We start from the raw sequence: 57,671 nt of genomic DNA, 5'->3' as shown, positions 1-57,671 counted from the left end.
GTTTCCAATAGAGTCCACCGACTAAAGCTGGCGCAAGTTGGGCAAAAGCCCCAAAAGACAACATGCCTAAATGGGACAAGGAATCACTGTCTGATAATGCCAAATAGCTGCCATAGCCTAAGCCAAGAATAATCACGATCGCCAAGCGGCGGGCATTAAGTAACAGGTGCGAGAACTGACTGAAGTTTTTCTCGCGGATATGGCCTGTGCGCAGCATCACTGGCACCAGCCATTCGTTACTTACCATCACACTGATAGTCACCACCGCCACTATCACCATGCCAGTTGCCGCTGATAAGGTACCCAGCAAAGCAATCACAGCCAACAAGGGTTGATCTAACGCCAGCGGTAAATTAATCACATAGGTATCGGCCGACACTGAATCGCCGAGGATGAGCTTCCCAGCCAAGGCGAGCGGTCCAACGAACAAGCCAAAGAGTGCTAAATAGATGGGGAATAACCAACGTCCCTTTGACAGCACGGACTCATCGGCGCATTCCACCACCATCACATGGAACTGCCTTGGCATACATAAAAAGGCCGCCATTCCGACGAGTAACTCAGGCATTAAAGCTTCAATACGTGGATTGGGATAATTAATTAGTGACTGCGCATTGGCCTGCTGCCAAATATCCCCAAAACCATCGAACACTCCGAAACTGATGACGATGCCGACCAACAAAAATGCGGCAAGTTTCACCAGAGACTCAAAGGCAATCGCGAGCATCATGCCGGGATTGTGCTCGGTCGCATCGAGTTTGCGAGTACCAAATAAAATGGCAAATATGGCTAACAGCGAAGTGATCAGTAACGGAATCGTCACGCCATCGAGGGGATCGTCTGCGGGTTGAAACAGGTTAAGGCTGAACACCATCGCCTTAAGCTGTAGAGCGATATAGGGCATGATTCCAAACAAGGCGATTAAGGTGACTAAGGCGGCTAAGGTTTGGGATTTGCCGTATCGGGCGGCAATAAAGTCGGCCACTGAGGTGATATTTTGTGCCTTAGACACTAATACCATCTTGCGTAACATGCCAAAACCTAAGGTAAAAATCAGAATTGGGCCGATAAAAATCGGTAAAAAAGACCAGAGATCCTTAGCCGATTGGCCGACTGTGCCTAAAAAACTCCACGAAGAGCAGTAGACCGCTAAGCTCAGACCATAGATAACGACCTGAAGCTTTTTAGTGATCTGAGTAAACCAACGCTCCGCCCCCCAAGCCAATAGGAATAAAAGCGAGACATAACAGACGGCAATAACAGCAACGACTAAGGTTAAATTCATACTTTGCTCTTTTTTCTGATTATTGTGCGATAAAACCTGTCTAAAATCTAGCCGGATTTTTAATGCAACAGACTAAATATAAAGGAAAAATTAACACTAGACCAAGGTCTAATGGAGTTGCCGCCCCCTTGCATACCATACTCAGTCCACGCAATTTTTCAAAAGGGAAGCCCTATGAGCTCGCAGTCTCTCTACAAAGTCTCCGGCAATATCGCTGCCAATGCACTTGTAAACAACGATAAATATAAAACAATGTACCAAGAGTCGATTGTCAATCCTGAAGGTTTCTGGAGAGAACACGGCAAGCGTATTGATTGGATTAAACCTTATACCAAAATTAAAAAAACCTCTTTTGATGACCATAACTTATCGATCAATTGGTTTTACGATGGCACCCTGAATGCTTCAGCCAACTGTTTAGACCGTCACTTAGCCGAGCACAGTGATCGCGTGGCGATTATTTGGGAAGGCGACAATGCCAGCGAACAACGCAAAATCACCTACGGTGAATTACATGCAGATGTGTGTAAGTTTGCCAACGCACTGCGCAGCCAAGGCGTGCGCCGCGGGGATATAGTCACAATTTACATGCCTATGGTGCCAGAAGCCGCAGTCGCTATGCTTGCCTGTGCCCGTATCGGCGCTGTGCACTCTGTGGTCTTCGGTGGTTTCTCACCGGATTCAATCGCCTCTCGCGTCATTGACGGAAAATCCAAAGTCATTATTACCTCCGATGAAGGTATGCGCGGTGGCCGTGCTATTCCATTGAAGCGCAACATAGATGATGCCTTAAAGCACCCTGATGTCACTACGGTTGAAAAAGTCATCGTACTTAAACGCACGGGTGGCAAAGTAGATTGGGTAGAAAGCCGTGATGTGTGGTGGCATTCACTGATGGAAACCGCATCAGAGCACTGCCAACCAGAGGAAATGGACGCCGAAGCACCGTTATTCTTGCTTTATACCTCAGGTTCAACCGGTAATCCCAAGGGCGTATTGCACACCACTGGCGGCTACATGGTTTATGCGTCTATGACCCATGAATATGTGTTCGACTACAAAGCGGGTGAAGTGTACTGGTGTACCGCGGATGTGGGTTGGATCACTGGCCACTCTTACATGGTTTACGGCCCGCTCGCCAATGGTGCGACTGTGCTTATCCATGAAGGTGTGCCGAATCATCCAAGCCCTGCCCGTTTAGGCGAAATGATTGACCGCCATAAAGTGAACATTCTATATACAGCGCCAACGTTAATTCGCGCATTGATGGCAGAAGGTAAGCAACACTTCGATAAGTTCGATGGTAGCAGCTTGAGGATCATGGGCTCGGTAGGTGAACCTATCAACCCAGAAGCGTGGCGTTGGTACCATGAGGTCATAGGTCATGAACATTGCCCTATCGTCGATACTTGGTGGCAAACTGAAACGGGCGGCATTTTGATCACCCCACTGCCAGGCGCGACCGATACTAAACCCGGCTCAGCTACCCGCCCGTTCTTTGGCGTTCAACCCGCCTTAGTGGATAACATGGGGAATATTTTAGAAGGTGAGAACGAAGGTAACTTAGTGTTACTCGATTCTTGGCCGGGCCAAATGCGTACTGTGTATGGCGACCATGAACGATTTGTACTGACCTACTTTAAAACCTTCCGCGGCATGTATTTTACCGGTGACGGTGCACGCCGTGATGAAGATGGCTACTACTGGATCACTGGCCGCGTCGATGACGTGATCAACGTGTCCGGCCACAGATTAGGTACAGCAGAGGTTGAAAGTGCGCTGGTATCACACGAACTGGTTGCCGAGGCTGCAGTAGTTGGCTACCCACATGATATTAAAGGCCAAGGTATTTATGCGTATGTCACGCTAACCCGCGGCACTGAAGAAACCGAAGAGCTACGTCAAGAGCTGCGTCAATGGGTTCGTAAAGAAATTGGTGCGCTAGCCACCCCAGATCTCATCCAATGGGCGACGGGCTTACCTAAGACACGTTCAGGCAAGATCATGCGCCGCTTCCTGCGTAAGATTGCCGCTAACGAAGTGACCAACTTAGGGGATGCATCAACCTTGGCCGATCCAGCGGTGATCGAGACCTTGATTGAATCACGTTTAAATCGTACTGAGTAATATCCGAGTTAAGAATAACGTCCACAACGCTTAGTCTATGCCCAATAGGCTAAGCGTAACCTGAACCTCCCTTTTTAAACCTCAGGTTAAAAGTGAACCCTGTTGAGAGAGTGTGTGTGATTGCTCCTTTCTCTAGCTTGCCCCTCCAACCAGGGGCATTTTTTTTACCTGTTATGTTAAGCTTGCAGCCTCACTTTTATTCAGCATAGATTTTTTATCAGCGTGTCAGTCAAACTCAGAGACTATCAACAACAAGCGGTTAATGCAGCCATCGCCCATTTTAGGCAAAGCCAAGCTTCCGCCGTACTCGTATTACCCACAGGCGCCGGCAAAAGCATAGTGATCGCCGAACTGGCACGCATCGCCAAAGGCAGAGTCTTAGTGCTCACCCATGTGAAAGAATTAGTTGCGCAAAATGCCGAGAAAGTCGGCCTCCTCACAGCACAAGCCAGTATCTATGCGGCGGGACTCAATCAAAAAGCCACCGACGGAAAAACCGTCGTTGCCAGTATTCAATCGGCAGCGCGGGGATTAACGCAGTTCGATCAGCCGTTCTCGTTAGTCATTATTGATGAATGCCACAGAGTCAGCCTAGAAAAAACCAGCCAATATCAGCAAGTACTCAACCATTTACGCACAAAAAATCCCCAATTAAGATTGCTCGGTCTCACCGCCACGCCCTATCGCCTTGGCACTGGCTGGATTTATCAGCAACACTATCACGGCAAAGTGGGGTCTCCCGAACATGCCGTGTTCGAACATTGTGTGTTCGAGCTGCCCATAAGGCCGCTCATTAAGCAAGGTTACCTCACAGCGCCAACCCTGTTTGATGGCCTCAGTGCCCAGTACGATTTCAGCCAACTTAAAGCAAACGAGAATGGCGAATATGCCGAAGCCGAGGTTAACGATTTGCTGGGGCATTACGGCCGCGCGACCACTGCGATTGTGAAACAACTCATTGAACTGAGCCAACATAGAAAAGGCATTATCATTTTTGCGGCAACGGTGCGCCACGCTAATGAGATTTTTGGCCTACTCAACCAAGCTCACGCTGCACAAAGTGCCATTATCACAGCACAAACGCACGACAATGAACGTGACGCGACGATTGAACGCTTTAAAGCCCAAGAGCTTAAGTTTTTAGTCAACGTTGCTGTGTTGACGACAGGCTTCGACGCGCCCCATGTGGATTTGATTGCAATTTTGCGCCCTACCGCCTCAGTCAGTCTGTTTCAACAAATGATCGGCCGTGGATTGCGAATCGCTGAAGGCAAAAAAGATTGTCTTATCATCGACTATGCTGCCAATGGTTATGACTTGTATTTCCCTGAGGTCGGCCAAGCGAAACCCAACAGTAAATCTGTCCCCGTGCAAGTGCATTGCCCAGTATGCGATTTTGCCAATATATTCTGGGGACTCACAGACGACGATGGCGACATTATCGAACACTTTGGTCGCCGCTGTCAGGGCATAGTCGAACAGCAAGGTAAAAAGCTGCAGTGCGACTTTCGATTTAGATCTAAATCTTGCCCTGATTGCGGCGAAGAGAATGATATCGCGGCGCGCATTTGCCAGTACTGCCAATCGACCCTCATCGATCCCGATAAACGCCTACGCCAAGTGCTCAGCCAGCAGCACCATCATTTATTCCGCTGCCAGCATATGAGCCTCATCGACGATGACGGCAATCTGAAAGTGCAGTACCTCGATATCGACGGCAATGAATTCAATCGCCGCTTTAAATTACAAACGCCGGCCCAGTGGCGAGCCCTATATGCCTTATTCATCTTTCCCCATAGCCGTACACCGGGATTAAAACCGAAAAAATACACTAAGGTGACAGAGTTAATCAGCGACGCGGATAAATTCCGCATGCCCGATCTCTTGCTGCTGAAGAAACATAAAAAAGGCTGGGATCTGCTCGAAAGCTATTTTGATTACCAAGGTCGCTATCAAACTGAAAATAAACTCGGCTGACATTATCAATTCACTTAGGCCTATGGTATAAAACGACTAAAGTAATCCTAAGGAGCTATTATGTTCGTTGTTATTTTTGGCCGTCCAGGCTGTCCTTATTGCGTTCGTGCTGTGCAATTATCTGAGCAACTCGTTGAAAAACGTGATGACTTTAAGTTCAGATATGTCGATATTCATGCAGAAGGCATCTCTAAAGCAGATTTAGAAAAAACTGTCGGTAAGCCAGTTGAAACAGTACCGCAGATTTTTGTCGATGAGAAGCACATAGGTGGCTGCACAGATTTCGAGCAATATGTTCGTGAAAACAATCTGTTAGATTAAGCGCTATAGATATGTGATCCGCTTAATGCAAAAGGAGACCTAAGGTCTCCTTTTTAGTCTTTAACCTAAGCGGCTTAAATTAGATACTTAGCTGAGAACATTATGCGACAAAAGTAGAAAATGCCAGCATAAATAATATGTTAGAAAAGTATTTTCCGTAGGAAAAATAAGACGAAGGTATTAAATTTGATACTGGGTATTGGAGTTTAGCTTGGAAAATTCAGTGACTATTCGAGAGAAACACAGCGGGAAAAATAAGTGGTGGGTCGTGAAGGATTCGAACCTTCGACCAATTGGTTAAAAGCCAACTGCTCTACCGACTGAGCTAACGACCCATCTATTGTCTATTAAAACTGTTACGCTGATTTATGCACTTTCAGTAAAGTGGTGGGTCGTGAAGGATTCGAACCTTCGACCAATTGGTTAAAAGCCAACTGCTCTACCGACTGAGCTAACGACCCATCGAGGTATAACGCTGATTTATGCACTTTCAGTAAAGTGTAGTGCCGTGAAGGATTAAAACCATTCGACTGATTGGTTAAAAGCCAACTGCCCTAGCTTTATAAAAAAGCGACTGAGCTAACGACCCACCTAAGTATTGCGATAAAACGATTCACTTATTGTGGCATTCATAATGCAGATAATAAGTGGTGGGTCGTGAAGGATTCGAACCTTCGACCAATTGGTTAAAAGCCAACTGCTCTACCGACTGAGCTAACGACCCATCGAGGTATAACGCTGATTTATACACTTTCAGTAAAGTGGTGTGTCATTAAGGATTAGAACCATTCGACTGATTGGTTAAAAGCCAACTGCCCTAGCTTTATAAAAAAAGCGACTGAGCTAACGACCCATCTGGTGTTTCGCTGATTTATGCACTTTCAGTAAAGTGGTGGGTCGTGAAGGATTCGAACCTTCGACCAATTGGTTAAAAGCCAACTGCTCTACCGACTGAGCTAACGACCCATCTGGTGTTGCGCTGATTTATGCACTTTCAGTAAAGTGGTGGGTCGTGAAGGATTCGAACCTTCGACCAATTGGTTAAAAGCCAACTGCTCTACCGACTGAGCTAACGACCCATCTAGGTACTACGATAAAAATCGTTCACTTATTTTGGCATCAACAATGCGAATAATAAGTGGTGGGTCGTGAAGGATTCGAACCTTCGACCAATTGGTTAAAAGCCAACTGCTCTACCGACTGAGCTAACGACCCATCTGGTGTTGCGCTGATTTATGCACTTTCAGTAAAGTGGTGCGTCATTAAGGATTAGAACCATTCGACTGATTGGTTAAAAGCCAAATGCCCTAGCTTTATAAAAAAGCGACTGAGCTAACGACCCATTGTACTACTGACTATCTCATTAAATACCACTAACTTATTCTATTCATTAGAGTAAGTGGTGGGTCGTGAAGGATTCGAACCTTCGACCAATTGGTTAAAAGCCAACTGCTCTACCGACTGAGCTAACGACCCATTTACTGGTATTTCACGCCCCGAACGACCTCGCCGCTCTGAGGGCGCCTATAATACCTTTTTCATCTTCTCATGCAAGCGCAAATTCCCAATTTTTTGTCGTTTGCATGAAAAACAGACTAAGAGTATGTTTTTTAGTTAATTACGCTTTAATTGCAGCCAGTTGCTGCTGTGCAATGCGTGCTGCGGCGCTGTTTGCGTAATCTTTGACAACTTGTTGGTAGTATTGCATCGCACCAGCTTTATCACCGGTTTTCTCGGCGATCATGCCAAGCTTCACTAAACTATCGCCACGTTTATTAGAATCACTAAAACGATCAACCACAGTTTTGAAGGCTTGTTTGGCTTCTGCAAATTCGCTCTTATTAAATAATAGCTGTCCTAACCAATAGTTCGCATTCGCGGCATACACAGAGTCTGGGTATTGTTTGATAAAAGCACGGAAGGCAGGAATGGCATCGTCATACTTACGCTCTTTTAAGACTAAGTTAACGGCATTTTCATAACTTGCAGTTTCACTTAAACTACTTGCGGCAGCATTGGTCGATACCACAGAGGGGATTGATGTCGCTGCAGCTGCAGGTGCGGCAGATGCCTTTGAGGATAAATTAGCAAGCTCATCATATAACTGACGCTGACGCTCTTGCATCTGCTCAATCTGATAATTCTGTTGTTCGGTTAAACCGCGTAAATCGAGAACTTCCTGCTGCAGTGTATCAAGACGACGTTGCATCTCTAGCTCACTTTGTTGTCTCGACTTTACAATACGTTCGATACGAGCAAGTCTGTCATCACCCGAACCACCAGCAATATCTTCCACAGGAGCAGGCGCTGCAACCGCAGCGCCCGCACCAAGGAACATTGCCGTAATTAAGACGGCACGTTTCATTGTGTTACTCTCCGAAATTCAATCTTAGTAAACTAAAACTGCACGACGGTTTTTGCCAAAACCTTCATCAGTGCGAGAAAAATCAAGTGGTTTTTCTTCGCCATAGCTGACTACGCTCATTTGGCTTGGCTGTACGCCCATACCTTGTAGGTATTTAGCAACGGCTTTAGCACGACGTTCGCCCAGAGCAATGTTGTACTCAGGAGTGCCACGCTCGTCCGCATGACCTTCAATCAGTACGCGCACACTTGGGTGCTCAACTAAGTAAGTACCATGAGCTTCTAATACAGCGGCGAATTCAGTTTGAACTTCACTGCGGTCGAAATCGAAGTAAATGATGTGTTCTTTTCTCAACTCTTCTAACTGCTGACGTTGCTGCTCTTCAGATGACAACATAGCACCCACACCACCAGTTTGAATGCCACCATTCAGTTCGCTACCTGAACCGTTTGTTGAGCCCATTGCATCAGTTTCTGATTCTGAAGTTGAGCTACATGCACTAATAGCCATAATTGGAAGTGCTACCAACATAGCTTTTAACAACTTATTCAGATCCATTACGTGTTCCTTATAAAATTAAATGTGATTAAATCAAGGTATAACATTAGAGAAACGGAGACCAAGAAGGTGATTTCACCTCGCCTTGACCCACGGGTAATCTCGCTTTAAAGCGTCCATCCGTAGAAACAGCTGCTAATACTTGCTTACCTTGGTGTGTAGTGCCATATATGACCATAGTACCATTAGGCGCCACACTTGGGGATTCATCCAAGCGTGTAGAGGTTAGCACCTGCATAAAACGCGTATTTAAATCCATACGCGCAATATTAAACTTACCGTTAGTACGGTTAACAAAAATCATACTACGTCCATCTGGCGTAATTGAACCACCAAGGTTCCATTCACCTTCAAATGTTTCACGACTCACTTTACCTGAGCTTAACTCTACGCGATAAATTTGCGGTCTACCACCACGTTCAGATGTGAAAATCAACGACTTCCCATCAGGATACCATGATGGTTCAGTATCGATAGCATAGTGATTAGTAATACGCTTAATCGCTTTTGTCGCAATATCGATAACATAGATCTCAGGCTGACCATCCTTAGACAGCGTCACAGCCAAAGATTTGCCATCAGGAGAGAAAGCCGGCGCACCGTTAATACCAGGGAAAGAGCTCACTTTAGTGCGCACTTGGGTATAAAGGTCTTGCACGAAAATCTCTGCTTTTTTATTTTCAAAGCTAACATACGCCAAACGACGCCCATCAGGCGACCAAGTGGGTGACATTAATGGCTCAGGTGAGCGCAGTAACATTTGCTCGTTAAAACCATCATAGTCCGCAACCATCAACTGATAAGGTGCTTTTTGAGTATGATTGACCACGACGTAGGAGATCCGCGTTAAGAATGCACCGCGAATACCAGTTAACTTTTCATAAACGATATCGCTAATTCTATGACCATATTGACGAAATTGCGCTGCTGAAATCACAGTTTGGCGACTGTCCATCAAAAATTCTGTAGCACTGACTGAGCCTTTCAATGCTTGGTTTTGTGCTTTAACTAAATCGATTAAATCAAAGCTCACCAAATACTGATCGGTTCCGTAAGGTTTCACAGTACCTAACACCACAGCTTCTGCGCCAACGCTAGACCATGAACTAGGTTGAAACTGAGCCAAAGCACCAATATTGCGCTGAGGTAGTCCGAGCTCGTCTAAAGGTTTAAAGGTACCGCTACGAGCTAAGTCAGACATCACCACATCAGCAATCGCTTGTGGCGGTGCGCCAGGACCTTGCCATACAAAAGGCATCACAGCGATGGGACGCGCTGCGTCAACACCTTCTGTGATCACAATATCCAATGCCGCTTTCGCGGGGGTGGTGCACAGCAGAACTGCCAGTGCTAACCATTTTGCCAATATTTTCATGGTGCTCCTTTAATTAAACGTTGGTTCAACGATTAAGTTAATTTCTTTCATCAAGTTATAAACCGCAGGATCCGGAGACACAGGCAGTTTGCCCGCTTTCAAAATCGCCGCTTTTGCTGCACGACAAACGTTGGGATCACCACCTTTTGTTTGGCTGCTGATCACAAACCCATCATTCGCTAAACGCACAGAGACAGTACAAGTCTTTCCACGCATAGATTCATCCACTACCAAATTACGTTGAATAGTTGATTTTATCATTGCCTGATACTTACCGACTTCACTCTGCATCTGCTTATTCATGGTTTGCGACAGCGCCGCTTGCTCAGCCGCTAATGCATCAGCCATTTCCTGCTCTTGATCGGCAAGGGCTTTAGCATCTGCTTTAGCTTTAGCATCCGCTTTAGCTTTGGCATCCGCTTTAGCTTTGGCATCCGCTTTAGCTTTGGCATCCGCTTTAGCTTTGGCATCTGCTTTAGCTTTAGCATCTGCTTCCGCTTTAGCTTCCGCATCTGCTTTTTGCTTACGGTCAGTTTCAGCTTTCACTGCAGCAGCTTCTTCAACCTTGCGTTTTTCAGCGGCTTTTTGTGCGGCGTCTTCAGCAACCTTACGCTCCTGCTCTTTCAGCTTACGGTCGGCTTCGGCTTTGACCGCCTTTTCCTTTTCCTGCTGCTGTTTCACCTGGGCTAATTTGGTCGCTTCATTGGCTTTTTGAATCTCAATTTCCTGCTGCTTACGTTCTTGCTCTAGCTGTTTAATCTGAGCTTGTTCGCGCTCGCGTGCCTGTTTCGCTTCTTGAACTTTGCGTTCAAGCTCGGCTTGACGTTCTTGCTCACGGCGTTCGGCATCACGCTTTTCTTGCTTAAGTTTCTCAACTTGATTAGCCACTTTTTGCTGATCAACCATAACCGCTTTGATTGCTGGTGCGCTAACTTGTTGCATAGGCTCAGGTTTGTGAGAAAAATCTATTCCTAATGCCAGAATAATTATCACGCCAATATGAATACCCGCTGAAATTGACAGAGGTAATGTTACATCTGACTTATCTGCCACCTATTTCTCCTTGGGTGAATCCGTCATCAAACCGACTGATGGCACGCCAGCTTGCTGCAGTGTCACCATCAACTGAATCACTTTATCGTAAGGAATATTTCTATCGGCTTTAACCACAACAGGACGCTCAGGTTCAGTCACGATAAGTGCAGCCACTTCCGTTGCCAATTCTTCCAAATCCATAGGCACATTCGTTGAACCGCCTTTATTGAGGAAGTAATCACCATCACCATCGATTGAAGCAACAATGGGCGGCTTACTATCATTGGGTAAAACTTCTGCCGCCCCTTGAGGTAGCTCAACTTTGACCCCTTGGGTCACTATGGGTGCTGTTACCATAAAAATAATTAACAGCACGAGCATGACGTCGATATAAGGCACCACGTTGATTTCAGCAACGGGGCGACGACGTTTGCGCTGATAAGCTGGTTGCATTATGCCCCTTCCTTCTCACTGTATGCTTGGCGATGCAAAATGCTGGAGAACTCTTCCATAAAGTTTGCGTAAGCCATTTCTAATTTATCGACTTGAGTCGAGAAACGGTTGTAGGCGATTACCGCTGGAATTGCAGCAAATAAACCCATAGCCGTTGCAATCAAAGCTTCAGCAATACCGGGGGCAACCATAGCTAAGGTGGCGTTTTCCATCGAACCAATAGCGATAAAAGAATTCATGATCCCCCATACCGTACCAAATAAACCGATATAAGGGCTAGTCGAACCAATCGTAGCTAATAACGGTAAGTTAGCTTCTAACTTTTCCATTTCGCGAGACAAGGTCACACGCATAGCTCGCGATGTACCATCCATGACGGCATCGGGCACTTTGCTATTTAATTTATTCAGGCGTGAATATTCCTTAAAGCCAGTCACAAATAATGACTCTAAACCGCTATTATCTGGACGAGATGATAATTCTTTATACAAACGGTTTAAATCAACACCTGACCAAAATTTGTCTTCAAACTTCGCCGATTTACTTTTTGCGGATGTCAGTAAGCTACGGCGTTGTAAAATCACCGTCCAAGACATCACCGACAAGCAAAGTAAAGTGAACATAACAAATTTCACTAATAAACTGGCTTGTAAAAATAACCCAACAATCGACATATCAGCTTGCACTGTCAAACTCCTGCACAATATTTAAGGGAATAGCTCGGGGACGCATACGTGATAGCGCAACACAAACAACCAGCACTGTGCCTTCACAATAACAGTCTCCCTGTTTATCGACCAAACGTTGATGAAAGATCAACGAGGCCTTTTTCAACTCTATGACCTTAGTTTCAACAATAAGGTTCTGTTCAAAACGTGCTGCTTTGCGAAAATCGAGTTCCGCACGCTTTACGACAAAAGCGGTGTCGTCGGCTAATAACGCAGTCTGACTCACGCCAAGGGCTTTTAGCCACTCGGTTCGCGCGCGCTCAAAAAAGTTGAGGTAGTTCGAATGATAGACAACGCCACCAGCGTCGGTGTCTTCGTAATAGACTGAAATTGGCCAATGAAACATCATTTGAAAATAAGCAAATTTTGGTTGAAAAATTGACGCTTACTATACCTAGGGAAACAAGACTTGTGAATGACCCGATGAAGATATAGATAGGAATAGCGCGGGTTTCAGATGAATAGGGGCAATTGTAAAAGAGAATGGGGTCAAACGACCCCATTTTATTAACATAGTTAGTTATTTTGCGATAGCTTGTGGCAAGGTTAAGCCAAAACTCTGCCACAAGAAACTATAGATGTCGGCAAATTCGTCGATCTTCATCGCCGTGGGCTTACCCGCTCCATGACCAGCATTTGACTCGATACGCATAATGACTGGTTTATTGCCCTGCTGTTTCTCCTGCAGCATGGCCGCAAACTTGAAACTGTGTAATGGCACAACACGATCATCATGATCCGCTGTCATTACCATAGTCGCAGGATAAGCTTGCGCTTTTACATTGTGATAGGGCGAATAAGCCAATAGCGCAGGGAATTGCTCTGCTTTATCGGCACTACCGTATTCACTCGTCCAAGCCCAACCAATAGTGAACTTGTGAAAACGCAGCATATCCAACACGCCCACGGCAGGTAATACGGCAGCAAAAAGTTCAGGACGTTGAGTCACAGCAGCACCCATCAACAGACCACCATTACTGCGGCCATAGGCACCGAGTTTAGAGCTGTTGGTGTATTTTTCGCTGACCAGATATTCAGCAGCAGCAAAATAGTCATCAAACACATTTTGCTTTTTGTCGAACATCCCCGCTTGATGCCAGCTTTCGCCATACTCAGCGCCGCCACGTAAACTCGGCACAGCATAAATGCCACCCATGTCTAACCAAGCGATATTGGCAGGGCTAAAACGTGGTGTCATCGAAATGGCAAAACCACCATAAGCATAAAGTAATGTCGGATTTTGACCGTTTTTCACTAAGCCCTTTTTATAGGAGAGCATCATAGGCACACGCGTACCGTCTTTGCTGCTATAGAAAACCTGTTCAGAAACATAGTCATCGGGATTAAACGAGACTTTGGGTTTAGCAATGACGGTTGAACCGCCAGTTTTAAAATCAAACTTATAGGTGGTTTCAGGCTGAATATAACTATTAAACACATAATAGAAATAATCTTTGCTGGCTTTACCAAAAGGCCCTGCCACATTGCCAAGACCAGGCAATGCCACATCTTGACGCTTCTGACCACCCATACTGTAAATCGATAATTGACCTAACACATCATGTAAATAACTCACCACTAAATGGTCATTAATAATGGCGACATTATTAATCGGATCTTTAGACTCAGGAATAATCGTTTGCCATTGCGATTTATCACTATTGCGGGTGTCAATCGCAATCACTTTACCATTAGGCGCCTCTAAGTCGGTTTTGAAATAAAACACTGAACCATCATTACCGAGAAACTCATATTCAGCTTCTAATTTGAGGATCAATTCCACCACTTGGGATTTAGGCTCAAATAACGATTTATAGAAGAAACGATTACGCTTATCCGTACCTTGAGAAATCGACAGTAATAAGTATTCACCTTTCTCAGAGACATCAATGCCAAAGCCCCAATCTTTATTCTGTGGACGCTCATAAATCAATAGATCTTGATGTTGGTCTGTGCCTAATTTGTGGTAATACACTTTTTGGTTAAAATTAACGTCAGCTAAAACATCACCCCCTGCTGGGGCATCATAACGGGCGTAGAACACACCTTGATTTTCTTTATCCCACACTGCGCTAGAAAATTTAATCCATTTCAGTTCATCGGCCAGTTTCTTACCAGTTGCGATATCAACGAACTGCCATTGCTGCCAATCTGAGCCAGAATTTGACACACCATAGGCTAAAATTTTACCGTCATTACTCACAGCAACGCCGGATAAGGCAACAGTGCCATCCGCAGACAGTTTATTTGGGTCAAGAACAGGCTTTTCAACACCATCTAAACCTTTAACATACAAAACCGATTGCGCCTGTAGGCCATTATTGCGGTAGTAAAATTGGTTGTCGCCGTTTTCAAACGGGGCAGAGACTTTTTCGTAATTCCAAAGTTCTGTAATACGTTCGACCACAGCTTGTTTATTGGGGATCTTAGCGAGGTAGGCTTGACCAAAGTCTTGTTGTTCTTTTACCCACTCTTCAGTTTCAGGTGTATTGGCCTCCAGATGACGATAAGGGTCGGCCACCGCAACACCATGAATGGTTTCGACGAGGTCATCTTTTTCAGTGACAGGGTAAACGAGTTTAGTTGCGCTTGCCTGCTCAGTCGAATTTTGCTCAGGTGAATTGCCACTTTGGCAGGCACCGAGTGCCATCCCCAATGTGGCCACTAACAAACCTTGCTTTGCAAGGCGAAATCTTAATGCCATCGTGTTGTCGTCCTTCTTATGGTTTCGGGCTTAAGGCCTTTTCAGCAAGTACTATACAAGCAAAAAAAATCATGGCAATGGCGTAACTTAATATGAAGTTTTTTAAGCTGTATCGTGAATTTAACAAAATAGCAGCAAGGATAAGCTTATTGAAGTGTATTATTATGCATTAATAGTGAGTTATAAGTTATTAATCAAGGTAAATAGTGACTTAAGTGATATAAATCACCTTTTTAGCCATTAGAATTACTAATGTTTATGGGCAATTTTTCTCGTTTGTTTTACAACAGGTTTCCCAATAGAATGTGCTTGTTTTCAGGAGATAACTGCTTGCAGATATCGAAAACAAAGAACTTTTAAACTGGTGTGTTCCCAACACTTCAGTTTCTTTTCTGGTTCTTATGCTTGACTTCCTTCCTTCAATTTGTTGATTGCAAATGCATTATTTTTGCGGCCCGCTTAGTTTAAGCGGGCTTTTTTTAGCATTTCAAACACAATCCTGATTATTGCAACGGCCAAGTTTTATACATCATCGATATTACTCGTACTTATCCCACTCTCGCTTTCTGCAGTACTTGTTGAGGTGGATATGTCATCACTACAAATTAAAAAATCTCATTATTTTTACCCATACTCGCAAATTGAGCGAATCATTCGATTAAAGTGGCATACTGCCTGAACTCTCCTTCTTTTAAAAACGACAATGCCAAGTCATAAACTTGGCATTGGAAAACACTTAAAACCTAGGTAAAACAAACACTAAAAAGGTTTACTGATCCGTATAACAACACGACGGTTACGCGCCCTTTCATCCATATCATCATTGGAAGCCACATGACGACGCTCACCATGCCCGAATGTGACAATACGATCTTGAGGAATACCACTGGCAACAAAGAACTCTTTTACCGACGCAGCTCGTGTATCCGACACTTTCTGGTTTACTGAACGGCCACCATAACTGTCGGTATACGCATCCACCAGCACTAACTCTACCAAGGGATCATAGGCTAAATATTCTTGCACCCGAGACAGTTGTTGATGGGAGAAACGAGTTAAATCGGTTCCGCCTTCATCGTAATTTAATACAGTAAAAGCGATATCTTCAAAGCTATAGGGCAATAAATGCGCTAGACAAGCTTTAAACTCAGTATATTTACGGCCAAAATTAGCTGAAGACAAACCCACAGCTATCTTATTCGACTCGTTATACCAATCAGCATAGTAAAATGTTGGTTCCATACCGCGACTCAACTCTGCCAACATAGACCAAGCTGCACGCTTAGGCACTTCACCGTTAAAGTACTTTTGATAATGTAATGAAGTGATCTCTTTCGATACCACACCAGGACGCCACTGCGGCGCGCGGCTAATTAATTTCGCCTGCGTCACTTGATCAGGTTTTACCCACATATCTAAGGTAAAAGTCATATTCTGCTGTTTACCCGCTTCACTGGTAAAAATTGCTTTACCGTATGAAGGAATATCATGCTCAAGGCGACAGACGATGGGAGTATTTTCACTCACTCGCCACTGGGAATCACTTAAAGAGGCGACATAATGGCGCAACTCTGCCATTGCAGTTGCTGGAACGCATAAAATTGATACTAATATCAGTTTTCGCCACATAGCCTTTACTCATGTTTAATCGGTTACATGGCTTTATCGGCAAACTATTTAGTTCCTTTAGCTCATAAAACCACCAATCAAGCATGACACACCCCAACACATTTAGCATAATAGCGCCCTGTGAATTTTCTTGAGTACTTTATGAGTGACATTTGCGACGCGAACAAATTGAAATACCGATTTCGAGGCTACTTTCCCGTAGTCATTGATGTCGAAACTGCGGGCTTCAACTCTCAAACCGATGCGTTGCTAGAAATTGCCGTCACCCTACTAAAAATGGACAATGAAGGTGTAATAGGAATCGATAAAACCCTACACTTCCACATTGAGCCCTTTGAAGGCGCAAATTTAGAACCCGAAGCGTTAGCATTCAACGGTATTGATCCCACTAATCCGTTACGGGGAGCGGTGAGCGAGAAAGAAGCCTTTTTAGAAATCTTTAAAGCCGTGAAGAAAGCCCAAAAAGCCTCCGACTGCCATCGCAGTATCATAGTGGCGCACAATGCGGCCTTCGATCATGGTTTTGTGAGTAAGGCGATAGAACGTTGCGACTTAAAACGCTCGCCGTTTCATCCTTTTGCCACCTTTGACACAGCAACGCTCGCCGGACTCGCCATTGGTCATACCGTACTTGCCAAGGCATGCATTATGGCGGGTATTCCCTTCGATAATAAAGAAGCCCATTCGGCGCTATATGATACCGAACGTACCGCGGAGCTTTTTTGTCACATAGTGAATCGTTGGAAATCATTAGGTGGCTGGCCATTACTGGCTGTGGCTGTGGATGCGCAAGATGCAGAAAGCGGTATTGTGGAATAAATTTAACAGGTAACACGAGATCTTAAGCAATGAAAAAACAAAAAAGCTGCCATTGGCAGCTTTTTTCATTTAACAGGCGACTGTGATTAGAAAAGTACTAATTACAGTGAGCTTGCGTTTTCAGACAGGTAAGCAGCAACACCTTCAGTGCTTGCATTCATACCTTTATCGCCTTTTTCCCAGCCAGCAGGACAAACATCACCGTGCTCTTCATGGAATTGCAATGCATCGATCATACGTAGCATTTCATCAACGTTACGGCCTAATGGCAGATCGTTAACGACTTGGTGACGAACCATGCCTTCTTTGTCGATCAGGAATGAACCACGGAAAGCCACACCCGCTTCTGGATGCTCAACATCGTATGCTTTACAGATTTCATGTTTAACGTCAGCCACTAACGTGTACTTAACTTGGCCAATACCGCCTTTTTCAACTGGGGTGTTGCGCCATGCGTTGTGAGTGAACTGAGAATCGATAGACACACCGATCACTTCCACGCCACGCTTAGTGAACTCTTCCATGCGGTGATCAAATGCGATCAACTCTGATGGACAAACGAAAGTGAAGTCAAGTGGATAGAAGAATACGACTGCTGGTTTGCCTTTGATGGCAGCAGTTAAGTTGAAGCTATCAACGATTTCGCCAGAACCTAATACAGCTGCAGCAGTAAAATCAGGAGCCTGACGGCCTACTAATACGCTCATTTTATATCTCCATCTATGAGTTGAACTAAGTGTAAGGCAAGATGCCCTTTCGCCAGTATGCTCTCCTCAACCTAGGTCGAGTTAAATCCTTACCGATTAAAAGGTGTTCTTACCAATCAAATCTTTAGGCATTATAAGTCGTGTGCTGTGCCTTACAACCTATTTAAGACCAATATCACATTTTTCAAGGGCATTTCCGTTTTGCCTGACTAAGGATAGAGCAATCTGCGTATCCTGTGTGCGGAGCAATCCACATTCGGCTAACAGACAAAACCCAGCATGATCACATTTTCAGATATTTTTCAGATAAGCCCTCGGCAAACTGGACATCCACTGCCTTTGCAGTCGAAAATAGCTCCTTTGGCTTAAAGAATTAAGAAAATTGATAATGAATGCAGTCGTAATTGCAGTGTGCTTAATGTTAGCACTCAGTTTAGCTAGGGTGAATGTGGTTATTGCCCTGACCGTGAGCGCCCTCGTGGCGGGATTGGTAGGCGGAATGGATCTGCACCAAACTATAGATGCCTTTAATACAGGCTTAGGTGGCGGCGCACAAATTGCGCTCAGTTATGCATTATTAGGTGCTTTCGCTGTGGCACTATCGCATTCAGGCTTAACGACGCTGATTTCTAGAAGCATCATTAGTAGCCTTGGACAAGATCCTAATCCCACTAACACTAACTGGGTACGATGGTTACTGCTGTTATCGCTACTCGTCATGTCGATGGCTTCACAGAATATTTTACCGATCCATATCGCCTTCATTCCGATTTTAGTGCCACCACTCTTACATGTGATGACCAAACTGAACATCGACCGTCGCCTTGTGGCTTGTGTTCTCACCTTCGGCCTAGTCACCACCTATATGATTTTACCGATTGGGTTTGGTGGCATTTTCTTAAATGATATTCTGCTTTCCAACTTAACCAGCAATGGCTTAGCCGCTGCTCGCGAGCAAATTCCGCCAGCCATGTTAATCCCTGCCGCGGGTATGGTCGTAGGGTTACTCACTGCAGTATTCATCAGTTACCGTAAGCCTCGGACTTACGACGAGGCAAAAGTGTTGGTCGCTGAACCTGAAGAAAATCTCAACAAACGCAATATCATCATTGCTGCACTGGCGATATTAGCCACTCTCATCGTACAACTTGAAACTGACTCTATGATTTTTGGCGCCTTAGTCGGCTTCATGATTTTCAGTTTTTCGGGTGCCTTGAAGCATGTCGCCGACCAAGATATTTTCAACCAAGGTGTGCGAATGATGGCCAATATCGGCTTTATCATGATTTCAGCCGCTGGCTTTGCCGCTGTAGTGAAAGAAACCGGTGAAGTGGGTACGCTTGTGGCCTCGCTTAGCGACATCATTGGGGATAATAAAGCACTCGCGGCCTTCTTGATGCTACTGGTTGGGCTACTGATCACTATGGGAATTGGGTCGTCTTTCTCCACCATTCCAATTATCGCGACGATATATGTACCATTGGCATTAAGTTTTGGTTTTTCAGTAGCGGCCACAATCGCGTTAGTTGGCACTGCCGCCGCGCTGGGTGATGCGGGCTCGCCAGCATCAGATTCCACCTTAGGTCCCACTGCAGGTTTGAATGCCGATGGTCAACACGATCACATTCGTGACAGCGTGATCCCAACATTTATCCACTACAATATTCCACTATTAGTGTTTGGGTGGATTGCAGCAATGGTGTTGTAAGTGTTATTGCAGATGTTTACATTACCGGATTAGAAAGTAACAACAGCGCGGCATTCTCCGCGCTGTTTTTTATCGCGGGTATTCACTTTTATTGCGGGCAGCAGGTTAACTCACTGATTCACTCAATAACTCACGTAATAATTAACGTGATAATTAAGATGTCGGGTCAAGTTTGCGACTCCCTTGCTTATTCTTTTTATCCTCATATAACGCTTTATCCGCCGCTTGTAGCACTGCCTCAAAGGAAGCATAATCTTGCGAATCAGCCACACCGCAGGAGACTGTCAGCACATTTAAAAACTGCCGCTCTGCGACCGCCTGACGTAAATGTTCAGCCAACAATAAGGCCCGTTCAAAAGTGCAATTGGCCAAGATGACGACAAACTCATCACCGCCGGTTCTGATTAACAAATCATTTTCTCGAAATACACTGCGCATCGCATCAACAATTTGCATGATCGCCATATCCCCGAGTTTATGCCCATAGGTATCATTAATGGTTTTGATTTTGTCGCCATCCACGCAGATCACCGCGTAATGCCCCTTAGTTGCGACATCAAACAGTGTGGTCTCATAGACTTTCTTATTATAGGTTCGAGTAAAAGCATCCAATAACATCGCTTCACTAAACCGTTGACGCTCAGTACGAAGTTTCCTAAAACGATTGATATTAATTTGAACGAAGAAGATCACGATAGATAACAAAAACCACAGGGGCAAATTCCACACAATGAAACGAAATATACTGATTTTATATGTCAGTGAAGTCATGTTATCTAAATGATTTGTCATCGAATAAAACAAGAACTCCGGCGTCAATTCAGCCCAAAGGCTATCTGTCGTGATCACCAACTCAGTACCATAATCCGTTTTCTGCAATTCAACATGTTTATTACGCATAAAAACCGACGTCATTAGAGCCGTGTCGGCAATAACATCACCGATGAAATGATTAGGATCATTAGATGATGAAATCGGTGATGCCATCGATAAAATGACTTTTCCACTGACTTCATCTTGATAAGGAATGGATAATACGATTCCATCGGCTAAGGACTCTGGGGTCGCGTCTTTCGCGCAATAGTGCAGACTCTGACAAAACTCATTCGTTGAAGTACGGTCTTTAATCAGCCGCGCTTTTACGTCCTCAGGAATTGGGGAGGCAAAATACATGGCATCACTGCGATAAAGTCCCACATACAGGAATATATCTTCGACATTGGTCTTTTTACTGGTTTTACTGGAATAGAGATAATCAAAATAGCGTAATACTTGCTCTTCTTCTGCGGAAAGCACTCCCCCTTGCGGCAGCATTAATCTAGAAGGGTCAAGCTGAAAAAGCGCTAAAGAGGATTTATTGAAATCAATAATATCGTGCAGAGATAAGCTTTTACCAAGCAGTTCAATATAACTCGGTGTAAGTTGCTCGTTTTTTACAAAAGACACAAAGGATTTATGCTCTCTATCGATTTTAAACGGTAATAGAATAAGTAGGAGTACGACAAACAAGAGGGTCGCAAATTCAAATGATCGACGCAATAATAACCAGTTGAGAGCCGAATTTCCCATAATTCCTCTTAATCCCTGTTCTACCGACAATGTACCTTGCACAAAACGTAAAGTGCGATCAATAAAATTGCAAAATAAGCCAATAAAAACAACTTCAATAGATAATTATTATTTACCTTGTCCTAAACTTTAGCAGCTTAAGATAAAGTTGTTATTATTGTGTTGAACAAAAACAAAAAGGGAGCCTAGGCTCCCTTACTGACCACATCCGCTCAATTGAGCATCATCAACTCTGATTATTTAGCAACTTTGGCTATTTAGTACCAAAGATTTTATCGCCCGCATCACCCAGACCTGGCAGGATATAACCTTTCTCGTTTAAGCATCTATCGATAGCGGCAGTATATAATTCGATATCCGGATGCGCCGCTTCTAAGGCTTTAATGCCTTCAGGCGCAGCCACTAGCACTAAGGCCTTAATTGAAGTACAACCACGCTTTTTCAATAAATCGACGGTCGCAATCATAGAACCACCTGTCGCCAACATAGGATCGACAACTAAGGCGATACGTTCGTTCATGTCGCTGGCCAGCTTCTCAAAATAAGGTACTGGCTCAAGGGTCTCTTCATCACGGTAAATACCGACAACTGAGATACGCGCACTGGGAATGTGCTCGAGTACGCCGTCCATCATACCCAAACCCGCACGTAAAATTGGCACGACAGTGACTTTTTTACCTTTGATTTGATCGACTTCAACCGGACCATTCCAGCCTTCAATCGTCACCGTTTCAGTTTCGAAATCTGCGGTAGCTTCATAGGTTAATAAACTACCCACTTCGGCGGCTAGTTCACGGAAACGTTTAGTGCTAATGTCACCTTCGCGCATTAAACCGATTTTGTGACGCACTAAAGGATGTTTAACCTCGACAACTTTCATTTTTCTCTCCTGCTTATTTTTCGGCGTATTATTTTAGGCAAATTTTTCAGATTCTAGTTGATTTGTTTATTAGGTAAAACAGAAAGTTTTGCCATTCGGTCTAATCGTGAGCTATCTCGCAAGAATAGTCCCCAATCGTCTAAGATACCTACTGTGATTTACTATTTTGTGACCAAACTCAAGACCTCTAAAAATAGAATATCTCGCATTCAGACCAAAAAAACTCCGCCGAGGGGCATAAATCCAAATCATGACTTTCGACCCCTAGCACAAGCTGGTAGAATACCGCCGCATAAAATCCAATAACGATGTACCCGAGAGGATCCCTCCGTGAGCACACCTACCCCACTGAGCTATAAAGATGCCGGCGTTGATATTGATGCAGGTAATGCACTGGTAAGTAACATTAAAGCAGCCGTTAAACGTACCCGTCGTCCAGAAGTTATGGGCAACTTAGGTGGTTTTGGCGCCCTGTGTGAAATCCCCACTAAATACAAGCAACCGGTTTTAGTGTCTGGCACCGATGGTGTTGGGACTAAATTGCGTTTAGCTATCGACTATAAAAAACATGACACTGTCGGCATCGACTTAGTCGCCATGTGTGTGAACGATCTGATCGTTCAAGGCGCTGAGCCACTGTTTTTCCTCGATTACTACGCAACAGGCAAGCTCGATGTAGAAACGGCAACGTCCGTCGTCAACGGCATCGGCGAAGGTTGTTTCCAATCTGGTTGTGCGTTAATTGGCGGTGAAACCGCTGAAATGCCAGGCATGTATGAAGGTGAAGATTACGACCTAGCGGGTTTCTGCGTGGGTGTAGTTGAAAAAGCCGACATTATTGACGGTAGCAAAGTGGCAGCGGGTGATGCACTTATTGCATTAGCCTCAAGCGGCCCTCATTCAAATGGTTACTCTTTAGTACGTAAAGTATTAGAAGTGAGCCAAGCAGACCCTCAACAAGATCTCAACGGCAAACCGCTGATTGAACATCTACTTGAGCCAACCAAAATTTATGTAAAATCATTGCTAAAACTGATTGAAGCATCTGATGTCCATGCGATGGCGCACATTACTGGCGGCGGCTTCTGGGAAAACATCCCGCGCGTACTGCCAGATAATTTAAAAGCGGTTATCCAAGGCGATTCATGGCAATGGCCCGCTGTTTTCAGTTGGTTAATGGAAAATGGCAACATTGCAGAATACGAAATGTATCGCACCTTCAACTGTGGCGTCGGCATGTTAGTCGCGCTGCCAGCCGATAAAGTGGATGCAGCACTTGCATTACTGGCTGCAGAAGGCGAACAAGCATGGCTTATCGGTGCTATCGCACATCGTGAAGGCAATGAAGAGCAAGTGGAGATCCTGTAATGCCCCAGAGCTGTCATGTAGTTGTATTAATTTCCGGAAATGGCAGTAACCTGCAAGCGGTTATCGACGGTTGCGACGATAATCTGCAGGCCGAAGTTGTCGGAGTCATCAGTAATAAACCCGATGCCTATGGCCTAGTGCGCGCCCATCATGGCGAAATTGATACCAGCTGTGTGATAGCTCACCAAGGTGAATCTCGCTCTGAATACGATGCACGTTTAATGACAGTGATTGAAAAGTATCAGCCCGATTTAATCGTGTTGGCGGGATTTATGCGGATCTTAACTGATGATTTCGTGAATCATTACCTAGGTCGCATGATCAATATTCATCCTTCGCTGCTACCTAAATACACTGGCTTAAACACCCATCAACGTGCCATAGACGCGAACGATAGCGAACATGGTGCTAGCGTGCATTTTGTCACGCCAGAGCTGGATGCAGGCCCGGTGATTTTACAGGCCAAAGTGCCTGTTTATGAAGACGATACGGCGGATATGCTCGCCGCCCGCGTGCATGAGCAAGAACATGCCATTTATCCGCTCGTGGTGAAATGGTTTAGTCAGCAACGTCTTAACATGCAAAATGGCCAAGCCTATCTCGATGGCAACCTTATCGGCCCAAGCGGTTACGCGCCCGATTAGTTCCACTTGATAGTAAGTTGTACCAATCAAAAAAATAGAGACCTTCTGGTCTCTATTTTTTTAACTATTTTCAACAAAAGCATTGTTTTCTTAGGCAATGTAGCATTAGATAACTTAACGAAAAAGTGATTTTTGATCGGCATGACAAGAGACTATTAGATGAAAAATATTATCTGCGATATCGATGGTGTACTACTGCACGACAATAAACTGATCCCCGGCAGCGACAAATTTATCCAGCGCATTTTAGAGCAAGGCAATCCGTTAGTGATATTGACTAACTATCCCGTACAAACGGGTAAGGATCTGCAAAACCGTTTAAGTGCCGCCGGTATTGATATTCCTGAAGAATGTTTTTACACCTCCGCCATGGCCACCGCCGACTTTTTAAAACACCAAGAAGGCAGCAAGGCCTATGTCATTGGCGAAGGCGCCCTCACCCACGAACTCTACAAAGCAGGCTTTACCATTACCGATATAAACCCCGATTTTGTGATTGTCGGTGAAACCCGCTCCTACAACTGGGAGATGATCCATAAAGCCGCAGGCTTCATCGCACGCGGCGCGCGCTTTATTGCCACTAACCCCGATACCCACGGTCCAGCCTACAGCCCTGCTTGTGGCGCACTCTGCTCACCCATCGAACGTATTACCGGTAAGAAACCTTTCTACGTGGGCAAACCGAGCGCTTGGATTATTCGCTCAGCACTTAATCATATCGATGGGCACTCGGAAGACACTGTCATCATAGGCGACAATATGCGTACCGATATTTTGGCGGGCTTCCAAGCAGGGCTTGAAACCATTCTGGTCACTAGCGGCGTGAGTAAGCTTGAAGATATCGACAAAGAGCCCTTCCGCCCGAACCATGTGTTTGCCTGCGCGGGCGATATTGACGTTGTTTAAACAGATGTCTAATCCTACGTCTAGCAATTCATCCTTGCCAGTCGCTTAAACATTACCTATGCAACACGCCTCGCCCAAAGGCGTATTGCATAGGGTAAAGCAACATTAAGTAACATATTCGCCTTCTTCTCAGCCTTGTGGCTCACAGCGGCTTGCTTCATGATAAGTCTCGCTTCTGATTGATTAACAGAAATCTAAAATACCTTAATTAAAACAACAGTAGGATTAACCTATGCGACGTCTGTATCCCCTCTGTGCGTTGGCCATGCTCAGTGCCTGTAGTCCGAATGCATCACAGCCTGATGGCAACAGCACTTTGGCTGAACTCAAACCAGTGCAGTTTAATGAAGCGCGCTTTAGAAATGATATTAAAGCCCTGTCATCCGATGAATTTGAAGGTCGTGCGCCCACCACTCACGGTGAAAAACTCACCTTGGATTATTTGACCAAAGCCTTTACAGAGATGGGACTAAAGGGTGCTTACCAAGGCAGCTTTTTACAACCAGTGCCTATGGTGAGTTATACCGCAGATGAAGCGCAGCAAGTTACGCTGGCAGGATTACCCTTTAAATACCGAAAAGATCTAGTGCTCAGCAGTCGCCACGATAACGGTGGTATTAGTATTGAGAACGCACCATTAGTCTTCGTCGGCTATGGGGTGAATGCCCCCGAATATGGTTGGAATGATTACCAAGATCTCGACATGAAAGGCAAAATCGCGGTGATCTTAGTGAACGATCCCGGCTTTGCTCGCCCTGACTCGGGTAAATTCAACGGCAAAGCCATGACCTATTACGGCCGTTGGAGCTACAAATTTGAAGAAGCCAGTCGTCAAGGCGCACTCGGCGCACTGATTATCCATGATACCGAGCCCGCCTCTTACCCTTGGTCCGTGATAGAAAATAGTTGGACTGGACCACAGCAAGATCTGGTCCTCAGTAAAGCAGAACAAGATAGCCGTATCCAAGTCGAAGGCTGGCTTACATTGGACGCGGCTACGCAACTGTTCGATAAAGCCGGTTTATCACTGCCTAATTTAATGGCGCGCGCCGCCGACAGCTCAATCAATTTACCCCTTGAACAAACGGCCAACATCGCCTTTAAAAATAAAGCCGAATACGCGAATAGCTACAATGTGGTCGCCACACTCCCCGGCAGCACACAAGCCGACGAGCAAATCTTGTTTACCGCCCATTGGGATCACATAGGTAAAGACGAGACGAAAACAGGCGATAAAATTTATAACGGCGCCATGGATAATGCCTCAGGCACTGCCGGCATTCTCGAAATCGCCAGACAATTAGCCGACAATGCCAAACAAGGCCATGGTTTAGCGCGCTCGGTCACCTTTATTGCCACCACAGGTGAAGAACAGGGCTTACTCGGTTCGCGCTATTACGCCGCCAATCCACTTTACCCTATCGACAAAACCGTGGCAGTGTTAAACCTCGACAGCACGAATATCTATGGCAAAACCAATGACTTTACCATTGTCGGCAAAGGTAAATCCGAGTTAGAAACTTATCTTATCGATGCGGCGAAACAACAAAACCGCATCGCCATGGGTGAGAAAAATCCCGCTTCGGGCGGTTTCTTCCGTTCAGATCATTTCAGCTTTGCCAAACTTGGCGTGCCAGCGGTATTTGCTGGCGGCGGTAGCAACCCCGTTGACGAAGCCACGGCTGCTTATAAAACCCAGATGCAAGCCACGATGAAAGGCTGTTATCACAATGTCTGCGATGAATACCGTGAAGATTGGGATTTAAGCGGCGCGCTGCAAGACTTGCAAATCTACTACCAAGTCACGCGCACATTGGGCAACAGTGAAGATTGGCCGGGATATTATCAAGGCACAGAATTCAATAGCCTGCGCCCAGCCAAAACAACGCTGGTAACAGACGCAAAATAACAGGCTAAGTCAGTGGCTTCTTGCGAGAGGCAGCTGGGTTAGCCGTCTCTTATTGACGTCTGGCTAGTCGCATCTGCGAAATAAAGCGCCAGCTGAATAGAGCGCCTCCTACGCCGGCCAAAGCGCCAAACAAGACCTACAAGCACGTGAACCATTCACGTGCTTTTTTGTTTTCAGCTCACAAACAATGCCGTTATCGCGAAATATCCATCCTGCCACACCATTCTGAATAGTCTTATGCCATTGGTTGATGTCAAACTCGGCGCATTAATTGATTAAAAATAAAACACTTAAACGAGCCAACTCATTATTTATGGTCTTTTTTAGCGGTTTTTCTATCATCGATACTTTTTTAAAACACATTGTGAATTCCCCAAAACCCCTCATGCCAAATCAGATAATAAAAACAAATCATCAAAAATAACGCAAATTAAATGGATTATTCTCAAATAAAAGCATTAAACACAAACATCTAAATCAATAAAAACACCAATAAACAGATAAAACATCAAAAATAGTATTTGGCAAATACCTAAATTGCTGGCACATTAAACCTCAATTGAGACATCCTCAAATGACAGACAGTGTGGGAGTTGTACTATGTGTTCAATCTTTTCGATTTTAGATATCCAATCTGATGCCAAAGAACTGCGCCAAGTCGCGCTAGAAATGTCTAAGCTCATGCGCCACCGTGGCCCTGACTGGTCAGGTATTTATGCCAGTGATAAGGCAATTCTTGCCCACGAACGTTTAGCGATTGTTGACATTGAACACGGTGCTCAGCCACTGCTGACCGAAGATGGCAGTTTGATCCTCGCGGTCAACGGCGAAATCTATAACCACAAAGAATTGAAAGCCCAGCTAGGCGATAAGTACAGCTATCAAACCAACTCTGACTGCGAAGTAATCTTGGCGCTGTATCAAGAATACGGCACTGAATTTCTTGATAAATTAAACGGTATCTTCGCCTTTGTGTTATATGACAAAGCCCAAGACAGATACCTTATCGGCCGCGATCACATGGGTATCATCCCGCTATACACAGGCCGTGACGCTGCGGGTAACTTCTATGTTGCCTCCGAAATGAAAGCCTTGATGCCAGTGTGTAAAACGGTAGAAGAATTCTTACCGGGCCAATATTTGTACTCAAGCGATGCCGCTGCGGTGAAATACTACACTCGCGATTGGCAAAGCTATGATGCGGTTAAAGATAATCCAGCCAGCCAAGAAGAATTGCGTGACGCATTAGAAGCGGCGGTCAAACGTCAATTAATGTCAGACGTGCCCTATGGTGTGTTGCTGTCGGGCGGCTTAGATTCATCTATCATTTCCGCCGTGACACAAACCTTTGCTAAACGCCGCATTGAAGACGATGGCGAAACCAACGCTTGGTGGCCACAGTTACATTCCTTTGCCGTCGGCCTTGAAGGTGCGCCAGATTTAATCGCCGCCAAAAAGGTCGCCGAAGCGATTGGTACGATTCACCATGAGATCCATTTCACCTTCCAAGAAGGCTTAGATGCGATTAAAGAAGTGATCTATCACTTAGAAACCTACGATGTCACCACCATACGTGCCGCGACACCGATGTATTTAATGGCGCGTAAAATCAAAGCGATGGGCATTAAGATGGTGTTATCGGGTGAAGGTGCTGACGAGCTATTTGGCGGCTATTTATACTTCCATAAAGCGCCAAACGCGCAGGCATTCCACGAGGAGTTAGTCCGCAAACTCGATAAACTGCATCTGTTCGATTGTCTGCGTGCCAACAAAGCCATGGCCGCTTGGGGATTAGAAGCCCGTGTGCCCTTCCTTGATAAAGAGTTTATTGATGTGGCGATGCGCATCAACCCTGAAGCGAAAATGTCTAAGGAAGGCCGTATTGAGAAACATATTCTGCGTAAAGCCTTTGAGCACAAGTTGCCAAAAGAAGTGGCGTGGCGTCAAAAGGAACAATTCAGTGACGGCGTGGGCTACTCTTGGATTGACGGTTTGAAAGAACAAGCGGCAGCGCGGGTGGATGATTTACAATTGGCAAACGCGAAATTCCGTTTCCCATACAACACGCCAGAAACCAAAGAAGCCTATTTCTATCGCTGCTTCTTTGAGGAACATTATCCACTGAGCGGCGCTGCAGAAACGGTTCCAGGCGGTAAATCCGTCGCCTGTTCAACGCCAGAAGCATTGGCTTGGGACGAAAGCTTACGCGGCATTATCGACCCATCGGGCCGAGCTGTACGCTCTGTGCATACCTCAAGTTATTAATGACTTAACCTTGAAGGCCTAGGTTAATAAACTGGGCTGATGAGCTAGATTAATCATATAAATTAATTAGATTGATGAACCGGTTAATACAGCCAACCACAAGCGCCACCCTAGGGTGGCGCTTGTATTTTAATGCTTTTTACTTTTATTGCTTACTCGCGTACAAAATGGTGACTTAGCTAAAATACCAAACTAGGCCGACAGCGCACTGAATGGCTGGATTTGAGCCTGAGTATGAGCGTTAGTATGAATTTGAGTCTTGTCGTTGATTTGCACTTGAGTTTGAAAATGAACATTCATCTGCGTCAACGCCATCGAATCTAAGCTTAAAAACTGCTTTCCGGCACTCAGCCCCGCATGATAATCATGGCGTAAATTCGCATCGGTACTGCCCAGCAATTTACTTTGCAAATTTTCAGCAGCAAAAATCTGCACTATCTCCACATCCTCTGGCGGATTAGCGATAAAGTCCAATTCATCCTGATAGGCTTGTTCGTGCTGCACTAAGTAATCTATGGTTTTCGGGCAAAAGCCAGAAACACAAATCCAAGATTTTAATTTGTGAACCCAAGCCGATTGCGCCTGAAAATCCTCGCTCACAGTACGGATCACCACAATTTTGCGGGCACCACGACGATAGGCCTCACGCACAGGTAAAGGCGCTGCTAAACCGCCGTCGAGATAAAAATCACTATCAATACCTTCGCTTAATGCTGCGCCGTGATCAGAGGCGCTATGATTAGCCGCGCCGTTATTACAGGCCTTGTCACTATTACAGGCGTTGTCACTCAGCCAAGGCGTGAGTTTCACCCCTTGTTTATACAAAAATGGTAATGCGCTAGAAGCTTTTAGCAATTCGCGCCACTGGCTTTTACTGCTTGGACTTAAAAAATAACCCTTGCGATCACTGGCATTGGTGGTGGTGATCAGTAACTGCCGATGACCGAGTGAAGCTGTCGCCGCGTTAAGATCTAATTTAAACATCCCTTGTCGCGTCTGCTCAAAATACCAATCTAAGTCGACCACATTGCCGCCGACTAACCCGCGACCGAGTCGATAGAAACGTTTATGGCGCGATAAACTGCGGATTAAGCGTTTGGCATAACCCTTTTGGCGGGCCAAAAAACTGCTGAGATTCTGTGAACCTGCTGAGGTACCGATAAATAAATCAAAGGGATCGAATCCGCCATCAAGCCAAGCATCGAGCACGCCTGCGGTGAATATACCGCGCTGACCACCACCTTCTGCAATCAGGGCCACCTGTGGGCTAGCGTTAGATTGAGTGTCTTTGGAGGCTAAGTGGCTGACGGCGTGCATAGGAAAACCTTATCGAATAATTCATATAAGGCGAGTCTAAACAAGCTGAATCAGAAAGGATAACGGATAGAAACTATCATCTTAATAGGTAAACACTATTAAGATGATAAGTCACACAAGGTTAATCCATGCTAAATGCACGAATACAGACAGAGAGCTACGGCGGTTATTCGCGCAAGATTAACCCATTCGCTCCAGCTTGCTCATAATCCTTAACGAACAAGCTATTTTTACATCAATACATTAAAACTTATGACTCAGTTCAAGCGTGATATTACGCGGCTCACCGGGGAAATGGCCATTACGCTCGCTAAAACCACTGACGGCATATTCTTTATCGAAGATATTTTTAAGATTTAAGCGAACTTGAGTTTGATCCCACTGGGTCGTCCAGCTCATGTCAAAAATCGTATGGGGCTTCACCGTTTGGCCATCGAGGCTGAACTGCTCGCCCACATAGTCCATACCAAAAGCAATCGCCGAATCGAGTGCATTGATATCGTAACGGGTCCATATCCCTGCTTGATGGCGCGGCGCATTGGCAAAGTGCTTACTATCAAAAGTATTGGTTAAACTATCGTTTGTTACCCCTTTAACCACTTCGGTCTCGTTATAGGCATAGTTTGCCGTGACGGTCAGGTTATCGGTTAAATCCCCCACCAGCGTCCATTCAAGGCCTTGACTGTGTACTTCACCCAAATTAAGTAAAGCGGGAATACCATCGTCATCGCCAGTATCTAAAGGGTTAGCTTGGGCGACATTTTGTTTTTCAATGCGATACACAGCAAGCGTGGTCATAAACTGGCCATCAAGCCATTCATTTTTCATCCCAAGTTCAATTTGATTGCCCGTTTCTGGATCGAGGAAACCATCACCAATATCTTCCGCTTGATTGGTTAAAGATGCTGGATTAAAGCTCTCTGAGTAATTCAAATAAAAGGACATTGAATCAATTGGGCGATAATTAAGCCCTGCTCTTGGCGTTATCGCGTTATCGCTGAAGGAGAAACCAGTATTTTTATCATAATCATCAAACTGGCTAAAACGCAGACCAGCAATTAATGACCACTGTTCATTAAAGTGCAGATGTTCCTGTACATAAATGCCGTAACGGTTAGCGCGGGTACCATCGGTATTTTTATCCTTCAAGTTGTAACTATTAGGGTTGGTTTCACCATAGTTAAGGTCAAAAATATTCAGGTTACCAACACCATCCTTATCAGTCGCCAATTTGTACTGATATTCGGTTTCGACATAGTGATAGTCGCCGCCGAACAGGAATTCATGTTCAAAACCTAAAACATCGAATGCATAGACAAAATCATTGGTTAAACTGATTTCATCATTAGCCCGTGCTTGAACTCGGTATTCACGCTTAATGGTGCCATCACCCATAATGGGCTTTTTATTGGCATCTAAGGTCGCCCAACCTCTCGATTCATGATATTGCTGCGTGGAATCATTATTCAGATAACGGATCTGAGTCTTGACCGAGAAATTATCGGTAAATTGATGATCGAGAATCGATTGCAGCACCAGTGCATCCATCTTCTGGAAGTCACTCTTCTCATTGGCATTATAGGATGGCGCAACCAGGAAGTTACCGTCATTATCGACAGGAACGCCGCGCAGTCGATTGCCACCTAAATCCTGCTTAATAATATCGAAAGTGGTAGTGAGCTTAGTATCATCACTGATTTCGTAGAGTAACCCACCCGCCACTTCGGCATTTTGGCTATCGGCATTATTTCGAAAGCTATCTTCCTGCTGATAATAGGCGCCAAAGCGATAGGCAAGATTTTGGGTTAAGCCACCGGTGAAATCCAGCGAGCCGCCCATCATATCCTCGCTGCCCGTACTTAAGGTCAGCTCTTTACTCTCGACAAAGGTTGGTTTTTTAGTGACATAGTTGATCATGCCGCCGGGTTCACCGCCGCCATAAAGTGCGGATGCAGGGCCTTTTAACACTTCAACCCGCTGCACATTAAACAGTTGCGGCACAGAAAATCCCGAATAGGGATCGCCCCTTACCCCATCATAAAAGACGTTGGCATCGTCACGGAAACCGCGAAAGGTCACGCCAGAATAACTGAACTCACTTACGCCAGCGATTGAGCGGTATAAATCGGTAATATTGCGCGCTGCTTGGTCAACGATTAACTGCTCGGTCAGCACTTGCACCGACTGCGGCAATTCCATCACATTAATCGCCGTCTTAGTGCCAACCGTTGTTTCTTTATCGACGTACATTTGCATCGCGCGGCCATGAACGGCAATTCGCTCAGGTGCAGCCAATTTAACTTGCTCATAGGCTGCAGGCTCAGTCGATGCAGGACTTGCAACGGGTGAGCTTGTAGACAAGGTCTGCTGTGGAGCCTCTTTATCGAGTACGGTTTCAGCGGCGAATGCCGACTGATATTGAGCGAGTGCAAGTGCAATTAATGAGTAGGCGAAACGAGTCTTCACAGAATGTCCCCAGCGCGAGCGCATAAAAATGGCATAAACCAAAGGGTTTACAAATGTATTCAAACGAATTGGCCGTCATTATAAAGAATGATTTACGAATAACAACGATTATCATTTGAATTTACATAAGTGTGAAATCAGTTAGGTAAATAGCTAGCGTCAGCTCACATAACCCTTGTTGTGTTTGGTTATGACTAAAACGAAAAGAGCGTCAGTCGCACAGACCTTAGATAGAAGTTTTAATGTGGGACAAGCAAGAGACTCACAGTATCGAGCTCAATACTGGCGTGGAACCTAAGAATGAAAACAAGTTAAAGATTTAAACTATGCAAAAATAAAAACCAGCGACAATGCGCTGGTTTTTGAGCTGTTCTTAAGCAAAGGCTTCACTCAGCCTATAAGGTGAATGCTTAAAAGATTGCTTCATCCAATTGCGTTAGCATTTCACTCGCCTGCTCGATTTGCTTACGCAGACTGCGACCTTGCACCGCCCAGTAAGCCATGTAGAAATCAGCAGTTTTCAATTTAGCTTGGTAAAACGCGGTTTCTTCAGTGCCCTGCTCCAGTGCCGCTAATGCCACCGCGGCACTTCTGGCCCACATCCACGCCAGTGCCGTCACCCCAAACAACTCCAGATAAGCCATTGAAGCTGCGCCAATAATGTCAGGATTAGTCGCCGCATGGGTCGCTAAATAACCACTGGCCTTTTGCAAATCACCCGCACAATCCATTAAACCACTCACGTAAGGTTGCATCGCCGCATTCGTGCTATGCGACTTAATGAACTCAGTCACTAATGCCGACCATTGCTGCATCGCCGCGCCGCGGTCGCTAAGTAACTTACGCCCCACTAAATCCAGCGCCTGAATGCCGTTAGTGCCTTCATAAATCAGCGCAATACGGCTATCACGCACAAATTGCTCCATGCCCCACTCATGGATATAACCATGTCCACCAAACACTTGCTGCGCATCGACACAGGCATTAAAACCACGGTTAGTGATAAAACCTTTCACAACGGGCGTGAACAGGGCCACTAACTGGGATGCCGCTTTCGCTTTGGCGGGATCGGTATGGCGCTCAGCTTCATCGAGCCACAAAGCTTGTTGTCCAACTAAGGCTCTTGCGCCTTCATTAAAGGCTTTTTGCGACAGCAACATACGGCGCACATCGCCGTGAACCAAAATCGGATCGGCGGCTTTTTCGGGTGCTTTGGCACCGCTTAAGGCGCGGCTCTGTAATCTATCTTTGGCATAGGCCAGCGCATTTTGATAGGCAATCTCAGAGACGCCCAGCCCTTGCACGCCCACACCTAAACGCGCTTGGTTCATCATAGTAAACATGGCTCGCAGTCCTTGGTGTGGCTCGCCGACAAGCTCACCCAATGCACCTTCAAATACCATTACACAAGTTGAGTTACCGTGAATGCCCATCTTATGTTCAAGGCCACTGGCATATAAAGTGTTCGGTGCGCCTAAACTACCATCGTTATTCACTAATACTTTAGGCACGGCGAACAAAGATATGCCCTTCACGCCTTCAGGCGCATCCGGCAAACGAGCTAATACGAGGTGCACTATGTTGTCGGTGAGTTGATGATCGCCTGAGGAGATAAAAATCTTCTCGCCAGTAATGGCAAAAACGCCTTCGGATACTGGCACGGCTTTGGTGCGTAATAAGGCTAAGTCAGTACCGGCGTGGGACTCAGTCAAGTTCATGGTTCCCGTCCATTCACCGCTGACTAATTTGCTTAAATATTTTTGCTTGAGCGCATCACTGCCGTGGGCATGGATGGCGGCATAGGCGCCATGGGTCAAACCGGGATACATGGCAAAGGCCATATTGGTTGCCGTTTGTATCTCAGTGGCAAAAATCCCCACCACTTCGGGTAAGCCTTGGCCGCCATATTCAGGATCGCAGGTCAGCGTCGGCCAGCCATTATCAACAAACTGCCGATAGGCATTATCAAATCCTTCCGGTGTAATCACCTTACCATCGACCAACTTACAGCCTTGCAGATCGCCGACACTATTGAGCGGTAACATCACTTCAGTACTAAAGTCGGCCATACCTTGCAGGATCGCATCGACAAGATCTGGATCGATTTCATCGAACCCCTTGAGTGCATCTTGCTGATAAATATGTAACATTTCATCGAGGATAAATTGATAGTCGCGCAGCGGCGCTTGATAAACTGGCATAATCGCTTCCCTTTTCTTGTTAGACTGCAACTCAACTAAGTGATCTGACCACTTTGGTGCTCTGACCACTTTAGCTAAATCTGCCGAAAAAGAAAGCACCTCAGTATCCGCCACAGACTTTTGTTTACACAAACGAACAGCGAAACCGTAAATTGATCGCAACAAAGCCTTATGTTATCGCGGAAAACTTTGTAAGCTAACTGCCTGTTTTTCTGATATGTCAGCAGAGTTAAGGATATTGTTACTATGGGTTCTGTCACTACTAAAAAGCACGCCAACGGGCTCGATTATGTCGAAGTGAATACTGCGTTATGTCAGGCAAGAATTTTTTTGCAGGGCGCGCAAATAGACTATTTTCAACCCGTAGGCAAACCACCTTTGCTGTGGGTTTCATCGGCTGACGATTATCAACCCGGTAATGGGATCCGTGGTGGTGTACCCGTATGCTGGCCTTGGTTTGGCATGAGTAGTGAAGCGAACTTTCCCCAACACGGTTTCGCCCGTACCCGTATTTGGGCGCTGGAATCGGTAGAAATGCGTAATCAGTTAGTGGATTTACGTTTTAGCTTAAAAATCAGTGAGCAAGATAAAATCTATTGGCCGCATAACACTGAGGTCAGCGTGTTATTCACCCTAGGCGACACTCTAAGCATTAGCCTTGTGAATACCAACGTAGGCGATGAAACCGTCACGCTTACCCAAGCGCTGCACAGCTATTTCCCGATTGAGGATATCCACCAACTCAAAGCCAGCGGTTTTAGTGGGTCAAAATACATCGAATTTGCACAAGGGCCTTACCCGCAAACCACGGATGAAGTGCTGTTTAATCGCGAGACAGATCGTGTCTATACCGATCTCGGCCCAGTGCAGTTATTGCATACGCCGCAGGGGATAATCGAAGTCAGCCGCGAGAACAGCCAATCAGCGGTATTATGGAACCCATGGATTGAAAAGTCACAACGCCTGGGCCGATTTAATCCAGAGGATTATCTGACCATGGTCTGCCTAGAAGCGGCCAATGTATTAGAAGATAAAGTCATGCTTGCTCCAGGTGAAACCCACAGTTTAGTGACCCATATTCGCTGGAAAGACTAACGATTAAATATCCTAGCACTTAATGTCCTAGTCAAAAAACGATACACACAAAAATGCCCAGTCCTATTTGCCAACGCGATCGAAACTGGGCATTTTTATCATTGCAAAAGCTATCACTGCGAAAGCTAAGTTTTTATAACGATAAAACTTAAGGTAAAACTTATTTCGCCGATTTCTCTAAGCGCGCCAGCAAACTAGACGTATCCCAACGGTTACCGCCCATGCCCTGAACTTCTGAATAGAATTGATCCACCAAAGCGGTCAATGGCAAGTGTGAACCATTGCGGCGGGCTTCTTCTAAGGCTATGCCTAAGTCTTTACGCATCCAATCGACGGCAAAACCAAAATCATAGCTTTGGCCCCACATCGTCTTGTAGCGATTTTCCATTTGCCAGCTTTGCGCCGCGCCTTTGCTGATCACTTCAATGACTTTCTCGCCATCGAGTCCTGCTTTACGGGCAAACTGTAATGCTTCCGCCAAACCTTGCACCACACCCGCGATACAAATTTGGTTCACCATCTTAGTTAACTGACCTGCACCAACCTCACCTAAACGCTCGGCGCAGCGGGCAAAGGCTTCAATCACGGGTTTAACACGCTCAAATACCGCTTCATCGCCGCCGACCATCACAGTCAAGGCGCCATTTTCAGCGCCCGCTTGACCGCCAGACACGGGCGCATCGAGGAAATCAATGCCCTTTTCGGCTAAGACTTTGGCAAGCTCACGAGCGACATCGGCCGAAGCCGTAGTATGGTCAACCAGCACTGCGCCCTTTTCCATCCCATGAATAACGCCATCACTGCCTAATACCACTTCACGCAGATCGTTATCATTGCCCACGCAAGTAAACACAATATCTTGACCCTCTGCCGCTTCCTTTGGTGTTGGACAGCAGCGACCGCCATAGGTGTCGACCCAAGTTTGCGCCTTGGCAAAAGTACGATTATAAACAGTGACCTCATGGCCTTTGTTCAGTAAATGCCTCGCCATGGGATATCCCATTACGCCTAAACCAATAAATGCAACTTTTGCCATGAGCTGATCCTTAAATAGATAAACAAAGTGAATCGATTCAAAATAGTGGCCGCAGTTTAACATTCATCAACGGTAACGTCAGAGTGAAATCGGAGCGAGTGATAAACGCACTTTTCGCTACAAACAACAAAGGCGCCTTAAGCGCCTTTGCTGATTTAATTTATGGAGCTATTTCACCACATGGGCTTCCATTTCGGCGCCAATCTTTTTACGCATTTCCATCAAGCGCAGTGCAGAATCCCGCAAATGAATATCATGTTCCGTCTGTGGTATCCACTCAGGCACTGGCGTAGGTAGGCCATCTTCATCAACTGCTACCATGATCACAATACAATGGGTGGTGAGATGACGCTCAGAAACTTTAGGATCGCCTGCTCGCACATCGATACCGATATGCATAGAGGTTTTACCCGTATAAATCACTTTTGCGCTGACTTCAACGATATTGCCCACCAAAATGGGTTGCACAAAACGAATACCGCCCGCATAAGCAGTAATACAATATTTACCGCTCCAGCCCGCTGCACAGGCATAGGCCGCGAGATCGATCCACTTCATCACAGCACCGCCGTGAACTTTACCACCAAAATTCACATCCGCAGGCTCTGACAAAAATCTCAGGGTACTTTGTCTATCTATACCAGCCATATAACCTCAACTTATTCAGCCACTGTGGCTCAATGTTTCGTGCAATAGGCTGAGTTTACGATAGAAAGCGCCATTAGCGTAAAAATAATTACGATTGACCTCGTCAAAAAATTCGATTTAACCAAAGTGGCTAATAAGCACGCAGCAAAGCAATAAACTCGGCAACGCTAAACGATAAATCCATAGCTGAAATTCACTACTGACGAAACGTGTACCCTTAGCAAAAGTGTAAACGCCTAAGCCAAACATAAAGAAACCAAGCACTTCGAGGCCCGAAGACATATTGCTATCGCCACCGACGTTAATCGCCGTCACCAATAAGGCAAACCAAACCACCACGTAAGCAGCGATTGCTAAGGTAAAAGTCTTGATCCCAATGTCCATGTTTGGATGCCACACTTTAAACTCACCACGGATCAATTCGGTCAGATTGGCAGTTAATGCGCCAATGAGGGGAACAAGCGGGATCACCGCAGGATTTAACATGACACACTCCATTAAGATTGAATATGTCTGTCATTATCTGTGGTCACTAGAATTAAACAAGCTTGATGAACAAATGTTAACACTATGGATATCATACAGTTAGAAAGTGACATCCATCACAATAAAGTCATAAGATAACGGAGTTCAACTCACATGAGCAATGAATTTGACCCATAAAAAATGCGCCCTCAGGCGCATTTTTTCACCGTTTTTTACACCATAAATGCGTGTTTTACACTTTCTTGAACAGTAATGAACCGTTAGTCCCACCAAAACCGAAGGAATTACACAGAGCATAATCCATCTTCACGTCACGGGCTGTATGGGCAACAAAATCTAAGTCACAACCTTCATCTGGATTATCCAAGTTAATCGTTGGCGGTACGGCTTGGTCGCGCAGTGCTAATAAGGTGAAAATCGCTTCAACCGCACCCGCAGCACCTAACAGGTGACCCGTCATCGATTTAGTCGAGCTAACCAGTACTTTATAAGCGTGGTCGCCAAATACTGACTTAACCGCTGCCGCTTCCGCTTTATCACCTGCTGGCGTCGACGTACCGTGGGCATTGATATAACCAATTTGCTCCAGTGATAACTTAGCGTCATTAATAGCATTGACCATAGCCGCCGCAGCGCCTGCTCCGTCACTTGGAGGCGATGTCATATGGAACGCATCACCGCTCATACCAAAACCGACTAATTCGCCGTAAATGGTCGCACCGCGCGCTTTTGCGTGTTCGTACTCTTCCATCACCATCACACCAGCGCCATCACCGATCACAAAACCATCACGGTCTTTATCCCATGGACGGCTCGCCGCAGTCGGATCGTCATTGCGTGTCGATAACGCTTTCGCTGCACCAAAACCTGCCACGCCTAAAGGAGAAGTGACATCCTCAGCACCGCCCGCAACCATCACGTCTGCATCGCCATAGGCAATGGTACGCGCCGCGAAACCGATATTATGCACACCCGTAGTACAAGCGGTCGTCACGGCAAAATTTGGGCCTTTCATGCCAAACATGATCGACAAGTGGCCCGAAATCATATTGATAATGGTACTAGGTACGAAGAAAGGAGAAACCTTACGCGGGCCACCATTCATCAATGCGCTGTGACCTTGTTCAATCAACCACATACCGCCCATACCCGCACCAATAGCAGTACCGACACGACCAGGGTTTTCTTTGCTCATGTCCAGACCTGAGTCTTGGATAGCTTGGATGCCAGCCGCCATACCGTATTGAATAAAGAGGTCCATCTTACGGGCGTCTTTTTTCGTTACGTATTGCTCAACATCGAAATCTTTTACTGAACCACTGAAACGAGTGGTAAATTCACTGGCATCAAATTTGGTTATCGGTGCAATACCACTCTTACCCGAAAGCAAAGCCTTCCAAGTAGTATCGACAGTATTGCCCACTGGAGTTACTAACCCCAAACCGGTTACCACTACACGACGTTTAGACACGGCAGTCACCTTTAAATGCTAATTTGTTAATTCAGATAGAGGACACAGGGTTTTCTATCATTAGACAATTTCTTAAATAATTTTTATTTAGAAAAATTCGCCAATCTGCGGCGAGCATCTCGTGGATAACAATTAAAACACGATCCAGAGACGATTGAATGGCACGGAGGCAGAATTTGACGGGGGTAAAACAAAAACAGGCGGCAAAAATGCCGCCTGTCTTCAAGAATTCAGAATTACTGATTCTTAGAAACGTAGTCGATCGCTGCTTGAACAGTAGTGATCTTTTCAGCTTCTTCATCAGGGATCTCGGTATCAAACTCTTCTTCCAGAGCCATAACCAACTCAACAGTGTCCAGAGAATCTGCACCCAGATCGTCAACGAAAGATGCCGCTGGCTTAACGTCTTCTTCTTTAACGCCCAGTTGCTCTACAATGATTTTCTTTACACGTTCTTCGATGTTGCTCATTAGTTTTCTTTCCTATTCAAATTACGCACTTGCGTAAGATTGCGAGTAGTTTATTAGATTTGGCTGACAATGCAAGCTTAGTTTTCGTGGTCTAACCACGAAATTTCACTATCAATTGATACAGATCACTACTCAGTTGCGACAGAAATCCCTGCCATTCGCCCTTAAACCATGTACATGCCGCCATTCACATGCAAAGTTTCGCCTGTGATGTAAGCGGCTGAGTCCGAGGCCAAAAAGAGCACTGCATTGGCAATTTCTTGCGCTTGCCCTAATCGTTCCATCGGAACCTGTGACATGATAGCTTTTTGCTGCTCTTCGGTCAGCTCATCTGTCATATCGGTCTGGATAAATCCAGGAGCGATAGCATTAACTGTAATTTGACGAGATGCAACCTCTCTTGCAAGAGATTTTGTAAATCCAATCAAACCCGCCTTTGCTGCCGAGTAGTTAACTTGACCTGCATTGCCCATGGTGCCTACCACTGAACCGATATTGATGATTCGGCCAAAGCGCTTTTTCATCATGGTACGCATCACAGGTTTTGACAGTCTAAATAACGATGTCAGGTTGGTGTCGATAATATCCTGCCATTCATCATCTTTCATCCGCATTAGCAGATTATCACGGGTTATACCCGCGTTGTTGACTAGAATATCAACATCACCCGCTTTTTCTTTGATCGAGGCGAATAAATGTGTAACAGATTCACTATCTGTGACATTAAGCACTAAACCAAAACCTTTGTCACCCAGATATTCTTGGATCGCCGCAGCGCCCTTCTCACTGGTTGCGGTTCCAATAACCACAGCGCCCGCTTCGACCAGTGTCTCAGCGATCGCACGGCCAATACCGCGGCTCGCACCTGTCACCAAAGCCACTTTGCCTGTTAAATTCAGGTTGAAACTCATATAAACTCCTTACTCAGTTAATGCTGCTAATGAAGCAACATCATTAACCGCTTGGGCTGATAGTGATTTATTAATTCGTTTTGCTAATCCAGTCAATACTTTACCAGGACCACATTCCACCAGTTGGGTAATGCCTTTTTGGGCCATTAGCTCAACAGTTTCGCTCCAGCGGACAGGACAATATAACTGACGCACTAACGCATCTTTAATGTCATCAGCAGAGGTGGGTGATGCCACATCAACGTTATTAATCACTGTAATTGTTGGGGTATTAAACTGTACATCGTTTAATGCCACGGCCAGTTTATCCGCCGCAGGTTTCATTAATGCACAGTGTGATGGCACGCTGACAGGTAGAGCCACCGCAATTTTAGCGCCTGCTGCTTTACAAGCTGCTGCAGCGCGCTCAACTGCGTCTTTTTGACCTGCAATGACCACTTGACCAGGACTGTTAAAGTTAACTGGACTCACCACGTCACCTTGAGCCACTTCGGCGCAGGCATTAGCGATACTCTCGTTGTCCAAACCGATAATCGCATACATAGCACCCGTGCCAGCTGGAACCGCTTGCTGCATCAGTTGACCACGTAATTCCACCAACTTAATCGCGTCTTTAAAATCCATCACACCGGCGCAAACTAAAGCAGAATACTCGCCTAAGCTGTGACCCGCTAGTATAGCAGGCATAGGTTTGCCTGAAGCCACGTAGGTACGCCAAATCGCCACGCTCGCAGCTAATAGGGCTGGTTGAGTTTTATCGGTTTCATTTAAGCTTTCAACAGGACCTTGCTGAACCAATGCCCACAGATCATAACCTAAGACGTCACTCGCCTCAGCAAAAGTTTGTCCAACAACAGCATGAGATTCGGCAAGCTCGGCTAACATGCCTAGGGCTTGTGAACCTTGGCCCGGAAATACAAAAGCAACATTTTCCATATTCAAATTACCTATGGCTAACTTAATTTATTGAAAAATCATGTGGAACACACATGTAGAACTTAGAAACGAATGAGCGCACTGCCCCACGCAAATCCAGCACCAAAGGCCTCAAGCAGCAGTAGTTGTCCGCGCTGAATTCGGCCATCACGTACGGCTTCATCCAATGCAATGGGCACTGACGCGGCAGAAGTATTACCGTGTTTAGCTAAGGTCAATACGACTTTATCAAGACTCATATCGAGCTTTTTAGCGGTAGCATTGATAATTCGGAAGTTGGCTTGATGTGGCACTAACCAGTCAATTTCTGACTTATCGATATTGTTAATGCGTAACGTCTCAGTCACGACATGGGACAATTGAGTCACAGCCACTTTAAAGACATCGTTGCCTTTCATGGTCATAAAACCGACCGCTTCAGAGGTTTCGCCTTTACGTGGTGGGAAAGCGCATTTCAATAAGTCACCTTGGCGACCGTCGGCATAAATGTGGGTCGAAATGATCCCTGGCGTTTCGGATGCGCCTATCACTACCGCGCCCGCACCATCACCAAATAAAATAATCGTTGAACGATCTTCTGGCTCACATAAGCGAGACAGTACATCGGCACCAATCACTAATACTTTTTTAGCCGCGCCCGTTTTTACAAATTGATCGGCAACAGATAAAGCATAAACAAAGCCTGAACACGCCGCTGCGATATCAAAAGCTGGAATGGTATGCACGCCAAGCATGGCTTGAATTTCACAGGCCGCAGCCGGAAAAGCATTGGGAGCACTGGTAGTGCCGCAAACGATCATGTCTAAATCTGATGCTTCTATGCCAGCCATTTCTAGCGCTTTTAATGCCGCTTGATAGCCCATAGTTGAAACGGTTTCATCGAAAGCCGCAATGCGACGTTCTGATATACCTGTACGTTCAACAATCCATTGGTCAGTGGTTTCCACCATTTTTTCCAAATCTTGATTGCTACGCACCTGCACCGGTAGATAACTACCAGTTCCGAGAATTTTTGTATGCATAAGGAGGGATCAGTTATTTATATCTAAAAGAATCGACTCCAAACGATCTTTTATCATTTCAGGGAGTCGACGTTGAGCTTCCGTTACTGCCAAACTAATTGCTTGTAAATAGGCAGTTTCATCCGCGTTTCCATGGCTTTTTACAACTATTCCGCGCAATCCTATCAGACTTGCACCGTTATAGTGGTCGGGGTTCATCTGACTAAGGACCGCCTGGATACGAGGGGCGATAAGTTTAGCCAGAAAACGAACGAATAAACCTTGGGTTAGTCCCCGTTTTAACTGATGTACTAATAACTTGGCAATACCTTCTGAGGTCTTGAGCGTGATGTTACCCACAAACCCATCACAAACAATCACATCCACATTACCGGAATAGATTTCATCCCCTTCGATAAAACCTGTGTAATTGATTTGTTCTGTGTGTTGCAGCAACTGCGCGGCTTGCTGAACTTGGTCATTACCTTTAATTTCTTCAACGCCCACATTGAGCAAGGCGACTTTTGGCCGAGATTTCTTATCTACCGCTTCGCACAGGACTGAGCCCATCACGGCAAACTGAAATAAGGTTTCAGAGTCACAGGAAATATTCGCGCCCAAATCCAACAAATAAACCGGTTTTTGAGTCACCGCAGGTAAACAACTGACTAATGCTGGTCGATCAACACCAGGCAAGGTCTTCAGCAATACTTTCGCCATTGCCATCAGCGCCCCTGTGTTACCGGCACTCACACACGCTTGTGCGCGGTCGTCACGCACTAACTCAATAGCCAATCGCATGGAACTGTTTTTACGTGTACGCAAGGCATGCACAGGCCTATCGGACATACTAACGACTTCATCGGTATGAATGATTTCTATGCGCGAAAGTAAACTCGCTTCGGCTTGACGTAGATAGACATCAATTTCAGTCTTGTCACCGACTAAAATGATTTTAAGAAAAGAATGTAATTGTAGTGCCCGCAAGGCTGCAGGCACCGTGACGTGGGGGCCATGATCACCACCCATTGCATCTAACGCAAGCGTCAGATTCGTCATTAGGAAACCAACAAATTACTTGTTGATTACCTTTTTACCGCGATAGAAGCCATCTGCAGTCACATTGTGACGCATATGGATTTCACCGCTGGTAGCGTCTACAGACAGCTGAGCAGTGCTCAGTGCGTCATGTGAACGGCGCATTCCGCGCTTTGAACGTGATTTTTTGTTCTGTTGTACAGCCATTGGCCTGTCTCCTCGATTACTTGCTCTTCAGTTTTTCTAACACTGCAAACGGATTTGGACGCTCCTCTTGAGCGGGTTCTATCTCGCCTACAACCATGTCTTTAGATCCTGCACTGCAATCAATTTCTTGATGCATTGGGATTATCGGCATAGCGACTATCAATTCATCTTCGATCAATTGATGTAGACGCACTTCGCCAATTTCATTGCACTCAATTGGGTCATACGCATCCGGGAGCTCATCGATTTCTGCTTTAGTCCGACATGGACCAAAACAAAACTCGACCGTAACCTCAGTGGTAAATAGTGTCATGCAACGTTGACATATCAGAGTGAGCTCCGTCACAGCCTTCCCTTTCAGGTAGACTATCCCCTGTAAATCTACGCCACATTCAAGCGACACTGCCACATCGGAACAGTCGCCGGCACATAACTCAGTTAATCTTTTCAGTTGCACACCAGGAACAACGCCCTGATAAACTAGGCGACTCGAGGCGGCGCGAAATGGATCAATTGAAACCGGTATCTTTACTGTTTGCATAAGGCGCGCATATTATAGTTTGAAAACGCTAGAGTCAAAGAAAAAATACTAACTTAAGTCCCAGTTTGCGACTTAAGCCTTTCCCCTGCCCCAACATTGAAATTGACGGAAGCGAAATAGTACCCAAGCATGGGGCCGCATACAAGCGCAAGCCGCCTAAAATAGTCGCATTCATTGAAAAGAAACCGTAAAAGACGAAACTCTTGCACTCTCGCGCATTGATTGGTCACAATATGAGTCACTCTTTTGCGGATATCTCATTATGCCAACCCCATTAATCTTAGCTTCGACGTCTATATATCGACAATCTTTACTGCGAAAACTCGGGTTACCCTTCGAATGCTGCAGTCCTAATATTGACGAAACGGCGTATCTCGAAGAATCGGCCCATGCTTTAGTGCTGCGATTAGCCAAAGCAAAAGCCGTCGCGGGAGCAGAACAATTCCCCGATGGTCTGATTATTGGCTCCGATCAAGTTGCCGTCATTGATGGCAAGATTATCGGTAAACCCCATCATTTTAATAATGCCGTCGCGCAGCTCACTCAAGCCTCAGGCAAGGCCATCACCTTTTATACTGGTCTTGCACTCTATAATGCCAAAACTGGCGCTATGGCCGCCGAGGTTGAACCCTTCACGGTTCATTTTAGGCACCTTAGCCATGCGCAGATTGTGGCTTACATTGAAAAAGAAGAGCCTTATTATTGCGCGGGGAGTTTTAAGAGCGAAGGTTTAGGTATCGCGTTATTTACAGAGCTCGAAGGGCGCGATCCCAATACCTTAGTTGGCTTACCACTGATATTACTGACGGAAATGCTGTTAGCCCAAGGTGTAGACGTTCTTGCTTAAACGTTTGCCAAGGCTTTGTTCTGTTTATTGAATCGATGACACGCATCAAAAATACCGAGCTACTGAGTCGTTTCATCGACGAGAAGATGAGACGTAAATAAAAGTGATAAGGAAGTCTCATGCGCAGCGGCATGTATTGCCGCTCCAGCATTAAATAGCAGTGTTAGAGGTATTGCAGTAATTGCTTTGGTGAATCTATCAAGGCGATAGGTTTTGCCCGCAGCAACTTTTCGGCACTGTGAGCGCCATAGGTCACACCAACGCTATCAATCCCTGCATTGGCCGCCATGGTTAAATCCAGCAGAGAATCACCCACCATTAAGGCTCTGTTCGGTGCAATATTCAATTCTTTCAGCAAGCTTGAGATCATTTCAGGATGGGGTTTGCTGTGCACTTCATCGGCGCAGCGTGATGCAACAAAGTATCGACCTAAGCCTGTTTGCTCAAAGACGCGATCAAGTCCCGCACGGGCTTTACCAGTTGCGACGGCTAACTTATAGCCTTGGCTATGCAAGTCATCAATTAAAGCTGGAGTTTGTACAAACAAGGGAGTTGGCGTGGTGTCTAAATGCAAATACTGTGCTTTAAACTCAGCGCGCATTTGCTGATATTGATCATTTTCGCCTTGGCTGAATGCACTATTAGAATGCTGCTGATGCTGAGAATTGGCAGAAGAAGCGCTGCAATTAAGTCCCTGTGGGAACAGGACTCGCAGCGCTTCTGTCATAGAAAGACCAATAATATCGCGAATGTCACTTTCAGTTGGGATAGGTAACTGCAATGCCTTAGCCATATTTTCAATACAAGTGATAATTTTACCGATGGAATCCATCAGAGTGCCATCCCAATCGAAAATCACTAAATCGTATTGCTTTATCTTCATCCTTGAAACCTATCCCCGTCGATTACGCACGCTTTAACTTATCGAGTAATTGCGACAAATTTTCATCTAAAGGCGCTGAAACCCGCATCACTTCATCATTTTCTGGATGAATGAACATCAATTCAGCGGCATGTAAAAAGAGTCGAGTTAAGCCTAATGCACGCATGCTATCGTCAAATCCTTGCTCGCTGTACTTATCATCACAGGCGATTGGATGACCGGCAAATTGACAATGCACCCGAATTTGATGAGTACGTCCAGTGACAGGGCTTGCCTTCACTAAAGTACAACCTTGGTAACGCTGCATAATTTTAAAGCGCGTTTCTGAAGGTTTACCCTCAGCATTAACACGCACAATGCGCTCACCGGATTTGAGGGTGATTTTCAATAAAGGCTGTTTAACGGCTTTATCTTGAGCAGACCATTCACCTTTAACTAAGGCCAAATAGTCTTTCTGCATCTTTTTATACCGAAGCTGATCATGCAGATGTTTAAGCGCGCTACGCTTTTTCGCCACCAACAACACACCCGAAGTATCTTTATCGAGACGATGTACTAGCTCTAAAAACTTTTGTTGAGGACGCAGTGAACGCAATGCTTCAATCACACCGTAATCGACTCCACTACCACCATGCACGGCAATGCCAGCAGGTTTATTCAGCACGATCAAATGATTGTCTTCATGCAAAATACGATCTTCGAGTTGCGAGACTTTACTTAAGTTCGCCGATGGTGCGGTACGGTTATCCGGCTCTGCCACGCGGACTGGCGGAATACGTACTATGTCGCCAATCTGCAACTTGTACTCGGGTTTGATGCGTTTCTTATTCACTCGAACCTCGCCCTTGCGGACAATGCGATAGATCATGCTTTTCGGCACGCCCTTCAGCTTGGTCATTAAGTAGTTATCGATACGCTGTTCGAAGTGATCTTCATCAATCGTGATCAACTGAACCTGTTGTGGGGTGGATTCTATATTCATGATGCGCCATCTAATTATAACGGTCGCCATTGTACAACAACTGAGAAGAATTGTGCCTTTCCATTGCTGAATTTTTTGATTATTGCTATATTTCACCAGCGATTAGGGATAAGCCGTGAATAAAGTGTTCACAACGCCCTGATCCCAAGCGGAAAATTTAACGGATAAAAAAAGATTTTCTTGATAGCAAATCATTGATTTGCAAATCGTATACAGAGTAAAAATACCACAAATGCGTTTTTTACGATTAAATCGAGAAAGTCACCTTACTTTAATAAGGTTTACCCTAGGTTTTCCTCCCCGATTTCGAAGGATATTTTGACCTGTCGTCAGACAAACCGATTCGACTTGGGCATTACCGGAACGAAACTAAAGAATTTATGGGGTTGGTTGATGTTTTACAACGAATTCCTTGTTTTTGTAATCATTAAAAAATAAGCCATAAATAGGATGCGACACGCAGCGACTGCGTCTAACAGTAATGCGCACCTCTTGCCTAGCCACCAGCCGTGAGGCTCAGTTGATCTACTGCTAGGCCCGTAATGCAGCGAAGCGCGATGTTTGATGACCTCTATTTAAAGAAGAATGACGTCATCATGAAACGTATGTTAATCAATGCAACTCAATCAGAAGAGTTGCGTGTTGCCCTTGTTGATGGGCAACAACTGTATGATCTAGACATTGAAAGCCCAGGTCATGAGCAAAAAAAATCAAACATTTACAAAGGTAAAATTACCCGCGTAGAACCGTCTTTAGAAGCCGCTTTCGTCGACTACGGTGCCGATCGTCACGGCTTTTTGCCACTGAAAGAAATCGCTAGAGAATATTTCCCGAAGGGATATTCGTTCCAAGGTCGCCCAAACATCAAAGAAGTGGTCAGTGAAGGACAGGAAGTTATTGTCCAAATTGACAAAGAAGAACGCGGCAATAAAGGTGCAGCCTTAACGACCTTCATCAGCCTTGCAGGCTCTTACTTAGTATTAATGCCAAACAACCCACGTGCTGGCGGGATTTCTCGTCGTATCGAAGGTGATGAACGCACTGAGCTAAAAGAAGCGATGGCTGACTTAGAAGTGCCTGCGGGCATGGGTCTTATCGTGCGTACTGCGGGTGTAGGCAAAGAATCTGCCGAGTTAAAGTGGGACTTAAAAGTTCTACAACACCACTGGGCGGCGATCACCGAAGCTTCACAAGTTAAAGGCGCACCTTTCTTAATTCACCAAGAAAGCAATGTGATAGTTCGCGCTATTCGTGACTATTTACGCCGTGACGTGGGCGAAATCCTTATCGATCATCCACGTATTTTTGAAGAAGCGAAGCAACATATCGCCTTAGTTCGCCCTGATTTCGTTGAGCGCGTAAAACTGTACGAAGCTGAAGTGCCATTATTCACTCACTTCCAAATCGAATCACAAATTGAATCCGCCTTCCAACGCGAAGTACGTCTGCCATCTGGCGGTTCGATTGTTATCGACCCAACTGAAGCGTTAACCTCAATCGATATCAACTCTGCCCGTGCCACTAAAGGCGGCGATATTGAAGAAACAGCACTTAACACTAACCTCGAAGCCGCCGATGAAATTGCCCGTCAATTGCGTCTCCGCGACTTAGGGGGCTTAGTGGTTATTGACTTTATCGATATGACGCCAGTGCGTCATCAGCGTGAAGTTGAAAACCGTTTACGTGATGCTGTGCACCATGATCGTGCTCGCGTGCAGTTAGGTCGCATTTCTCGTTTCGGTTTGATGGAAATGTCGCGTCAACGTCTGCGCCCCTCTTTAGAAGAATCTGCAGCGCATATCTGCCCTCGCTGTCATGGCCAAGGCACGATTCGCAGTACCGAGTCTTTAGCACTGTCAATTTTACGTTTGATGGAAGAAGAAGCCATCAAAGAAAACACCTCACAAATCGAAGCGATTGTGCCTGTGGATGTTGCAGCTTTCTTGTTAAACGAGAAACGCAAAGCCATTCGCATCACAGAACAGCGTCACGATGTCGAAGTGTATGTGATACCTGACGCACACATGATGACGCCTGATTACCGCGTGATCCGTCACCGTAGTGATGATGAAATCAGTGAATCAAGCTATAAGCGTATAGAGCATCCTGAAGCCAAATTGTATGAGCCACGCAAACTGGAACGTACTGCGGCGCCTATTCCGGCATTAAAAGGTTTTGCAGCGCCACAAAAAGTAGAACAAGCCCCATCACCAACGGTGAAAGTTGAAGCGCCACAACCAGGATTCTTCAGCAAGCTTGTGAGTGCAATCAGTGCCATGTTTGCGCCAAGTGAACAAGCTGAACCCGTAAAAGTTGTTGAAACTAAATCAACGGATATCAGTGCGGCTAACGCAAATCGCCGTAACCGTCGTAATGACACTCGCCGCCCACGCAATGCCCAAGATGCCGACAAAGCAAAAGAAGGCACTCGTGAGCCGCGTAGCCGCAATCCAAAAAAGCCGACTGATGCAGTAGTCAGCACACAAGAACGTCCAGTTCGCGAAAAAGAAGAAACGGCTAAACGTCCAGCTAAAGCTGAACCGAAGCCACGCGTACAAGCGCCAAAAGATGTTGTTGCCGACATTGAAGCAGATGATGCCCCTAAGCAAGAAGTCGCCCGCGAGCGTCGTCAGCGCCGTAACATGCGTCGTAAGGTGCGTATCGATAATGGCCATAATACGCCAGATAATGCGATCCCAATTGCACCTGAAGATGCCGCAGAAGTGTTAGCGGAAATTGCAGCCCTTAACGCCGCAGCGGCAAGTACTATCAGTGTTAATGCCAAAGCTGAAGTCATTGCCCAAACGCCAGTAGAAACTAAAGCGCCAAGAACACGTCGCCAGCCTCGTAAGGAAGCTGCACCTGCTCAAGAAGCGCAAGAAAATATTGTGCTAGAAGAGACAACTGTAATTTCTACTGTAGTAGAAACACCTGCTGTTGATGCTGTTAACGTAGCTGAAAACACCTTGGTTGACACAGCAGCTCATACTGTAGCAGCGGATGCTGTATCGCAAGATAGCGAAGTTGATGCAGACAACGAAAATGCGAATGCTGATGATCAATCAAAACGCGAGCAAAGAGATGGTCAACGTCGTAGCCGTCGTAGCCCTCGCCACCTTCGTGCAGCGGGTCAACGTCGTCGTCGCGACGAAGATGACCAAGGGACATCAACGCCAGCGCAATTCGTTCCTAATGACGAATTAGGTGCGGACCAAGAGTACCCAAGCGAAATCGTCAGTGTTCGAGTGGAAACTCCTGTTGTTGCAACTCAAACAACAGCGGTAACTGAACCGGCCGTTAAAACTGCTGACGTCGAAATAGCTGAAACCAGTTCAACTCCAGCTGTTGAAGCTCCTGCTGTTGTTAAAGTAGAAGCAAAAGTTGAGCCTCAGCCTCAAGCAAATGACGTTGCAGCAGTTGAAACTCAGCAAGTTGAAACTAAACCTGTTGTGACTAAAACCACTGAAACGAAAGCGGAAGAGCCAAAGGCTGCTGACGTAAAAGTTGACCTTGCGTCAATCGTTGAAACTCAGGTGACCAGCGTGACTGCTGAAGCCGTAGTCGTTGCAGTCCCATCAGTTGAAAGCTCAGTGACTAAATCAGTAGCAGTACCCAAAACTGAAGCAGCTAAACCCGAAACACTTGTCGAGCCAAGTGTTGCACCGAGCGCTGAAGTAAAAGAAGCCGTGAAAGCAACAGCCTCTGCGCCAATGGCCAGACCGGCTGCTATCGCTAAGCCTCAAGCCACAGTACAAACAGCTCCAACAACACCGCAAATCACGGATGCAGTTGTTGTCAGCAAGCCGAAAGCGGCCAGCCGCTTTGGCTCTATGGTGTCTTCGGATATGACCAAGCCTGTCGTTGAAGTGAGAGAACAAGTGGCAGTCCCTAAAGGACGAGAGTATGAGAATACTGCGAACGAAGAGTCTACTGCCAAAATCAAACTCGCTAATGGTGCAGAGTCTGATATGGCACGTCCATAATCACTTAAGCTAAACCAGAAAAGCCATGCAATTGCATGGCTTTTTTATTTACACTTAATACTCCACAATATTTAAATTTAGCTCTATCCATTTTTCGGCTTAATCGTAGTCCCTTGAATAACATAACCCATCAAAAGATCCTCGGTATATAGTTCTCAACTTTAAGTATTCTTGTATTGTCACTAACGTCACATTAGAAGCAATAAACATGCTAACAAAATATTAGGTCAATACCGCCAGTAGAAAGGGCACTTAATCCATTTAGTGCTAACTGTAGACCTCTCCTTTATAAGTTAGGGAAACTAGTCGAGGGAGAACATTATTCCGCTATAAAGTAGCCGATAATTAAGTTGGATTAGCAACCTAAAGCTTCTGTCGGAAATGCTTAAATGTACGAAATGCAAGGCATCTCAATAGCAATATTCATTTTTTGGTCGGCTCCAAACTACATCATAAATAAGCTAGTGTTCTTTAATATCAAGCACTAAATGCTTTGCCAGCCTCAACTCTTTACTACAAGGCTTTCAGCCTTAGGTGCAGCTTAGTATATGTAGGATAACTAAGTGCAAGAAATGTAAATGCACCAATCATATTCGGCAATATCTGAAGCCACTGATTTACAAAAAATGAATGATTAGACACATTCGCGTTTGACATTGAATATAAGATTACGCAAAAAATAAACTCGATAAGAGCAAGCGTTAAGAGTTAGCATATAATGGAATTGAATGTTACAGGGGTAAAAATAAGGAGAGTGTATCAAATGGTTTTATTGAAAATTTTGGAGATATCAAAATTGGGATCTAACAGAGAAAGATTAGATGATTAACTTCAGATTTAAGCATTAAATTAATGCGACATGTTAAGTGGATCTCGTCGCTTATACTGGATTCAACAATCTAAACTAAATGAAATCTTATTTTCGCACAAATAAAAAGAGCCACGGAATTAACCATAGCCCTTTAATCCATTGCTATCAGCTCTAGGCTAACAGCACTGAAAATTAACCAATGATAGTTACGTTTTCAGCTTGTGGACCTTTTTGACCTTGAGTCACAGTGAAAGACACTTTTTGGCCTTCATCAAGAGTTTTGAAACCGTCAGAGTTGATCGCACGGAAGTGTACGAATACATCTGGACCAGATTCTTGCTCAATGAATCCGAAACCTTTGTCAGAGTTGAACCACTTAACAACACCAGTAACTTGAGACATAATATAAATCCTGTAAATAAAAAATTAAAGCCTTAACGGCGGGTGGAGCTGGAAAATGCCGGTATTACTTATGTTTACAGGACGAACTGGTCGTATTGAACACATAAATATAAGCCCAACCTTCAAGCTGATAAGACTATAAACCATTCTAAAGATAAGTCAACACACTGCGACACTTTGGATTATTTATTTTGCCTAAATCTACTTTACGGTTTTGCAACCGGCTAGCAGAACACTAGGTTCATGCTGTTTAGCCGGTACAGTTAAGCATTTTAAATAATTTATTTCAATAGCTTAATCTTATCGCTTACTTTGAAATCCGATGCACTTCAATTTGGAAATCCAATTCACAGTTCAGTCCTTGCAACGCAAATGCTTGCTTTTGGGCATGAGTAAACTTCCAGGCATAGGGCGTCATTTCTAAAAAATGAGCGATATGTTCACTATTTGCCAGCTCTAACTGGGAGATTAAGCGTTCCTGATGAAGACACTCAAATCCAGCAATATGCGCTGTGGAAACGGGATGTAATCTTGGCTCAGCATAAATTTGTTGTTTCAACGCAAAATGGTGTAAAGGTCCCGGAGAAACCGTTATCAGTAAGCCTCCATCAGCCATAATTCGTTGTAACTCTTCTACTTTTGAAGGGGCATAAATACGAATGGCAAGATCGACACTTTGGGATGCGATTGGCATTTCATAGGCACTTGCGACACAAAATTGCAAATTAGGGTAACGTTTAGCTGCATATTTAATCGCAGACTTAGAAATATCTATACCTTGTAAATTGCAATCATGGTGCTGGCTCAACACATGGAATAAACGTTGACTGTAGTACCCTTCCCCACAGCCTATATCGAGGATTTGTTTTGCTTCGGCACCAAACTCAAGTGCGAGCTCATTCACTCTATCACTCAAACCTTGATAGTAACCCGCGTTTAAAAATTCACGCCGAGCAAACATCATCTGTTTATTATCACCAGGATCTTTTGAGTTTTTCTTCTGTACAGGCAATAAGTTGACATAGCCTTCTTTGGCCATATCAAACTTATGTTGCTGTGAACAACCCCAAGTTCGCTCCGTTAACGTCAGTGGGGCGGCACACAGGGGACATAAATAATACATAATGGACTCTTATCATTTAGCTAAATTTGGGTAAAAAGTTTATGTTTCGTCTTCCATCAATCGATCTACCATCAGGGTCAATTCCGGTGAAGCGAGTAATTCATAACACTCTAATTTTCTTAATAGCTTATCAGTGTTATCAACATCATTAGCAGCGCGGCTGTAGTTTGGTCGCTCAAACATATGGGTATAGGTTCTAAATAACCATTGTTGTTTCTGCAGTAGCAAGGGATCGATCCTTAATACTTCATCAGCAAGACTGGCGTGACATTGACCAAGCTCCCCGCGCATAAACGACTGCAATTCTAATCTAACCTGCTCGATTTCGGTCATGTAAATTGCAAGAGATTCAGATGATGCGGCATAGTCGTAGTGCCTTGCTAACAGTGCTTTAGCAACCATTAACGCTTTGGGCTCATGCAAAACCCGCAAATCCGCTTCTAAGGGTACTAACTCAAACTTTGAATTGGCTTGTAAGGCAAAAGTTAAGTAACTATCTGCACCTATTAAGTCATTATCTGCATCTAAATGACGAGTCGTATCTAAGGTAAAAGATACACCTCGCCTCAATTCAGCCGCACAAAATTTCGCAGCAGTTCCCATCCGTGTATAAAGCCTAAAACCTTGCCCAAGGCTGCGGGTTATTGGTGTATTGAAAGCCTGAGGACTTTGCGGTAACGATTCGACCTTAAGACCCATAAACGGCTGGAAGCGGATGACTATATTTTGCTGAATTCCGGCTTCAGCTATAACGATAATCTCTAGTAAAGGGGCATTGATCGCCTGTGACACAATAAAATCACTCACATCGTCGGGTAGCCGTAATGTGAGTATTGATGCCTTTTCAATATCAAGCACCATAGGTTCATTTAGAAATTGATGGTACATAAGACATTATTCTCCTATTTAACCGCAATTGTACCGTCCAATACCAATTAAAATCACCCCGTAAACCATTACCCTCGCAAGATATGACTTAATCTTCATGATGCCGTAAATCGGCATTCGAGAAATAGTAGTGACATTGCGTGGTAGCATATTTATGCCTCCAGTGATCTATAACGTTAAGCACAGGAAGATGTAAGTGACGTATACAATGAACTTCACGTAACCATTCACCCAATGTAAAACTCACGATGCACCCAGCCCAGAAAGTGGCGAGCCTAGTCAGCATTGTTAGACATTGCTCGGCTTAGCGCCAGAAAACCATTCTGTATGCTGGTCACCTTGACGGCCAAAATAGGTTACACGTTTACCTCGCAAAAACACGAAATAACCTTGAACTCCAGCATTCATAGCGCGCTGGCAGAAAAGCCGAAATGTTTGCCCATGCTGCTGACTATCCAAGATGGCGGCTCTGAGTTCAATCACATTAAAATTTTCAGCAATTAATGGAAGCCCCTCAAATGATAAAGGTGCTTGCACTGTAGAACCTGCTGCGCTATAGAAAGTAAATGACTTCGTGGCATAGTCTACATAGTAATACTCGACACCTTCAGCAATAAGATTGCCGACAATTTGAGGAAATGGTGTTAACCCAGACAAGGTTGCTTGCGCAGATTCTAAAATTTTATCTGAGTTCATTGATGTCCTCTCTGGGTCTTGAGTGGTCAATTTATATGTTTAACATCAGCAGTAGAGCCAAAGTGATAGCACTGTAAAAACGTGGAGCATGCGCCAGCGCTGGTTAAACGCTCAAAGCACGTACTCATAAATGATTAACGCAATAAACACGACCTTCAAACTTCCCCAAAATCGTTGCCAGACTACAAACACGTTTATGCATATATAACGTAAAGCCATATTAAAAACACTATGGCCAAACAACATAAGGACTTTAAAATATTCTGCGAGCCACTCGCACCCAGTGCCAACACCGTTGGGCTGTCTAAATTGATTTACAACTCACATAAACCCAAACTAAAAAAATGTATCATTTACGCTCATCATCAGTTTCTTTATCCCGCAAGCCACCTAGGCTACTGCTAAAATAAGCACACCGAATCAATTTCAACCTCTAGTAATGAGTTTATTGATGGATAATTTACAGCGACTGGGCATTATTTTTTGTATTCTTTCCCTGTGGGTCTTGGCAAACATACCCGTCACTTATGCTAATGATCAATTCATTATCAATCAGTCAGAATCCAAGCTTGATCACAGATATCAGTATACTTATGACCTTTTACAATTAGTTATTGATGCAACCAAAGCCGATTTTGGTGAAGCATCACTGCAAGTCTCAGATCTAATAATGAGTCGAAATCGTATCTTCAGAGCATTACAAGAGGGTGAAACCATCAATGTTATTGCAGAAGCCTCTAACCTACAGTGGAATAAACAGCTTATTCCAATAAAAATTCCTATTAGAAAAGGCATTCAGGGATTTAGAATTTTTATTATTAAAAAGGAAAATGTACCTAGGTTAGCCCAAATCACCTCGCTAGCGCAGTTAACTGCTCTTGATACTGGTTCAGGTAGCCAATGGTCAACTAAAGTTGCCATGCAACAAGCAGGATTTAAGATTATAGAAAGCAATCAATATGACAGTTTATTTAATATGTTATCAAAAGGACGGTTTATAACATTTGGCCGCGGAGTGAATGAAGTCTTTCAAGAGGTTAAGCAGTTTAATCAACAATATCCAGATCTCGTTGTTGATGAAAGCATCATGCTACATATTCCGCTAGCGACATATTATTATGTTTCACCTAACAAACCTCGCTTAGCTCAGCGAATACAAATTGGCCTCCAGAGAATTATCGATAATGGTCAATTTGACCAGTTATTTTATCAACGCCATTGCGATTTTTTGATAAAAAGTAAATTTAATCAACGATTAGTTTTAAAAATTGACAATCCTTTTATATCTGAATCAGAAATGACTTCCATTGTCGGTAAAGATTTCTTACTCAATCCAATGGATGACTTTTCCATATTATGTAAGAAATATCATTGAATAGGCTTCATCAGATAAACGCTTTGGGTCCGTCATGACTTAAAAAAATCTCTCGGAAAATGGGATAAAAAACAGCAAGTCGCGGCTTGAATTGAAGGAGGTTAGATTTTTGGCCTTGGGTATCTAGAAATCAAACGAAAACCTTCAAGGCCATTAGCCTTGAAGGAAACTTTTTAGAATTGCACTCTGACACCAATAGCCACTGAGCGACCTGGCATAGGGGATAAATGCCTTAGGAAACTGTTATGTGGGCGCGCATCTACATCGGTAAGATTATCCCCGAATTCAACTCCGAAGTGCGACACTCGACAATTAAGCAGCTAACTGGTGAAACACCACCGCAGGCTGCTTAAACTTCAAACACTTTTTGGGTCGATAGTTAATTCTATTCTGAGCAAATTCGATTAATTCATTACTCACTAGCCTCAAATCAACCCCTTTTTTGACGTACTGCCGCAGTAATCCATTGGCGTTTTCATTCGCACCACGTTCACAAGAACGATAAGGGTGCGCAAAATACACCTG

General features: G+C 45.0%; 47 protein-coding genes, 10 tRNA genes and 1 pseudogene (1 of these 58 running past the window's edge). 14 read left to right on the top strand and 44 right to left on the bottom strand.

Going from position 1 to position 57,671, the window contains the following annotated elements:
• Positions 1–1,285, bottom strand: partial view of a PAS domain-containing hybrid sensor histidine kinase/response regulator gene (locus L5M49_RS00290; protein WP_263265230.1) — the start only. 2,156 nt of this gene lie to the left of the window's left edge; the window shows 1,285 of its 3,441 coding nt (coding positions 1–1,285); it begins with the start codon at positions 1,283–1,285; its stop codon lies off the left edge, out of view.
• A 174-nt stretch (positions 1,286–1,459) separates the two neighbouring features.
• On the opposite strand from L5M49_RS00290, the gene acs reads away from it, so the two are divergent.
• The 3 genes from acs (at position 1,460) to L5M49_RS00275 (ending at position 5,710) form a co-directional block, all read left to right on the top strand.
• Positions 1,460–3,412, top strand: a complete 1,953-nt coding sequence (gene acs, locus L5M49_RS00285; RefSeq protein ID WP_198572683.1) for an acetate--CoA ligase — start codon at positions 1,460–1,462, stop codon at positions 3,410–3,412.
• Between the two features lie 222 nt (positions 3,413–3,634).
• Complete coding sequence (locus L5M49_RS00280) at positions 3,635–5,389, top strand: DEAD/DEAH box helicase (protein ID WP_263265229.1); 1,755 nt, start codon at positions 3,635–3,637, stop codon at positions 5,387–5,389.
• 60 nt (positions 5,390–5,449) lie between these two features.
• Positions 5,450–5,710 (top strand): GrxA family glutaredoxin, encoded by a 261-nt coding sequence (locus L5M49_RS00275; RefSeq protein WP_028760344.1) that lies wholly within the window; start codon positions 5,450–5,452, stop codon positions 5,708–5,710.
• 259 nt (positions 5,711–5,969) lie between these two features.
• Here L5M49_RS00275 and L5M49_RS00270 read toward each other — a convergent pair.
• From L5M49_RS00270 to motY, 19 genes are all read right to left on the bottom strand, one after another.
• Positions 5,970–6,045: transfer RNA gene (locus L5M49_RS00270), tRNA-Lys, on the bottom strand.
• A gap of 50 nt (positions 6,046–6,095) precedes the next feature.
• A tRNA-Lys gene (locus L5M49_RS00265) sits at positions 6,096–6,171 on the bottom strand.
• A 40-nt stretch (positions 6,172–6,211) separates the two neighbouring features.
• Positions 6,212–6,299: transfer RNA gene (locus L5M49_RS00260), tRNA-Lys, on the bottom strand.
• Between the two features lie 59 nt (positions 6,300–6,358).
• Positions 6,359–6,434 (bottom strand) — tRNA-Lys (locus tag L5M49_RS00255).
• Between the two features lie 38 nt (positions 6,435–6,472).
• Positions 6,473–6,563, bottom strand: a tRNA-Lys gene (locus tag L5M49_RS00250).
• A 37-nt stretch (positions 6,564–6,600) separates the two neighbouring features.
• Positions 6,601–6,676, bottom strand: a tRNA-Lys gene (locus L5M49_RS00245).
• Between the two features lie 37 nt (positions 6,677–6,713).
• Positions 6,714–6,789: transfer RNA gene (locus L5M49_RS00240), tRNA-Lys, on the bottom strand.
• Positions 6,790–6,849: 60 nt separating this feature from the next.
• Positions 6,850–6,925 (bottom strand) — tRNA-Lys (locus L5M49_RS00235).
• 37 nt (positions 6,926–6,962) lie between these two features.
• Positions 6,963–7,052: transfer RNA gene (locus L5M49_RS00230), tRNA-Lys, on the bottom strand.
• Positions 7,053–7,110: 58 nt separating this feature from the next.
• Positions 7,111–7,186: transfer RNA gene (locus tag L5M49_RS00225), tRNA-Lys, on the bottom strand.
• A 142-nt stretch (positions 7,187–7,328) separates the two neighbouring features.
• Positions 7,329–8,075 carry a tol-pal system protein YbgF gene (gene ybgF, locus L5M49_RS00220; protein WP_028760345.1) on the bottom strand — a complete coding sequence of 249 codons (747 nt, stop codon included), beginning with the start codon at positions 8,073–8,075 and terminating at the stop codon, positions 7,329–7,331.
• A 24-nt stretch (positions 8,076–8,099) separates the two neighbouring features.
• Positions 8,100–8,633, bottom strand: a complete 534-nt coding sequence (gene pal / locus L5M49_RS00215; protein WP_028760346.1) for a peptidoglycan-associated lipoprotein Pal — start codon at positions 8,631–8,633, stop codon at positions 8,100–8,102.
• Between the two features lie 46 nt (positions 8,634–8,679).
• Complete coding sequence (gene tolB / locus L5M49_RS00210; RefSeq protein WP_028760347.1) at positions 8,680–10,008, bottom strand: Tol-Pal system beta propeller repeat protein TolB; 1,329 nt, start codon at positions 10,006–10,008, stop codon at positions 8,680–8,682.
• 9 nt (positions 10,009–10,017) lie between these two features.
• Positions 10,018–11,061 (bottom strand): cell envelope integrity protein TolA, encoded by a 1,044-nt coding sequence (tolA, locus tag L5M49_RS00205; protein WP_263265228.1) that lies wholly within the window; start codon positions 11,059–11,061, stop codon positions 10,018–10,020.
• Complete coding sequence (gene tolR, locus L5M49_RS00200; protein WP_113938780.1) at positions 11,062–11,496, bottom strand: protein TolR; 435 nt, start codon at positions 11,494–11,496, stop codon at positions 11,062–11,064.
• Complete coding sequence (gene tolQ, locus L5M49_RS00195; RefSeq protein WP_028760350.1) at positions 11,496–12,182, bottom strand: protein TolQ; 687 nt, start codon at positions 12,180–12,182, stop codon at positions 11,496–11,498. The genes tolR and tolQ overlap by 1 nt, the downstream gene beginning before the upstream one ends.
• Positions 12,172–12,573, bottom strand: a complete 402-nt coding sequence (ybgC, locus tag L5M49_RS00190; RefSeq protein ID WP_006081251.1) for a tol-pal system-associated acyl-CoA thioesterase — start codon at positions 12,571–12,573, stop codon at positions 12,172–12,174. The genes tolQ and ybgC overlap by 11 nt, the downstream gene beginning before the upstream one ends.
• A gap of 171 nt (positions 12,574–12,744) precedes the next feature.
• Complete coding sequence (locus L5M49_RS00185) at positions 12,745–14,928, bottom strand: prolyl oligopeptidase family serine peptidase (protein ID WP_105252847.1); 2,184 nt, start codon at positions 14,926–14,928, stop codon at positions 12,745–12,747.
• 759 nt (positions 14,929–15,687) lie between these two features.
• Positions 15,688–16,557 (bottom strand): flagellar protein MotY, encoded by an 870-nt coding sequence (gene motY / locus L5M49_RS00180; protein ID WP_263265227.1) that lies wholly within the window; start codon positions 16,555–16,557, stop codon positions 15,688–15,690.
• A 141-nt stretch (positions 16,558–16,698) separates the two neighbouring features.
• Between motY and rnt the strand changes: the two genes are divergently transcribed.
• On the top strand, positions 16,699–17,376 hold the full coding sequence (gene rnt, locus L5M49_RS00175) for a ribonuclease T (protein WP_263265226.1): 678 nt from the start codon (positions 16,699–16,701) through the stop codon (positions 17,374–17,376).
• A 101-nt stretch (positions 17,377–17,477) separates the two neighbouring features.
• Here rnt and L5M49_RS00170 read toward each other — a convergent pair whose 3' ends face one another.
• Positions 17,478–18,083 (bottom strand): peroxiredoxin C, encoded by a 606-nt coding sequence (locus L5M49_RS00170; protein WP_006081247.1) that lies wholly within the window; start codon positions 18,081–18,083, stop codon positions 17,478–17,480.
• Positions 18,084–18,471: 388 nt separating this feature from the next.
• On the opposite strand from L5M49_RS00170, the gene L5M49_RS00165 reads away from it, so the two are divergent.
• The gene (locus tag L5M49_RS00165; RefSeq protein ID WP_168823896.1) at positions 18,472–19,791 is read left to right on the top strand and encodes a Na+/H+ antiporter family protein; all 1,320 of its coding nucleotides are present in this window, start codon (positions 18,472–18,474) and stop codon (positions 19,789–19,791) included.
• Between the two features lie 153 nt (positions 19,792–19,944).
• Here L5M49_RS00165 and L5M49_RS00160 read toward each other — a convergent pair whose 3' ends face one another.
• Complete coding sequence (locus L5M49_RS00160; RefSeq protein ID WP_263163149.1) at positions 19,945–21,360, bottom strand: GGDEF domain-containing protein; 1,416 nt, start codon at positions 21,358–21,360, stop codon at positions 19,945–19,947.
• A gap of 253 nt (positions 21,361–21,613) precedes the next feature.
• The gene (gene upp, locus L5M49_RS00155) at positions 21,614–22,240 is read right to left on the bottom strand and encodes a uracil phosphoribosyltransferase (RefSeq protein WP_011789711.1); all 627 of its coding nucleotides are present in this window, start codon (positions 22,238–22,240) and stop codon (positions 21,614–21,616) included.
• Between the two features lie 330 nt (positions 22,241–22,570).
• On the opposite strand from upp, the gene purM reads away from it, so the two are divergent.
• From purM to asnB, 5 genes are all read left to right on the top strand, one after another.
• The gene (gene purM / locus L5M49_RS00150) at positions 22,571–23,608 is read left to right on the top strand and encodes a phosphoribosylformylglycinamidine cyclo-ligase (protein WP_113938786.1); all 1,038 of its coding nucleotides are present in this window, start codon (positions 22,571–22,573) and stop codon (positions 23,606–23,608) included.
• Positions 23,608–24,252: a phosphoribosylglycinamide formyltransferase gene (gene purN / locus L5M49_RS00145; RefSeq protein WP_263265225.1), complete on the top strand. Its 645-nt coding sequence runs from the start codon at positions 23,608–23,610 to the stop codon at positions 24,250–24,252. The genes purM and purN overlap by 1 nt, the downstream gene beginning before the upstream one ends.
• A 159-nt stretch (positions 24,253–24,411) precedes the next feature.
• The gene (locus tag L5M49_RS00140; RefSeq protein WP_028760358.1) at positions 24,412–25,158 is read left to right on the top strand and encodes an HAD-IIA family hydrolase; all 747 of its coding nucleotides are present in this window, start codon (positions 24,412–24,414) and stop codon (positions 25,156–25,158) included.
• A gap of 232 nt (positions 25,159–25,390) precedes the next feature.
• A complete protein-coding gene (locus tag L5M49_RS00135; protein WP_263265224.1) occupies positions 25,391–27,067 on the top strand; it encodes a M28 family metallopeptidase in 1,677 nt (558 codons plus the stop codon).
• A gap of 600 nt (positions 27,068–27,667) precedes the next feature.
• On the top strand, positions 27,668–29,332 hold the full coding sequence (gene asnB, locus L5M49_RS00130) for an asparagine synthase B (protein WP_263265223.1): 1,665 nt from the start codon (positions 27,668–27,670) through the stop codon (positions 29,330–29,332).
• A gap of 192 nt (positions 29,333–29,524) precedes the next feature.
• On the opposite strand, the gene L5M49_RS00125 is transcribed toward asnB, so the two are convergent.
• The 3 genes from L5M49_RS00125 to L5M49_RS00115 all read right to left on the bottom strand — a co-directional run bounded on the left by L5M49_RS00125 (position 29,525) and on the right by L5M49_RS00115 (position 35,316).
• Complete coding sequence (locus L5M49_RS00125; RefSeq protein WP_263265222.1) at positions 29,525–30,649, bottom strand: patatin family protein; 1,125 nt, start codon at positions 30,647–30,649, stop codon at positions 29,525–29,527.
• Positions 30,650–30,892: 243 nt separating this feature from the next.
• A complete protein-coding gene (locus tag L5M49_RS00120) occupies positions 30,893–33,139 on the bottom strand; it encodes a TonB-dependent siderophore receptor (RefSeq protein ID WP_263138442.1) in 2,247 nt (748 codons plus the stop codon).
• 386 nt (positions 33,140–33,525) lie between these two features.
• On the bottom strand, positions 33,526–35,316 hold the full coding sequence (locus L5M49_RS00115; RefSeq protein WP_263138440.1) for an acyl-CoA dehydrogenase C-terminal domain-containing protein: 1,791 nt from the start codon (positions 35,314–35,316) through the stop codon (positions 33,526–33,528).
• A 246-nt stretch (positions 35,317–35,562) separates the two neighbouring features.
• Between L5M49_RS00115 and L5M49_RS00110 the strand changes: the two genes are divergently transcribed.
• Positions 35,563–36,411 (top strand): D-hexose-6-phosphate mutarotase, encoded by an 849-nt coding sequence (locus L5M49_RS00110; RefSeq protein WP_263265221.1) that lies wholly within the window; start codon positions 35,563–35,565, stop codon positions 36,409–36,411.
• A 160-nt stretch (positions 36,412–36,571) separates the two neighbouring features.
• Here L5M49_RS00110 and L5M49_RS00105 read toward each other — a convergent pair whose 3' ends face one another.
• The 11 genes from L5M49_RS00105 to yceD form a co-directional block, all read right to left on the bottom strand.
• Entirely contained in the window at positions 36,572–37,447 is an 876-nt protein-coding gene (locus L5M49_RS00105; RefSeq protein ID WP_263265220.1) for an NAD(P)-dependent oxidoreductase, read from the bottom strand.
• Positions 37,448–37,615: 168 nt separating this feature from the next.
• Entirely contained in the window at positions 37,616–38,095 is a 480-nt protein-coding gene (locus L5M49_RS00100) for an acyl-CoA thioesterase (protein ID WP_105252855.1), read from the bottom strand.
• Between the two features lie 117 nt (positions 38,096–38,212).
• The gene (locus L5M49_RS00095; protein ID WP_028760367.1) at positions 38,213–38,581 is read right to left on the bottom strand and encodes a hypothetical protein; all 369 of its coding nucleotides are present in this window, start codon (positions 38,579–38,581) and stop codon (positions 38,213–38,215) included.
• Between the two features lie 232 nt (positions 38,582–38,813).
• Positions 38,814–40,052 (bottom strand): beta-ketoacyl-ACP synthase II, encoded by a 1,239-nt coding sequence (gene fabF / locus L5M49_RS00090; RefSeq protein ID WP_006087466.1) that lies wholly within the window; start codon positions 40,050–40,052, stop codon positions 38,814–38,816.
• A 236-nt stretch (positions 40,053–40,288) separates the two neighbouring features.
• Positions 40,289–40,522: an acyl carrier protein gene (gene acpP, locus L5M49_RS00085; RefSeq protein WP_006081231.1), complete on the bottom strand. Its 234-nt coding sequence runs from the start codon at positions 40,520–40,522 to the stop codon at positions 40,289–40,291.
• 164 nt (positions 40,523–40,686) lie between these two features.
• Positions 40,687–41,433: a 3-oxoacyl-ACP reductase FabG gene (fabG, locus tag L5M49_RS00080; RefSeq protein ID WP_006081230.1), complete on the bottom strand. Its 747-nt coding sequence runs from the start codon at positions 41,431–41,433 to the stop codon at positions 40,687–40,689.
• A gap of 9 nt (positions 41,434–41,442) precedes the next feature.
• Positions 41,443–42,369 carry an ACP S-malonyltransferase gene (gene fabD, locus L5M49_RS00075; protein WP_263265219.1) on the bottom strand — a complete coding sequence of 309 codons (927 nt, stop codon included), beginning with the start codon at positions 42,367–42,369 and terminating at the stop codon, positions 41,443–41,445.
• A 62-nt stretch (positions 42,370–42,431) separates the two neighbouring features.
• Positions 42,432–43,391, bottom strand: a complete 960-nt coding sequence (locus L5M49_RS00070; protein WP_028760369.1) for a beta-ketoacyl-ACP synthase III — start codon at positions 43,389–43,391, stop codon at positions 42,432–42,434.
• A gap of 9 nt (positions 43,392–43,400) precedes the next feature.
• The gene (gene plsX, locus L5M49_RS00065) at positions 43,401–44,429 is read right to left on the bottom strand and encodes a phosphate acyltransferase PlsX (protein ID WP_028760370.1); all 1,029 of its coding nucleotides are present in this window, start codon (positions 44,427–44,429) and stop codon (positions 43,401–43,403) included.
• Between the two features lie 15 nt (positions 44,430–44,444).
• Complete coding sequence (rpmF, locus tag L5M49_RS00060; protein ID WP_006081226.1) at positions 44,445–44,615, bottom strand: 50S ribosomal protein L32; 171 nt, start codon at positions 44,613–44,615, stop codon at positions 44,445–44,447.
• A 16-nt stretch (positions 44,616–44,631) separates the two neighbouring features.
• The gene (gene yceD / locus L5M49_RS00055) at positions 44,632–45,156 is read right to left on the bottom strand and encodes a 23S rRNA accumulation protein YceD (protein WP_028760371.1); all 525 of its coding nucleotides are present in this window, start codon (positions 45,154–45,156) and stop codon (positions 44,632–44,634) included.
• A gap of 262 nt (positions 45,157–45,418) precedes the next feature.
• On the opposite strand from yceD, the gene L5M49_RS00050 reads away from it, so the two are divergent.
• Positions 45,419–46,003 carry a Maf family protein gene (locus L5M49_RS00050; RefSeq protein ID WP_263265218.1) on the top strand — a complete coding sequence of 195 codons (585 nt, stop codon included), beginning with the start codon at positions 45,419–45,421 and terminating at the stop codon, positions 46,001–46,003.
• A gap of 163 nt (positions 46,004–46,166) precedes the next feature.
• On the opposite strand, the gene L5M49_RS00045 is transcribed toward L5M49_RS00050, so the two are convergent.
• Both L5M49_RS00045 and rluC read right to left on the bottom strand, forming a co-directional pair.
• Complete coding sequence (locus tag L5M49_RS00045; RefSeq protein WP_131523927.1) at positions 46,167–46,886, bottom strand: HAD family hydrolase; 720 nt, start codon at positions 46,884–46,886, stop codon at positions 46,167–46,169.
• Positions 46,887–46,908: 22 nt separating this feature from the next.
• The gene (gene rluC, locus L5M49_RS00040; protein ID WP_105252860.1) at positions 46,909–47,868 is read right to left on the bottom strand and encodes a 23S rRNA pseudouridine(955/2504/2580) synthase RluC; all 960 of its coding nucleotides are present in this window, start codon (positions 47,866–47,868) and stop codon (positions 46,909–46,911) included.
• Positions 47,869–48,410: 542 nt separating this feature from the next.
• Between rluC and rne the strand changes: the two genes are divergently transcribed.
• Positions 48,411–51,851 carry a ribonuclease E gene (rne, locus tag L5M49_RS00035; protein WP_263265217.1) on the top strand — a complete coding sequence of 1,147 codons (3,441 nt, stop codon included), beginning with the start codon at positions 48,411–48,413 and terminating at the stop codon, positions 51,849–51,851.
• Positions 51,852–52,854: 1,003 nt separating this feature from the next.
• Here the strand turns inward: rne and L5M49_RS00030 are convergent.
• From L5M49_RS00030 to L5M49_RS00015, 4 genes are all read right to left on the bottom strand, one after another.
• Positions 52,855–53,064 carry a cold-shock protein gene (locus L5M49_RS00030; RefSeq protein ID WP_011789734.1) on the bottom strand — a complete coding sequence of 70 codons (210 nt, stop codon included), beginning with the start codon at positions 53,062–53,064 and terminating at the stop codon, positions 52,855–52,857.
• Between the two features lie 307 nt (positions 53,065–53,371).
• On the bottom strand, positions 53,372–54,187 hold the full coding sequence (gene rlmA / locus L5M49_RS00025) for a 23S rRNA (guanine(745)-N(1))-methyltransferase (protein WP_263235490.1): 816 nt from the start codon (positions 54,185–54,187) through the stop codon (positions 53,372–53,374).
• 39 nt (positions 54,188–54,226) lie between these two features.
• A complete protein-coding gene (locus L5M49_RS00020; RefSeq protein ID WP_263265216.1) occupies positions 54,227–55,075 on the bottom strand; it encodes a hypothetical protein in 849 nt (282 codons plus the stop codon).
• Positions 55,076–55,363: 288 nt separating this feature from the next.
• Positions 55,364–55,771: a DUF1398 domain-containing protein gene (locus tag L5M49_RS00015; protein WP_263265215.1), complete on the bottom strand. Its 408-nt coding sequence runs from the start codon at positions 55,769–55,771 to the stop codon at positions 55,364–55,366.
• A gap of 451 nt (positions 55,772–56,222) precedes the next feature.
• On the opposite strand from L5M49_RS00015, the gene L5M49_RS00010 reads away from it, so the two are divergent.
• Entirely contained in the window at positions 56,223–57,146 is a 924-nt protein-coding gene (locus L5M49_RS00010; RefSeq protein WP_263235497.1) for a hypothetical protein, read from the top strand.
• Between the two features lie 312 nt (positions 57,147–57,458).
• Here L5M49_RS00010 and L5M49_RS00005 read toward each other — a convergent pair.
• Positions 57,459–57,671, bottom strand: a pseudogene (locus tag L5M49_RS00005) (IS30 family transposase); the annotation flags it as partial.

The sequence above is a fragment of the Shewanella sp. SM74 genome, from assembly GCF_025653725.1.
GTDB lineage: Bacteria > Pseudomonadota > Gammaproteobacteria > Enterobacterales > Shewanellaceae > Shewanella > Shewanella oncorhynchi.
Note: the sequence above shows the minus strand (reverse complement) of the source record. Positions and strands in the feature narration are given on the sequence as shown.

Coding starts and splice junctions, on each gene's coding strand:
- acs (WP_198572683.1), top strand. CDS start 1,460: ATGAGCTCGCAGTCTCTCTACAAAGTCTCCGGCAATATCGCTGCCAAT.
- L5M49_RS00275 (WP_028760344.1), top strand. CDS start 5,450: ATGTTCGTTGTTATTTTTGGCCGTCCAGGCTGTCCTTATTGCGTTCGT.
- ybgF (WP_028760345.1), bottom strand. CDS start 8,075: ATGAAACGTGCCGTCTTAATTACGGCAATGTTCCTTGGTGCGGGCGCT.
- pal (WP_028760346.1), bottom strand. CDS start 8,633: ATGGATCTGAATAAGTTGTTAAAAGCTATGTTGGTAGCACTTCCAATT.
- tolB (WP_028760347.1), bottom strand. CDS start 10,008: ATGAAAATATTGGCAAAATGGTTAGCACTGGCAGTTCTGCTGTGCACC.
- tolR (WP_113938780.1), bottom strand. CDS start 11,496: ATGCAACCAGCTTATCAGCGCAAACGTCGTCGCCCCGTTGCTGAAATC.
- ybgC (WP_006081251.1), bottom strand. CDS start 12,573: ATGATGTTTCATTGGCCAATTTCAGTCTATTACGAAGACACCGACGCT.
- L5M49_RS00185 (WP_105252847.1), bottom strand. CDS start 14,928: ATGGCATTAAGATTTCGCCTTGCAAAGCAAGGTTTGTTAGTGGCCACA.
- motY (WP_263265227.1), bottom strand. CDS start 16,557: ATGTGGCGAAAACTGATATTAGTATCAATTTTATGCGTTCCAGCAACT.
- rnt (WP_263265226.1), top strand. CDS start 16,699: ATGAGTGACATTTGCGACGCGAACAAATTGAAATACCGATTTCGAGGC.
- L5M49_RS00170 (WP_006081247.1), bottom strand. CDS start 18,083: ATGAGCGTATTAGTAGGCCGTCAGGCTCCTGATTTTACTGCTGCAGCT.
- L5M49_RS00165 (WP_168823896.1), top strand. CDS start 18,472: ATGAATGCAGTCGTAATTGCAGTGTGCTTAATGTTAGCACTCAGTTTA.
- L5M49_RS00160 (WP_263163149.1), bottom strand. CDS start 21,360: ATGGGAAATTCGGCTCTCAACTGGTTATTATTGCGTCGATCATTTGAA.
- upp (WP_011789711.1), bottom strand. CDS start 22,240: ATGAAAGTTGTCGAGGTTAAACATCCTTTAGTGCGTCACAAAATCGGT.
- purN (WP_263265225.1), top strand. CDS start 23,608: ATGCCCCAGAGCTGTCATGTAGTTGTATTAATTTCCGGAAATGGCAGT.
- L5M49_RS00140 (WP_028760358.1), top strand. CDS start 24,412: ATGAAAAATATTATCTGCGATATCGATGGTGTACTACTGCACGACAAT.
- L5M49_RS00135 (WP_263265224.1), top strand. CDS start 25,391: ATGCGACGTCTGTATCCCCTCTGTGCGTTGGCCATGCTCAGTGCCTGT.
- asnB (WP_263265223.1), top strand. CDS start 27,668: ATGTGTTCAATCTTTTCGATTTTAGATATCCAATCTGATGCCAAAGAA.
- L5M49_RS00125 (WP_263265222.1), bottom strand. CDS start 30,649: ATGCACGCCGTCAGCCACTTAGCCTCCAAAGACACTCAATCTAACGCT.
- L5M49_RS00120 (WP_263138442.1), bottom strand. CDS start 33,139: ATGCGCTCGCGCTGGGGACATTCTGTGAAGACTCGTTTCGCCTACTCA.
- L5M49_RS00115 (WP_263138440.1), bottom strand. CDS start 35,316: ATGCCAGTTTATCAAGCGCCGCTGCGCGACTATCAATTTATCCTCGAT.
- L5M49_RS00110 (WP_263265221.1), top strand. CDS start 35,563: ATGGGTTCTGTCACTACTAAAAAGCACGCCAACGGGCTCGATTATGTC.
- L5M49_RS00105 (WP_263265220.1), bottom strand. CDS start 37,447: ATGGCAAAAGTTGCATTTATTGGTTTAGGCGTAATGGGATATCCCATG.
- L5M49_RS00100 (WP_105252855.1), bottom strand. CDS start 38,095: ATGGCTGGTATAGATAGACAAAGTACCCTGAGATTTTTGTCAGAGCCT.
- L5M49_RS00095 (WP_028760367.1), bottom strand. CDS start 38,581: ATGTTAAATCCTGCGGTGATCCCGCTTGTTCCCCTCATTGGCGCATTA.
- acpP (WP_006081231.1), bottom strand. CDS start 40,522: ATGAGCAACATCGAAGAACGTGTAAAGAAAATCATTGTAGAGCAACTG.
- fabG (WP_006081230.1), bottom strand. CDS start 41,433: ATGAGTTTCAACCTGAATTTAACAGGCAAAGTGGCTTTGGTGACAGGT.
- fabD (WP_263265219.1), bottom strand. CDS start 42,369: ATGGAAAATGTTGCTTTTGTATTTCCGGGCCAAGGTTCACAAGCCCTA.
- L5M49_RS00070 (WP_028760369.1), bottom strand. CDS start 43,391: ATGCATACAAAAATTCTCGGAACTGGTAGTTATCTACCGGTGCAGGTG.
- plsX (WP_028760370.1), bottom strand. CDS start 44,429: ATGACGAATCTGACGCTTGCGTTAGATGCAATGGGTGGTGATCATGGC.
- rpmF (WP_006081226.1), bottom strand. CDS start 44,615: ATGGCTGTACAACAGAACAAAAAATCACGTTCAAAGCGCGGAATGCGC.
- yceD (WP_028760371.1), bottom strand. CDS start 45,156: ATGCAAACAGTAAAGATACCGGTTTCAATTGATCCATTTCGCGCCGCC.
- L5M49_RS00050 (WP_263265218.1), top strand. CDS start 45,419: ATGCCAACCCCATTAATCTTAGCTTCGACGTCTATATATCGACAATCT.
- L5M49_RS00045 (WP_131523927.1), bottom strand. CDS start 46,886: ATGAAGATAAAGCAATACGATTTAGTGATTTTCGATTGGGATGGCACT.
- rluC (WP_105252860.1), bottom strand. CDS start 47,868: ATGAATATAGAATCCACCCCACAACAGGTTCAGTTGATCACGATTGAT.
- rne (WP_263265217.1), top strand. CDS start 48,411: ATGCAGCGAAGCGCGATGTTTGATGACCTCTATTTAAAGAAGAATGAC.
- L5M49_RS00030 (WP_011789734.1), bottom strand. CDS start 53,064: ATGTCTCAAGTTACTGGTGTTGTTAAGTGGTTCAACTCTGACAAAGGT.
- rlmA (WP_263235490.1), bottom strand. CDS start 54,187: ATGTATTATTTATGTCCCCTGTGTGCCGCCCCACTGACGTTAACGGAG.
- L5M49_RS00020 (WP_263265216.1), bottom strand. CDS start 55,075: ATGTACCATCAATTTCTAAATGAACCTATGGTGCTTGATATTGAAAAG.
- L5M49_RS00015 (WP_263265215.1), bottom strand. CDS start 55,771: ATGAACTCAGATAAAATTTTAGAATCTGCGCAAGCAACCTTGTCTGGG.
- L5M49_RS00010 (WP_263235497.1), top strand. CDS start 56,223: ATGGATAATTTACAGCGACTGGGCATTATTTTTTGTATTCTTTCCCTG.